General features: G+C 70.8%; 39 protein-coding genes and 3 pseudogenes. 23 read left to right on the top strand and 19 right to left on the bottom strand.

Features of this window, described 5'->3' with window-relative positions:
• The 10 genes and pseudogenes from ACFFIC_RS16580 to ACFFIC_RS16625 form a co-directional block, all read left to right on the top strand.
• Positions 1-372 (top strand): annotated as a pseudogene (locus ACFFIC_RS16580) (IS5 family transposase); the annotation flags it as partial.
• Positions 373-724: 352 nt separating this feature from the next.
• Entirely contained in the window at positions 725-1,897 is a 1,173-nt protein-coding gene (locus tag ACFFIC_RS16585) for a glycosyltransferase family 4 protein (RefSeq protein WP_377052319.1), read from the top strand.
• Between the two features lie 404 nt (positions 1,898-2,301).
• Positions 2,302-3,318 carry a 3-oxoacyl-ACP synthase III family protein gene (locus ACFFIC_RS16590; RefSeq protein WP_377052321.1) on the top strand — a complete coding sequence of 339 codons (1,017 nt, stop codon included), beginning with the start codon at positions 2,302-2,304 and terminating at the stop codon, positions 3,316-3,318.
• Between the two features lie 13 nt (positions 3,319-3,331).
• Positions 3,332-3,556, top strand: a complete 225-nt coding sequence (locus tag ACFFIC_RS16595) for a hypothetical protein (RefSeq protein ID WP_377052323.1) — start codon at positions 3,332-3,334, stop codon at positions 3,554-3,556.
• A gap of 23 nt (positions 3,557-3,579) precedes the next feature.
• Positions 3,580-4,608 carry a 3-oxoacyl-ACP synthase III family protein gene (locus ACFFIC_RS16600; protein WP_377052325.1) on the top strand — a complete coding sequence of 343 codons (1,029 nt, stop codon included), beginning with the start codon at positions 3,580-3,582 and terminating at the stop codon, positions 4,606-4,608.
• Entirely contained in the window at positions 4,605-5,360 is a 756-nt protein-coding gene (locus tag ACFFIC_RS16605) for an SDR family NAD(P)-dependent oxidoreductase (RefSeq protein WP_377052327.1), read from the top strand. Before ACFFIC_RS16600 ends, ACFFIC_RS16605 begins: the two co-directional genes overlap by 4 nt.
• 4 nt (positions 5,361-5,364) lie before the next feature.
• A complete protein-coding gene (locus tag ACFFIC_RS16610) occupies positions 5,365-5,991 on the top strand; it encodes an LbetaH domain-containing protein (protein WP_377052329.1) in 627 nt (208 codons plus the stop codon).
• Positions 5,988-7,022: an aromatic ring-hydroxylating oxygenase subunit alpha gene (locus ACFFIC_RS16615; protein ID WP_377052331.1), complete on the top strand. Its 1,035-nt coding sequence runs from the start codon at positions 5,988-5,990 to the stop codon at positions 7,020-7,022. Before ACFFIC_RS16610 ends, ACFFIC_RS16615 begins: the two co-directional genes overlap by 4 nt.
• Positions 7,023-7,116: 94 nt before the next feature.
• A complete protein-coding gene (locus tag ACFFIC_RS16620) occupies positions 7,117-8,301 on the top strand; it encodes a hypothetical protein (RefSeq protein ID WP_377052333.1) in 1,185 nt (394 codons plus the stop codon).
• A 62-nt stretch (positions 8,302-8,363) separates the two neighbouring features.
• The gene (locus tag ACFFIC_RS16625; protein WP_377052335.1) at positions 8,364-9,614 is read left to right on the top strand and encodes an aminotransferase class I/II-fold pyridoxal phosphate-dependent enzyme; all 1,251 of its coding nucleotides are present in this window, start codon (positions 8,364-8,366) and stop codon (positions 9,612-9,614) included.
• Between the two features lie 89 nt (positions 9,615-9,703).
• Here ACFFIC_RS16625 and ACFFIC_RS16630 read toward each other — a convergent pair whose 3' ends face one another.
• The gene (locus tag ACFFIC_RS16630) at positions 9,704-10,792 is read right to left on the bottom strand and encodes a class I SAM-dependent methyltransferase (protein WP_377052337.1); all 1,089 of its coding nucleotides are present in this window, start codon (positions 10,790-10,792) and stop codon (positions 9,704-9,706) included.
• A 147-nt stretch (positions 10,793-10,939) separates the two neighbouring features.
• On the opposite strand from ACFFIC_RS16630, the gene ACFFIC_RS16635 reads away from it, so the two are divergent.
• Positions 10,940-12,316 carry a hypothetical protein gene (locus tag ACFFIC_RS16635; RefSeq protein WP_377052339.1) on the top strand — a complete coding sequence of 459 codons (1,377 nt, stop codon included), beginning with the start codon at positions 10,940-10,942 and terminating at the stop codon, positions 12,314-12,316.
• 51 nt (positions 12,317-12,367) lie between these two features.
• Here ACFFIC_RS16635 and eutC read toward each other — a convergent pair.
• The 16 genes and pseudogenes from eutC to ACFFIC_RS16715 form a co-directional block, all read right to left on the bottom strand.
• Positions 12,368-13,107: pseudogene (eutC, locus tag ACFFIC_RS16640) on the bottom strand (ethanolamine ammonia-lyase subunit EutC).
• A gap of 4 nt (positions 13,108-13,111) precedes the next feature.
• A complete protein-coding gene (locus ACFFIC_RS16645) occupies positions 13,112-14,509 on the bottom strand; it encodes an ethanolamine ammonia-lyase subunit EutB (RefSeq protein ID WP_377052341.1) in 1,398 nt (465 codons plus the stop codon).
• A gap of 70 nt (positions 14,510-14,579) precedes the next feature.
• The gene (locus tag ACFFIC_RS16650) at positions 14,580-15,383 is read right to left on the bottom strand and encodes an ABC transporter permease (RefSeq protein WP_377052343.1); all 804 of its coding nucleotides are present in this window, start codon (positions 15,381-15,383) and stop codon (positions 14,580-14,582) included.
• Positions 15,380-16,216, bottom strand: coding sequence for an ABC transporter permease (locus tag ACFFIC_RS16655; protein WP_377052345.1), 837 nt, complete (start codon positions 16,214-16,216; stop codon positions 15,380-15,382). The genes ACFFIC_RS16650 and ACFFIC_RS16655 overlap by 4 nt, the downstream gene beginning before the upstream one ends.
• A 4-nt stretch (positions 16,217-16,220) precedes the next feature.
• Positions 16,221-17,294 (bottom strand): ABC transporter ATP-binding protein, encoded by a 1,074-nt coding sequence (locus ACFFIC_RS16660; RefSeq protein WP_377052347.1) that lies wholly within the window; start codon positions 17,292-17,294, stop codon positions 16,221-16,223.
• Complete coding sequence (locus ACFFIC_RS16665; RefSeq protein WP_377052349.1) at positions 17,291-18,355, bottom strand: ABC transporter substrate-binding protein; 1,065 nt, start codon at positions 18,353-18,355, stop codon at positions 17,291-17,293. The genes ACFFIC_RS16660 and ACFFIC_RS16665 overlap by 4 nt, the downstream gene beginning before the upstream one ends.
• A 42-nt stretch (positions 18,356-18,397) precedes the next feature.
• Positions 18,398-19,642, bottom strand: a complete 1,245-nt coding sequence (locus ACFFIC_RS16670) for an NAD(P)/FAD-dependent oxidoreductase (RefSeq protein WP_377052351.1) — start codon at positions 19,640-19,642, stop codon at positions 18,398-18,400.
• Positions 19,643-19,669: 27 nt separating this feature from the next.
• Complete coding sequence (locus ACFFIC_RS16675; RefSeq protein ID WP_377052353.1) at positions 19,670-20,047, bottom strand: RidA family protein; 378 nt, start codon at positions 20,045-20,047, stop codon at positions 19,670-19,672.
• A gap of 2 nt (positions 20,048-20,049) precedes the next feature.
• The gene (locus ACFFIC_RS16680) at positions 20,050-21,195 is read right to left on the bottom strand and encodes a M24 family metallopeptidase (protein ID WP_377052355.1); all 1,146 of its coding nucleotides are present in this window, start codon (positions 21,193-21,195) and stop codon (positions 20,050-20,052) included.
• Positions 21,195-22,529, bottom strand: coding sequence for an NAD(P)/FAD-dependent oxidoreductase (locus tag ACFFIC_RS16685; RefSeq protein WP_377052357.1), 1,335 nt, complete (start codon positions 22,527-22,529; stop codon positions 21,195-21,197). The genes ACFFIC_RS16680 and ACFFIC_RS16685 overlap by 1 nt, the downstream gene beginning before the upstream one ends.
• Before the next feature lie 70 nt (positions 22,530-22,599).
• Positions 22,600-23,532, bottom strand: coding sequence for a LysR substrate-binding domain-containing protein (locus tag ACFFIC_RS16690; protein WP_377052359.1), 933 nt, complete (start codon positions 23,530-23,532; stop codon positions 22,600-22,602).
• Positions 23,533-23,580: 48 nt separating this feature from the next.
• Entirely contained in the window at positions 23,581-24,555 is a 975-nt protein-coding gene (locus ACFFIC_RS16695) for a Bug family tripartite tricarboxylate transporter substrate binding protein (protein ID WP_377052361.1), read from the bottom strand.
• A gap of 53 nt (positions 24,556-24,608) precedes the next feature.
• Positions 24,609-25,361 (bottom strand): DeoR/GlpR family DNA-binding transcription regulator, encoded by a 753-nt coding sequence (locus ACFFIC_RS16700; RefSeq protein WP_377052363.1) that lies wholly within the window; start codon positions 25,359-25,361, stop codon positions 24,609-24,611.
• 16 nt (positions 25,362-25,377) lie between these two features.
• Positions 25,378-26,394 carry a 4-hydroxythreonine-4-phosphate dehydrogenase PdxA gene (pdxA, locus tag ACFFIC_RS16705; RefSeq protein ID WP_377052365.1) on the bottom strand — a complete coding sequence of 339 codons (1,017 nt, stop codon included), beginning with the start codon at positions 26,392-26,394 and terminating at the stop codon, positions 25,378-25,380.
• Complete coding sequence (locus tag ACFFIC_RS16710; protein WP_377052367.1) at positions 26,391-27,644, bottom strand: four-carbon acid sugar kinase family protein; 1,254 nt, start codon at positions 27,642-27,644, stop codon at positions 26,391-26,393. The genes pdxA and ACFFIC_RS16710 overlap by 4 nt, the downstream gene beginning before the upstream one ends.
• Positions 27,641-28,627, bottom strand: coding sequence for a 2-keto-3-deoxygluconate permease (locus ACFFIC_RS16715; protein WP_377052369.1), 987 nt, complete (start codon positions 28,625-28,627; stop codon positions 27,641-27,643). The genes ACFFIC_RS16710 and ACFFIC_RS16715 overlap by 4 nt, the downstream gene beginning before the upstream one ends.
• A gap of 359 nt (positions 28,628-28,986) precedes the next feature.
• Between ACFFIC_RS16715 and ACFFIC_RS16720 the strand changes: the two genes are divergently transcribed.
• The 7 genes and pseudogenes from ACFFIC_RS16720 (at position 28,987) to ACFFIC_RS16750 (ending at position 36,714) form a co-directional block, all read left to right on the top strand.
• Positions 28,987-30,450, top strand: coding sequence for an FAD-binding oxidoreductase (locus ACFFIC_RS16720; protein WP_377052371.1), 1,464 nt, complete (start codon positions 28,987-28,989; stop codon positions 30,448-30,450).
• A gap of 46 nt (positions 30,451-30,496) precedes the next feature.
• Positions 30,497-31,465, top strand: a complete 969-nt coding sequence (locus ACFFIC_RS16725; RefSeq protein WP_377052373.1) for a Bug family tripartite tricarboxylate transporter substrate binding protein — start codon at positions 30,497-30,499, stop codon at positions 31,463-31,465.
• A 126-nt stretch (positions 31,466-31,591) separates the two neighbouring features.
• Positions 31,592-32,437, top strand: a complete 846-nt coding sequence (locus ACFFIC_RS16730) for an IclR family transcriptional regulator (RefSeq protein ID WP_377052375.1) — start codon at positions 31,592-31,594, stop codon at positions 32,435-32,437.
• Positions 32,438-32,459: 22 nt separating this feature from the next.
• Positions 32,460-33,590 carry an iron-containing alcohol dehydrogenase gene (locus tag ACFFIC_RS16735; protein ID WP_377052377.1) on the top strand — a complete coding sequence of 377 codons (1,131 nt, stop codon included), beginning with the start codon at positions 32,460-32,462 and terminating at the stop codon, positions 33,588-33,590.
• A 2-nt stretch (positions 33,591-33,592) separates the two neighbouring features.
• On the top strand, positions 33,593-34,795 hold the full coding sequence (locus tag ACFFIC_RS16740) for a sialidase family protein (protein ID WP_377052379.1): 1,203 nt from the start codon (positions 33,593-33,595) through the stop codon (positions 34,793-34,795).
• Positions 34,792-35,682 carry a dihydrodipicolinate synthase family protein gene (locus tag ACFFIC_RS16745; protein ID WP_377052381.1) on the top strand — a complete coding sequence of 297 codons (891 nt, stop codon included), beginning with the start codon at positions 34,792-34,794 and terminating at the stop codon, positions 35,680-35,682. Before ACFFIC_RS16740 ends, ACFFIC_RS16745 begins: the two co-directional genes overlap by 4 nt.
• 57 nt (positions 35,683-35,739) lie before the next feature.
• A pseudogene (locus ACFFIC_RS16750) lies at positions 35,740-36,714 on the top strand (Bug family tripartite tricarboxylate transporter substrate binding protein).
• 47 nt (positions 36,715-36,761) lie between these two features.
• On the opposite strand, the gene ACFFIC_RS16755 reads toward ACFFIC_RS16750, so the two are convergent.
• Positions 36,762-37,232 carry a RidA family protein gene (locus tag ACFFIC_RS16755; RefSeq protein WP_377052383.1) on the bottom strand — a complete coding sequence of 157 codons (471 nt, stop codon included), beginning with the start codon at positions 37,230-37,232 and terminating at the stop codon, positions 36,762-36,764.
• Between the two features lie 183 nt (positions 37,233-37,415).
• On the opposite strand from ACFFIC_RS16755, the gene ACFFIC_RS16760 reads away from it, so the two are divergent.
• From ACFFIC_RS16760 to ACFFIC_RS16770, 3 genes are read left to right on the top strand one after another with little or no spacing between them, the layout of a single operon-like run.
• Positions 37,416-38,552 (top strand): NHL repeat-containing protein, encoded by a 1,137-nt coding sequence (locus ACFFIC_RS16760; RefSeq protein ID WP_377052385.1) that lies wholly within the window; start codon positions 37,416-37,418, stop codon positions 38,550-38,552.
• Complete coding sequence (locus ACFFIC_RS16765; protein ID WP_377052387.1) at positions 38,552-39,466, top strand: hypothetical protein; 915 nt, start codon at positions 38,552-38,554, stop codon at positions 39,464-39,466. Before ACFFIC_RS16760 ends, ACFFIC_RS16765 begins: the two co-directional genes overlap by 1 nt.
• Positions 39,467-39,488: 22 nt before the next feature.
• Complete coding sequence (locus ACFFIC_RS16770) at positions 39,489-40,373, top strand: fumarylacetoacetate hydrolase family protein (protein ID WP_377052389.1); 885 nt, start codon at positions 39,489-39,491, stop codon at positions 40,371-40,373.
• A 13-nt stretch (positions 40,374-40,386) separates the two neighbouring features.
• Here ACFFIC_RS16770 and ACFFIC_RS16775 read toward each other — a convergent pair whose 3' ends face one another.
• Positions 40,387-41,076 (bottom strand): GntR family transcriptional regulator, encoded by a 690-nt coding sequence (locus ACFFIC_RS16775; protein WP_377052391.1) that lies wholly within the window; start codon positions 41,074-41,076, stop codon positions 40,387-40,389.
• Between the two features lie 90 nt (positions 41,077-41,166).
• Here ACFFIC_RS16775 and ACFFIC_RS16780 point away from each other — a divergent pair, with 90 nt between their 5' ends.
• Both ACFFIC_RS16780 and ACFFIC_RS16785 read left to right on the top strand, forming a co-directional pair.
• A complete protein-coding gene (locus ACFFIC_RS16780) occupies positions 41,167-42,210 on the top strand; it encodes a 4-hydroxythreonine-4-phosphate dehydrogenase PdxA (protein WP_377052393.1) in 1,044 nt (347 codons plus the stop codon).
• Between the two features lie 63 nt (positions 42,211-42,273).
• Positions 42,274-42,552: a hypothetical protein gene (locus ACFFIC_RS16785; protein WP_377052395.1), complete on the top strand. Its 279-nt coding sequence runs from the start codon at positions 42,274-42,276 to the stop codon at positions 42,550-42,552.
• Positions 42,553-42,578: the final 26 nt, after the last annotated feature.

Here is a 42,578-nt window from a genome sequence, read left to right on the forward strand (position 1 = left end):
GGCCTGAGCACCAAGATCCACTTGGCTGTGCGAGGTCTTGGTGCACCGGTGCGCCTTCTCCTGACCGGCGGCCAGCGCGGCGGCTGCCCGCAGACCCACGCGCTGATCGAAGGCCTGCCCGCCGACGCCGCCTACGACGCCGACCCCATGCGCAAGGCTATTGCCGCCAAAGGCGCGGTTGCCGTCATCCCCAGCAATCCGTCCCGCGCCCGCAAGTACCCGCTCGACAAGCACCTCTACGCCCAGCGCCACCTGATCGAGTGCTGCTTCTCCAAGCTCAAGCAGTTCCGCCGCGTCGCCACCCGCTACGAAAAGACCGCAAGGAATTACCTCGCCGTCGTCACCCTCGCTGCCACCGTCCTCTGCCTCAGGTCAGTGTCCACAAAACCTAGCCCACGTCTGCTGCGACGTTCTCGAAGCTTCAAGTGCGCCATCGAACCCAGATAATTCGATCAATTTTTCTTGATCATTCGTGCTGGAGGTTCATTCCGGTTGTGATCCTGAGATGATCATGAGAGCCTTTCGCAACCTGGCGAAGTCGGTCGGCGCGGGATGACCCCGGGCCACCTCGGCGCAGGACCGTGGCGAGAGGGAACAGGTGACCCGGGCCGGACTGATCATCACCCCCTTCGCACCATTGATTCCCAACCGGTCCGTTACGGGCGTCTTCAAGCGCCTTCGGATTTTTTCATCGGCGGTCCATCGCTCCTGTGGGCAGGTCCGCTTGCTTGGGATCGTGCCGGAGCAGGAGGTTGCCGCCCACCCGGATCTCCGGCCGGTGCAGGAAGCCTTGGCCGCGGAATGGGGCTTCCCGGTCGAGGTCGCGCTCTGCCCATCGAGGCAGCGCGGACAGACCGCCTGGAATCATTATGGACCCGGCACGCTTTCAATCGGCGAACAGCCTGAATTCTACCACTATGCCGGACGCCCACAGGTTGAGGCGGTGCGGCGGGAATTGGCCGCCGGGCCCGACCTGGTTTTTGCCCACCGGCTGTCCGCAATGATCCCGGTTCTGCGGTCCGGCTTGCGGCCCGCGAATCTTTTCTTCGACCTTGACGACCTCGAGCACAAGGTGCGCCTGAGGTCTTCCCTGCTGCCGCCGCTCTCGCCGGGGAAGCTGGCGCGCCTCGCGCATCTTCCGGCGCTGGTGCTGGCGGAGGCGCGCGCGGTCGCGCTGTCGCGCGCCGCCTTCGTGTGCAGCGAAGCGGACCGCCGCGATCTGGCACGGCTGGTGCCAAGCCTGCGCGAGAGGATCAGGGTGGTGCCGAATGCGGTGGATATCCCCTCTCTAAGGGAAGGGCCCTTGCCGGCGCCGACCGTTTTGTTCCTTGGCGACCTTCGCTACGCGCCCAATCGAACCGGCGCGGAACGGCTGATCCGGAAAATCTGGCCGCGCGTGATGGCACGGCGCCCGGATGCCCGGCTGATCATCGCGGGGCCCTGGCCGGAGGGGCTGGCCAGCTTCGCCGCTGCGCCGGTGGGCGTGGAGTTCACCGGCTTCGTCGAGGATCTGCCCGCGCTGTATCGCCGCGCCCGGATCGTCGCCTGCCCGCTGGACACGGGCGGCGGAACCCGCATCAAGCTTATCGAGGCCGCGGCCTATTGCCGGCCAATTGTTTCAACCACCATCGGCGCCGAAAACCTCGGCTTGAACGATGGCGAGGATCTCCTTCTGCGGGACACGGATGAGGCGTTCGCCGAGGGCGTGGACATGCTGCTCGGCGATCCCGGATTCGGCGAGCGGCTGGCGCGCTCCGCCCATGGCAAGGTCGCCCGGACCTATTCGCGGGAATGCGTCGAGGACGGCCTGGCCACCCTCTTCACCCACGCTCTCTCCCACCCGGGTTCAGCACAACCGCCGCGGCCAGCCCAGGCGATCAGCGTCCCGCAGGAATGATGGTGAAAGCCTGGAGCTCAGGGGAAGCCCGAGGCGTTCATTGGCTCCGGGTACTGTGGAGCCATTGAAGTTGCGCTTCGGGCCGTGGCGGAACGCTTGGTGAGCGGGGCGGGCGGTTTGCCGAGCCGCTTGCCTGCATAGCTGGGCCGTCCATGCAGGCGGGAGCGGCTTCGCCTTCCCCGCAACCAACCACCGGAAGACGTTTTCCGGGGCATAAAGGCGGCCAGCAGCCAGACCTGTTCGCGTTTACCCGATCCTAACCCGACTGCCCGAAGCTGTGCCTGCGCGGCAAGAACGCCGTGCGGAACATGCGAGAAAAGCTCCATGGCCGGACGACCGGGGATGATGGCCGCAGCCGCGCGGCACCGGCCTACCCAGCAGGCAGTCCCCCCATGCGGCAGGCGATGAGCCGCAGCTGCGGGCAGGGCCGGGCGAGGTTGCGCGCAATCGCCACCGCCCTACCCGACACGATTCTGACGAATGCTGACCTGGCGGCCGGTCACGGCGGCTGGACGGCGGAAAAGATCCTCGCCAAGACCGGCATCAGCGAGAGGCGTATCGCCGCCCCCGGCGAAACCGCCGCGGACCTGGCCTTCACCGCGGCGACGCGACTGTTCCAGCGCGATGGGATCGACGCCGCCTCCATCGACTTCGTCCTGCTCTGCACGCAGACGCCCGATCATCCGCTGCCCAGTACCGCGTGCCTTCTGCAGCACCGGCTTGGCCTGTCCCGCCGCTGCGGCGCGCTGGACGTGAACCTGGGCTGCTCCGGCTATGTCTATGCCCTTTCCCTCGCGAAGGGACTGATCGAGGCGGGGATGGCCCGCCGTGTGCTGCTCCTGACCGCCGATACTTATTCGCGCATCGTCCATCCGGCGGACCTCGGCACCCGCGCGCTTTTCGGGGACGGCGCTGCCGCCAGCCTGGTGGACGCCGAACCGGACGAACAGGCCATGATCGGCCCTTTCGTCTTCGGCACCGACGGAAGCGGTGGTGGCCGCCTGATCGTCCAGGCGGGCGGGATGCGGCACGGATCGGGCTCCGACGCGATGCGGACAGCCACCGGCCCTTCGCCTGCGGACCTGTTCATGGACGGGCCGGCCGTCATGGCCTTTGCGCTCGCGGAGGTTCCCCGAGCCGTCGCCGCGCTCCTGGAGAGGAGCGGCATGGACCTTCAGCAGATCGACCTGTTCGTCTTCCACCAGGCGAACGCGCTTTTGCTGGAGGCCTTGCGCAGGAAGCTCGACATTCCTCCGGAAAAGTTCGTCGTCCACATGGCCCATTGCGGCAACACGGTCTCCTCCTCGATCCCATTCGCCCTGGAACACGCGCTGCGGAAGAACCCGCAGCCGGGTCGCGCGATGCTGGTCGGGTTCGGCGTCGGCTTCTCCTGGGCGGCCACCAACATCGTCATTCATTAGAAGGATCGCGGCAATGACGTCTTTCCATGCCGGGCTTGCGGACATCTTCGAGATCCCGGTGGACCAGATCGGTCCCGGTTTCCGCCTGACCGAGAAGAATTGGGACTCGTTGGCCATCATCTCCTGCGTGGTGCTCATCGACGAGTGCTTCGGCATGCTTCCCAGCGGCGCGGAGCTGGCAGCATGCGCCACGGTGGCCGATCTGGATGCGCTGGTGTCGCGCGCCGTTGCCGCGTGACGGCGGCGGCGGGAGAGGCGGGCGTGCCCGGCCACGGGGCGCGAAGCTATGCGGTGCCGGGCTTTGCCCTGCGTGGCGCGGCCTGCTGCCTTCCCGAGCGGTGCGTCACCAACGATGCCTTCATCGCAGGGCTGGGCGAGAAGGCAGTGGCAGACGTCACCGCGATGACGGGCGTGCAAGCCCGGTACTGGGCCGATGCAGGCCAGACCGCGGGCGATCTCTGCCTGGTTGCCGCATGCCGGCTCCTCGCACGGCTCGACTGGCCCGCCCACAGCATCGACGCGCTGATCTTCGTATCCCAGACACCGGACCAGCGGATGCCCGCCACGGCCTGCGCGCTGCACGGCAGGCTCGGCTTGCCACCGCACTGCCAGGCTTTCGACGTGAACCTCGGCTGCTCCGGGTATGTGTACGGCCTTTGGCTGGCAGCCGCTATGCTCGGAGCGGGGTGCCGGCGGATCCTGATGCTGGCGGGCGACACCAGCAGCCGGCTGATCGATCCGCGGGACCGCGGCACGGCGCTGCTGTTCGGTGATGCCGGTTCCGCCTCGGGCCTGGAACGCTGCGAGGATGCGGCGCCCGCCCACTTCGTGCTCGGCACGGATGGTGGCGGCGCGCGCCATCTTGCCGTGCCGGGCGGTGGCTTCCGCACCCAACCCATGGAGGGCGGCGAAACGCTGTTCATGGACGGAAGCGAGGTCTTCAACTTCACGATGCGCGCCGTACCCGTGCTGCTGCGAGACACTCTGGAAGCAGCATCGCGCGAGGTTCGGGAGGTCGACGCATTCGTGCTGCATCAGGCCAACCGCTTCATGCTGCGCCACATCGGCCGGAAGCTGGGGATCCCGCCCGAGCGCATGCCGATCAACATCGACCGCTTCGGAAACACCAGTTCCGCATCGATTCCCTTGCTGCTCTGCACCGATCTCGCGCCCAGGATCGTCGGCGGACCTTCGAGGCTGCTGCTGGCGGGCTTCGGGGTCGGCCTGTCCTGGGGCGCGGCCTCGCTCACCCTGCCACCTCTCGCCTGCGCGGAGACCGTCGCGCCATGATCTTCTCGCCATCTGCTCTCGAAGGCCGGACCATCCTGGTGACGGGCGCATCCTCTGGTCTTGGCCGGGCCACGGCACTGCTCGCGGCACGCTGCGGCGGCCGGGTGGTGGCGTCGGGCCGAGACGAGGTGCGGCTGGCGGAAACGCTGGCGCTGCTTCCGGGCGAAGGCCACCGGGCGATCCCCTGCAGCATGGACACGGCCGACCTGGCTGCCGCCCTGGTGGCGGACGCAGCAGGTGCCAGCGAAGGGCTGGACGGAATTTTCCATGCTGCCGGCAGCGAGCTGACGCTGCCCGCGCGCATGATGAAGCAGAAGCACATCGACGTGGTGCTCGGGGCGGCGCTTCAGGGGGCGCTCGGGATTGCGCGTGCCGCAGGCCGGACAGGGATCATGCGACACGGCGCCTGCGTGGTTCTGATGTCCTCCGCCGCGGCGGCGCGAGGACAGCCAGGCATGACCGTCTATTCCGCGGCCAAAGCCGGCATCGAGGGCCTGACGCGCTCGCTTGCCTGCGAGTTGCGGGGTATCCGCGTGAACGCGATCGCGGCAGGAGGCGTGCGCACGGAGATGCATGGCCGACTGGTGCGTGGCCTGTCGGAGGCCTCGCTTGCTGAATACGAGCGCGCGCACCTGCTGGGCTTCGGCCGCCCCGAGGACGTGGCCGCTGCCGCCGTCTTTCTGCTCTCCCCCGCCGCAGCCTGGGTCACCGGCGCGGTCTGGGCCGTCGATGGTGGCTACACAGCGGGGTGATGCCATGACCGATTACGTGCTGGTGGGGGGCGGCGGCCTGGCCCGGGAAATACACGACTGGTTCGTGCCGGGCTTCGCCGCCACCGGCGACCGCTTCGTCGGCTTCCTGGCCGATGGCGACGGGCAGGAACGCACTGCCTGCCGTGAACTGCCGCATCTGGGACCGATCGAGGGCCATCGGCCGGACGCGTCCCAGCGTCTGGTGATGGCGATCGGTTCGCCCGTCGGCAAGGAGGTTGCCGCGCGGCGGTTGCTCGCCGCCGGCGGCGTCTTTGCGAGCCTGCTTCACCCAAGCGCCTGGATTTCCGGCTCCGCGAGGATCGGCATGGGGGTGGTGGTGGCGGTTTTCGCCGATGTATCGGCTGATGCCGTGCTGGGCGACTTCACGATGCTGAACGGCTATGCGAGCGCAGGGCACGATGCCGTCGTCGGGGACTTCTCGACCTTGTCGGGCTATGTCGATCTCACCGGCGGAGTCAGCACGGGGCGGGGCTGCTTCTTTGGCTCCGGCTCGCGGGTTCTCCCCGGCCTGGTGTTGGGACACGGCTGCACCGTTGGCGCCGGTGCCGTGGTGATGCGTTCGGTGCCGGATGGCGCAACCGCCTATGCGGCGCCGGCGAGGCTGCTGTGAGCATCTCCCCCGAGACCGACCGGCACCTGGCCCGAAGCTGCTGGCACCTCGTCGCGCACCGCAGTGAGTTGCTCGCGGACCGCGATTATGTTCGCCTTTCCTGGGTGCTGGGTGATCTTGCCGTGTTCAACGACAAGGGCAGCATTGTCGCCTTCGACAACCTGTGCCCGCACCGTGGTGCGCGCATCTTCCGTGAGGTGGGCGGCAACGCGCCGGCGGTCTGCGCCTATCATGGCTGGAGCTATCGCGGCGGGCGCCTGCGCATTCCGAAGCCGCAATCCTACCACCCCTGCGATCTTGCGGCGGCGCGTCTGAACGAGATGTCCGTTGCCTGGTGCGGAAACTTCCTTTTCGTGGCTGTCGCCCCGGCAGAGGAGCTTGAGGCGCAGCTGGGCGGAACGTGGCCGGTGCTGGAGGTTATTTCCCGCGATATCGACCGGCGGCGTGACGTGAATGCCTATGCCTATGAATGCCCATGGCGCGTTGCCGTTGAGAACGCGCTAGAGCCCGACCACGTCCAGATGGTTCACCCCGAAACGCTCGGCCAGTTGCAGTTGACCGAGGCGCGCAACGCTTACTCCGGTCGGAACTCCGTGCTCTCGGCCGAGATCGGGAACGCGCGAACCGCACGCATGCTGCGCTCCATGCGCCGCCTGTTCGACATCGGTCATCAGCGCGAGGATTACCTCGCTGTGCATGTCTTTCCCTTCGCTTTCGTGACATCCACCTTCGGCTATTCCTACGCACTGCAGAATTTCATGCCGGCGCGCGATCCATGCCGCACGCATTTTTCCAGCCGGTTGCTCACCTCCCGTCTTGCCAGCCAAGCGGCCAGCCAGGCGACTGAAGCCTTCTTCGCCTCAGTTGCGGAGATCAACCGCCGGGTCTTCGCGGAGGATCACGAAGTGTGCCGCCACGTCAATGCGGAGTTCGCCCTGGACGATCCAGCCCGGATCTTCTCTGCCACGGAGGACAAGGTACGGCACTTCCGCGACAGCGTCCTGGCGGTGAAGCGTGACGCGGGTTTCTGAGCGACTTGTGCATCATCATCCGTTCACGTCGCCTTAAGTCGCCTCGCCGCATGATGAGCCCGTTGCGGCAGCGCCGCTTGCAGGGAGTGCCAGGATGGCCACCAACGTCGTCGCCTTCGTGGGCGAGAACGAGAACGGCATTCTGGCCGAGCTGAGCTGTGGCATGGCGCGAAGCCTGGCGTCGATGGGTCTGCGGGGCCATGTCATAGACCTGCACCGGCCGGGCTGGTCCGACACGCTGGAACCCATTGCTCGCCAGGGCATCGCCTTTGCCTGGGGCTATGCCGGTGTTGGGGCGGCGCTGGAAGTGGGCGGCGACAACCTGTGGGACATGCTGCAGGTGCCCTTCATCTCCGTCCTGGCGGACGCGCCGTCGCAGCTTCCGGCGAATCACTGCGTGCGAGCGCGCTTCGTCGCGAACGGCTACCTGTTTCGCGATTGGCTGGAGGTGCAACGGCGTTTCATCCGCTCGCCGCAGATCTCGGCCATGCTGCCGCCCAGCGTGCCCGCCAACCCGCAGCGGGACGTGCTCGCCTGGGCGCGTCGCCCGCACCGGATGGTTTTCGTCAAAACCGGTGACGACCCGGCACGACGGATGGCGGAATGGGACGCCTGGCCCGCGGTGCTGCGCGCCGTGCTGCACGACGCAACAAGCGTGGCCGCGCAGCGCCCGACCGGCGACATCACCGAGGTGGTACTGGATGCTGCGATCGCGAACGGACTTCACCTGGAGGAGCGGCTGGAGATCCTGTTCGCTCTCTTCAACGAGGTGGACCGGCAGACGCGGGCGCTCCGGGCGACAGCCTTCGCCCGTGCCCTGCTACCGTTGCCCGCAATCATCATCGGGCGTGGCTGGGATCACCTCGACCTCTCGGGCGCGCGAGCCACCCTACGGCCGGCGGTTCCGGCAGAGGAGCTGCCGGCGCTGTATGCCGGAACCCAGTTCCTGGTCAGCACCAATCCGAACTTCGCCCATGGCGTGCACGAGCGGCCGGTGAACGGCTTTGCCGCCCGCGCCTGCGTCGTATCCGACGAGAACGCCTTCAGCCGCGAGCGCTTCGCTTCGCTGCCGAGCTTCTTCGGCCTGGACTGGACCTCGGCGGAACTGGAGGCGTGGGTCGCCGCCATTTTCCACCGGAATTTTGGCGATGGGCCGGACACCACCCCCGCGCTGGCGATGGCGGAGGAGCAGTTCGGGCCGGTTCGCTTTCTCCAGGCCATGAGCGGCCTCGCCGCTCTCGTCCTGGCGGGAAACCGGCTGGAAAGGTTCGAGCGCTAGGTTTCCCTGCAGGCCGACCGAACTGCCGGGCGGCACGCGATCAGGATGATCAGGAGTGCCAGATGCCCTTGGACGCGACGCCTGCCATCGCTCACGCCCTGCCGGCGCGGATTTTGGCGCCCGGTGGCGGGACATCCATGGCGCCGCCGCCCTCGCTGCCGGTCGCGCGGCCGCGGCTGCCCGAAGCCGCTGCCATCCTGCCCTACCTTCGCGAGATCGACGCGCACGGGTGGTACGCGAACCAGGGGCAGCTCTGGTCGCGCCTGCGCGCGCGGCTGGCCGCGCACTGGGGGCTGGATGCCGGCTGCGTGGCGCTCACAGCGAACGCGACGCTGGCGCTCGCCCTGGCGCTGCGCGCCTTCGACGTGCCGCCGGGCCGTAAGTGCCTGATGCCGGCCTGGACCTTTGTTGCCACGGCGGGCGCCGCGCGGGAGGCCGGCCTGGTGCCCCACTTTGCCGACGTCCATCCCGCCACCTGGGCGCTGGACCCGGATGCCGTCGAGGCGCGCGGGGACCTCGGGGAAATCGGGGCGATCCTGGTGGTGGCGCCGTTCGGGCGCCCGGTGGACACGGCACAATGGGACGCGCTCTCGGTCCGCACCGGCATTCCTGTTGTCATCGATGCCGCCGCCGCCTTCGATGCCCTGCGCGCGGGCGGGCCGATGGAGGTTGGCACCACGCCGGTTGTGGTCAGCCTGCACGCCACCAAGGCCTTCGGCATTGGGGAGGGCGGGGCGGTCCTGTCGCGCGACCCTACCTGGCTTGAACGTCTTCGGCGGCTCTCGCAGTTCGGCTTTCTGGGCTCGCGGGAGGCCGTGCTGGCGGGCACCAACGCGAAGCTTTCTGAATACGCGGCCGCCGTCGGCCTAGCCTCTCTGGACGCGTGGCCGGACACCCGGCGCGGCTGGGAGCGCGTCACGCGCCTCTATGCGGATGCGCTCGCAGGCGATACGCGGCTGATGCCCTCGCCAGGCTTCGGCGAGGACTGGGTGAGCGCTACTTTTTCGGTGCTTTGGCCTGGCGACCCCACATCGGGCATCGCCGCTCTCTCCCGCCAGGGGGTCACCACGCTGCGCTGGTGGGGCGATGGCTGCCATCGTCATCCCGCCTACGCCAACTGCCCACGCGACCCGCTGCCGGTCACGGACACCATTGCGCCCCGCGCCATCGGCCTGCCCTTCTGGCGCGAGATGACCGCATCGCAAGTGGAGCGGGTCTGCGGGGCCGCGTGGCGGTCCGCGGAAGCCGCCACTGCTTGCATCGCCGGGCCGATGGCGCGCTCCGTCCCGATGGACCCTCCCGCACTGGCCTGAGGCGCGGCGTGGCACGCGCCGGGGAGGGCGGACGGGTGGACGGCGTCGCCTGGCCCCCCCGCAGGCATTCCAGCGGGTTGAGCGGGTGCCTAGCCCGCTTTGCGGAGCTGAACGAACAGGGCCGAGCCCGCGGTGAAGGCGCAGAGCACATCGGCCGCCCGCGCTGCCAGTAGGGCATCGCCGGCACGGCGCGGACCGTCGCCGAAGGGCCAGAGGTAATCGTCCAGAACCAGCCATCCGCGATCGCGCAGCATCGGCATCCAGGCAAGGAGGTCCGCAGAGACCTGCGCGTGCTGGTGGTTGCCGTCCACGTGCAGAACGGCGATGGAGCCGGTGTAGGCTGTTTCCCCAAAGGCTTCCGACCGCACGAGCGGTGCTGCGCGGTAGCGCGCCGCGCCGTCGACGGATGGCATGCGCAGGTAGTTCACGCCGCGCAGGGCCAGCCCCAGCAGGCTGATGCGGAAAATGCGCGCCGCTTCCTCGTGATCCGCCGTGGCGGTGATGGAGTCGAGATCCGCGCGCTCCTGGCAGGCTTCCTCCACGGACCAGGGATCGACGCACAGCAGCGCGCCGATTCCGTGGCGCGCCGACAGCCAGGCGAGCGCCGCCGCCGACTTGCCCCACCACGAGCCGATCTCCACCACGTCTCCTGCCGGAGCGTGGCGGGCGATGGCAGCCAGCGCCCAGAGCTTGGTGTCGTCGCACATGCCTGGCACGGCGCGGGACTGGCGCAGGAAGGCGGCGGCGGCCTCCAGGCCCAGCGGTGGGGCGAGCGGCGCGGCCCCGCCGAGGCCAACGCCGGCATCGGCCAGCCCCGCCGCGTCGCGCAGGGCGCGCCGATAGGTGTCGAGGTCGCCCTGGTAAGGAGATGCGCCCTCCAGCGGGCAGTCCGGCAGAAGCCGGGGCAGCATCGCGCGCAGATGGGCGTGGACCACCGGATGGGGGGTGTGGATGCCGGCGATGCCGCGGTCCTGCACCAGCGCGACCAGCCGTTCCGCGAAATCGGGCGCGTCGTAGTAGGGCAGCCAAGCCCAGTCGGCATAGAGCGTCCGCGCGGGGTCGAAGGCCAGGGAGGAAGCACCGATCACGGGCCGGCCGCGGGCGACCGCCTCCTCGGCGAAGCGGCAGGCCTCGGCCATGCCGGCCGGGAAGACAAGGATCGGGGGGCGTTCAAGCATCCGGGTTTTTCCGCTTTTCGTCCCGCATCCTGCGGGCCGGTGCGGCGATCCTGGCGCCGCGGCCCTAATGGACCGTGAAGCGGCGCTTGGCCGTTGAGCGCGGGGCCGGGCGGCGCTAAGGGTCCGGCCTGAAATCCGCGGGGCACGATGTCGCAAGCTGATCCGTCGCGTTCCGAAGCCGCGATCCACGAGGCCGCCCGGCAGGCGGCCGAACGGGCGCGCGAACTCGCGCCCGACCTCGCCTCCGTGCTCATCACCCACTATCCGGACGCGGAGACCCTGGACACCTTCCGGCCCGGGGCGGGTGACCTGGCGGCTGCCCTGGCTTCCGCCCGCGCCGCCGCGCTGGCCTTTGCCGAGGAAGGGGTCGAGGTGCTGGTGCAGCGGGCCGATCGCGCCGCCTTCCGCCGCTGGATGGACGCGCGCCCGGACACGCCGGAGAACCGCTCCGCCTGGCGCGACCGGTCCGGGCTGCTGCGAGGCGCGGAAGCCTTCGCCGCACTCGGCCTCGACCCGCAGCGGCTGCGGCCTGCCCGGCGGGCCGAGGGCGGGAAATCCGCCCTGTCGCCCGCCGACCGCCTTGTGCGCGCCTTCGGGGGCGATGACGACCGCGCCTTCCGCGAGATCGCCGACAGCCTCGTGGCGGAAGGGCGCGAGGGCGTGCTTGCCCTCGGCCTGCGCAAGGCGGCCGAGCGATACGGCGAGGAAGCCGCCGAGGACCTGAGAGCCGAGCTTCTGCAGGTGGCCGAGGGTGCCGATGCTGGTCCCTCCGGTTGGACGGAACTGGTCGCGCTCCCGGTCGCCCTGCCGCCCGGCGGCCTGCCCGACGCCGCGGGCCTGGGCGAGAGCCTCGCGGCCTCTGGCGTGCTCCCCGAGACGGTGGAGCTGCGCTTCCTGCCGGATTGGCGGAGCGCCGCCGATTTCGAAACGCTCGAGCCGGTGCCGCTGCGCAAGGCCCTGCTGCGTCTGCTGGCCGGGGAGGAGGCCGGCATCCTGCCCCCCGCCAAGCCATCGCTGCTGGCCGAGCAAGGCTTCGGGGTGCTGCTCGGCCTGCGGATCGACTGGGGCACGCCGCTCTGGGAAGACATCGCCGCCAATGGCTTGCCCGCCGTGCCGGAGGGAGAGGAGGAAACGGCGGAGGAGGAGGCCTACCGCACGGGCTTCGACCGGTGGCGCATGGCCGTTGCCGAGGCCGTGGAGGGCTGCGTGCCCCTGGCGCTGGTCGGGCCCTCGGAGGTGGCGGATGAGATCGACGATTTCCTGGGCGAGTCCGGGCTGGACACGGGCGGGATCGAGGAAATCCGCGAGTTCGTCGAGACCGCGCGGCGCGAGGTGCCGGACGAAGAAGTGGTTTGCCGCCCCGAGGTGGTGGGGGAGGGGATGGAGCTGACCCTCTACACCCGGCAGGGGCGGTTCCTGGACAGCCTGGTGCTGTCGCGCGAGCAGATTCCGGTGCCGCCGGAGGAAATGCCGCGGTTGCTGGAAGGCTTCGTGCCGCTGGTGCGCGACGCTCCGGGCGCCTGAGGCGCGCGGCGCCCGCGGGCGGAGTCCGCCGCCGGCGGTGAGAGCGCCGGCTCAGGGCAGCGGCAGCAGGGCGGCGGGATCGGCCTCGTCCTTGAGTCCCGTGCCCGTCAGCTTGCGGGACAGTGCCTCGCGCATCAGCCAGGCGAGCTTGGCCGCCGCAAGCTCCGGGCTGAGCCCGCCCTGCTCGTGGATGTTGGAGATGCAGTTGCGCTCGGAGTCACGGCGGCCCACCCGTGGCGCGAAGGTCAGGTAGATGCCGAGGCTGTCCGGCACGCTGAGGCCCGGGCGCTCTCCGATCAGCACGGCCACCAGCCTCGCGCCCAGCCGCTCGCCCACGGCGTCGCCCAGCGCCACGCGGGCCTGGGTGGCGATCACCGCCGGGCCGATGCGCCAGCCCGGCAGGCGGGCAAGGCAGGCATGGAAGACGGGGGGGCGTGGCGCTGCACGGCGGTGGCGGAAAGGCCGTCCGCCAGAACGAAGACGACGTCGCACCCACCCGCCGGCAGATCCGCATCCGGATGCAGCCGTCGTCCCAGGTCGGGTCGCCGCAGGAAGGTGGCGCGGTCCGTGGCGGCGCTGCGGGCCTGCAGCACGGGATGCGGCCGCAGCGCGGCCTCCAGGGCGGCGGCGTCCAGCGGGGCATGAACGGCGTCGCGTGCCAGGGCGTGCGCCATCTGCATCGCCAGCACCTCGCGCAGCGGCATGGCATGGCCGGCCTGGCCGAGCCCGATGCGCGCGCGCGTGGCGCCTCGCAGCCTTTCCCAAGGATCAGCTTCCCCGCTCCGCGCGATCGGCTCAGCCACCCGCGGCCTCCCGCGCCAGTTGCAGCAGCCGGGAGGAGGCGAGGGGGGGCGGACGGATCGTCCCGTCGGTCCCGGCGATGCCCATGCGCTCCAGCCAGGCCTCGAACTCCGGTGCCGGCCGCAGGTTGAGCATGGCGCGCAGCGCCAGCACGTCGTGGAAGGACAGGCTCTGGTAGTTCAGCATGATGTCGTCCGCGCCGGGAACGCAGATCAGGAAGTGCACGCCCGCGACGCCGAGCAGGGTCATCAACCCGTCCATGTCGTCGCCGTCGGCCTCGGCATGGTTGGTGTAGCAGACATCCACCCCCATCGGCAGGCCAAGCAGCTTGCCGCAGAAATGGTCCTCGAGCCCCGCGCGGATGATCTGCTTGCCGTCGTAGAGGTATTCCGGGCCGATGAAGCCGACCACCGTGTTCACCAGAAGCGGGTGGAAGGCGCGGCACACGGCCTGGGCGCGGGCTTCCAGGGTCTGCTGGTCCACGCCGTGGTGCGCCTCGGCGGAAAGGGCGCTCCCCTGGCCCGTCTCGAAGTACATCACCTCGCCCGAGGGCCCGCCGCGCTTCAGCGAGAGGGCGGCGTCGCGCGCTTCGCGCAGCATCGGAAGGTCCACGCCGAAGCCCCGGTTCGCGGCCTCCGTTCCGGCGACGGACTGGAACACCAGGTCCACTGGCGCGCCCCGCGCCATCATGGCGATGGCGTTGGTGACATGGGTCAGCACGCAGGTCTGCGTTGGTATCCCGTAGCGCGCGCGAAGCCCGTCGAGCATCTCCAGCAGGGCCATGCAGTTGGAGAGGCTGTCGGTGGCCGGGTTCACGCCGATTACGGCATCGCCTGAACCGTTGAGCAGGCCGTCGAGCGTGGAGGCGGCGATGCCCCGGAGGTCGTCGGCCGGGTGGTTCGGCTGCAACCGCGTCGCCAGCCGGCCCTCGAGCCCAAGCGTCGAGCGGAAGGCGCTGACCACGCGGCGCTTGCGCGAGACCGCGATCAGGTCCTGGTTCCGCATCAGCTTCGACACCGCGCCCACCATCTCGGGCAGCAGGCCCGGCGACAGCGCAGCCAGGGCGGGGCCGTCGGCGGCGTGGGAGAGAAGCCAGTCGCGGAGCCCGCCCACCGTCATCGCCGAGAGCGGCGCGAAGGCGGCGGCGTCGTGGGTGTCGATGATCAGCCGCGTGACCTCGTCCGCCTCGTAGGGGACCACCGCTTCGGACAGGAAGGCGCGGAGCGGCAGGTCCGCGAGCGCGAAGCGGGCGGCGACGCGCCGTGCGTCGCTTGCCGCCGCGATCCCGGCCAGTTCGTCGCCCGAGCGTCGCGGCGAGGCCGCGGCGAGCAGCGCCGCCAGCCCGTCGAAGCGGTGGCGTTCCCCGCCAGCCATGGCGCTCCAGCTTCCCATAGGTCCTCCGGTCGCGTGCCTCCCCGGCCGAGGGTCCTCCTGGCCGCGGCCGCTGTCCAGGGCGGAGGAACTATCCGGCCGGCGTGGCGCCGAGGCGGCGGCGGCGCAGCAAGGCGTCGATCCCCAGCGCCAGCGTCGTCACGGCGATCAGCAGCGTGGAGACCGCGGCGATGGTCGGCTCCACCTCCAGCAGCAGGCTGTTCCAGATCCTGACCGGCAGGGTTTCCGACCGGAAGCCCGCAAGGAAGATCGAGATGACCAGTTCGTCGAAGGAGGTGAGAAAGGCGAAGAGGGCGGCGGAGACGACCCCGGGCAGCGCCAGCGGGAGGACCACGCGGCGGAAGACGCCCCAGCGCGTGCAGCCGAAGACCATGGCGGCCCGTTCCAGCGCGGGATCGACCGTGCGCAACGCGGATTGCAGGATAACCAGCACCACGGGCAGCGCCACCAGCGAGTGCGCCACCGCGATCCAGGGCCGGACGCTGACCAGCCCGAGGCGTGCGGAAAGGAAGTAGATCGCGACCGCCGTGATGACATGCGGCACGATGACGGGCGTCAGCAGCAGCGCCGCGACCACACGCTTGAACGGAAAGCTGGCACGGACCATCGCATAGGCCGCGAGGAAACCCAGCAGCGTCGCCAGCACCGAGGCCATGATGCCGATCATGAAGGAATTGGCGATCGCCTGCCGCCAGCGGGGGTCGCCGAGGAAGCGGGCATACCAGCGGGTGGAGAAGGTTTCGGGCGGAAACTTCAGGTAGCCGTCGCCGGAGAAGGAGGCGATGGCGACGATGACGATCGGCGCCAGCAACCCGAAGCAGAGCAGCACCACAAGCGCGCGCAGCAACGTGGCGCGCAGGACCGGGCCCATCATCGCAGCGCCTCCCCGGGTTCGGCGAAGCGGCTGTAGACCGCGTAGAGAGTGAGGGTGACGGCCAGCAGCACCACCGTCATCAGCGCGGCGGAAGGCCAGTTCTGCGTGATCTCGACTTCCCGCTCGATCAGCATGGCCACCATGATCTCGCCGGGGCCGCCCATCAGCGCGGGGGTGACGAAGAAGCCGATGGCCAGGATGAAGGTGATCAGCACGCCCGCGACGACGCCGTGAAGCGTGAGCGGCATGAAGACGCGGCGGAAGACCTGGGCGGGGGTCGCTCCCATTCCCTCGGCCGCCTGCATGAGGCGCGGGTCCACCGCCTTCATCGCGGCGTAGAGCGTGAGCACCATGTAGGGCAGCAGCACGTAGGTCATGCCGATGATCACGCCGGTGCGATTGTAGAGGAGGTTCACCGGCTCATCGACCAAGCCAAGGCCCAGCAGGATCTGGTTGATGAGCCCGTTCCGGCCGAGCAGCACCATCCAGGCATAGGTGCGCACGATGGTGCTGGTGAAGTAGGGCAGCACGATGCAGAGCAGGATGGCCGTGAAGGCGGCGCCCCGCACGCGCGACAGCGCATAGGAGACGGGATAGCCGAGCACGAGGGTGAGCAGCGTCACGATAAGGCCGATCGCACCGGTGTTCACCAGCGAACGGCCCACTGCGCCGGACAGGAGCACGTCCTCGGCTTCCGCCCAGATTTCCGCCCATGTGCCGAGCTCGGCGATGGAGGAGGACAGGAACCAGCCGATCGGAACGATGAACAGTGCCACCAGCAGCAGCAGCGCGGGCAGGAGGAGCAGGAAGGCGCCGGATATCTTCAGCGGCATGGGATCAGGCCGCCAGGAGCCGGCTGTCCTCGGCACGCCAGCTCAGCCGCACGGCGTCGCCGGGGGCGTGGAGCGGGGTACCGGCACCGTTGGCGGCGTCGCAGAGCACGGTGGCGCCCTCCGCCACCTCCACCTGGTAGCGCACGACGTTGCCGAGGAAGGAGGCATGGCGGACCTGCCCGGGGAGGCTGTTGGCGCCCTCCGTGCGGCCGCCGGCGGGCGCGATGGCGACCTTTTCCGGCCGCACGAAGAGCAGTCCCTGCGGCGCGGCCAGGGCGCCGCTGCCGGCCAGCAGGCGGGTTCCGCCCGGGCCCGCCACGGCATCGCCGTCGCGCCGGGCGGGCAGCAGGTTCGCCTCGCCCAGGAAGGCCGCGACAAAGGCGGTCTCGGGCTTCTCGTAGACATCGCGGGGCGGGCCCATCTGCGCGATCCGCCCGCGCTCCATGATGGCGATGCGGTCGGACATGGTCAGCGCCTCCTCCTGGTCGTGTGTGACGTAGATCACCGTGGTGCCGAGGCGGCGGGAGATCTCCTTGATCTCCACCTGCATGTGGTAGCGCAGGTTCTTGTCGAGCGCGCCCAGCGGCTCGTCCATCAGCACGATGCGGGGGTGGCCGACGATGGCGCGGGCGAGCGCCACGCGCTGCTGCTGCCCGCCGGAGAGCTGGCGCGCGTAGCGGCGCTCAAAGCCCGTCAGCTTCACCATCTCCAGCGCCTCGGCCACGCGGGCCGCGATCTCCGCCTTGGGGGCGCGGCGGACGGTCAGCGGGAAGGCGACGTTCTCCGCCACGTCGAGGTGCGGGAAGATGGCGTAGTTCTGGAACACCATGCCGAGGCCGCGGCCGCGCGGGGGCACCTGAGTCATGTCCTGCCCGCCCAGCATCACCCGGCCCTCATCGGCCATGACGAAGCCGGCCAGCATCGAGAGCGTGGTGGTCTTGCCCGATCCGGACGGGCCGAGCAGCGTAAAGAACTCGCCGGGCGGGATGGCGAGGGAGACCCCCGCCACCACGGTTTCCGCGCCGTAGCGCTTGGTGACACCCTCGAGCGCGACGGCGCCCTCCATGCCCGCGCTCAACGCTGGAGCCATCGCGACCAGGTGCGGTTCACGCGGTCCCGGTTGTCCTCCCACCAGGTCGCGTTCTGGTAGAAGCCGGTCTGCATCGAGCGCTCGCCGCCCGGCGCGCGGGCGCGCTCTTCCGCGGTGAGGAGAGGGAAGGCCTTCATGTTGGTCGGTCCGTAGATGAGGTCGCGGGAATACTTCGCCTGCACCTCGGGCTGCAGCATGAAGTCGATGAGCTGCTGCGCGCCCTGCACGTTCTGCGCGTCCTTGAAGATGCCCAGGGCCTGGACCTGGATCATGTGCTCGTTCCAGGTGTAGGCGAGCGGCGCCCCGCGGTCGATCAGCACCTGCAGCCGGCCGTTCCAGATGGAGCCCGCGACGACCTCCTTGTCGGAGAGCATCTGCGCCGACAGCGCACCCGTGTCCCAGAAGCGGCGGATCTGCGGGCGGATGCGGTCCATCGACTTCAGCGCGCGGTCGATGTCGATGGGGTAGAGCTGGTCCTTCGGGACGCCGTCCGCCAGCAGGGCGAATTCGAGGTTGGCCGAGCCCGATGCCATGTCGGACAGCATGCGCGGCCCGGCGAACTTGCCGGCGTTCCAGAAGTCCGCCCAGGAATTGGGCGCCCCACTCGCGAAGTGCTCCTTGTTGTAGCCGAGCACGGTGCAATAGACGAAGTTCGCCACGCGCTGTGGGCGGCGCACCTCCGGCGTGATGTCCTCGCCCTTCGACCACCGCCACTTGTCGTAGGCGATGGGGGCGAGCGCGCCCATGCGCTCCAGCGTCAGCAACTGCCCGTCGCCGGTGTCGATCAGGTCCAGCTCCACGTTGTTGGCGCGGAACATGGCCAGCAGCTTGGAGGCGGTCGCGGCCACCGGCCGCACGACGATGCCGGTTTCCTTGGTGAAGGGGTCGTAGACGTGCCGGCGCATCACGTCGTCATAGGTGCCCCCGGGCGTGCGCACGATCACCTCCCCCGCGGCGCGCGCGGGGTGGGCCAGCAGCGCGGGGGCGGCGAGCGCCGTGCCGAGCAGCAGGCGGCGGGTCGGCCGGATGGTCGGGAATCGGTCGGACATGCGTCGCTCCTGTTCCGGTGAAGGGATAGGGGGTGGATCGTGTCAGTGGAAACGGGAGATAGCGTAGGGGGCCATATCGATGCGCGGCCTGTCTCCAAGAATCGTACCGGCCACCAAGCGCCCGCTCGGTGGGCCGCCGGTCATGCCGAAATGCCCGTGGCCGAAGCAAAGGTGCAGGCCGGGATGGCCGGGCACCGAGCCCAGCACCGGCAGGCTGTCCGGCGTGGAGGGACGGAAGCCCATCCAGAGCCGAGGTTCCCCGGCCTCGAGGCCCGGGAACAACCCGCGAAGCTTTCCTTGCAACTGCTGTGCCCGGCGCTCGTCCGGCGCTGCGTCCAGCCCGGCGATCTCGACCGTGCCGGCCACGCGCAGCCCCTCCGCCATGGGGGTGACGCCGAAGTTTCCGGACTTGTAGAGGATGGGAAGCTTCAGCGCCACGCTGGGCGCCGGCAGCATGAGGTGGTAGCCGCGCTCGGTTTCCAGCGGCACGTGGATGCCCAGCGGTTCCAGCAGCAGGCGTGACCAGGCGCCGCCGGCGACCACCACCTCGGCGGCCACGTGGTTGTCGGTGTTGGTCATGACCATCCAGCCGCCGCCCTCGCGCGGGATCAGCTTCATGGCGCGCTCGGGGAGGATGCAGCCGCCAGCTTCCTGGAACAGCTCCGCGAGGCGGCGCACGATGCCGGCGGGGCTGACGGTGTGGCCGTTGCCGGGGATCAGCACCCCGCGCGAGACGTGGCGCGCGATGCCCGGGAAAAACTGGCGGATGTCGTCAGGGCCGAGGATGTCGGCGCGAATGCCGTGGCGCTCCCGCAGGCCGCGCTCCAGCGCGGCGCCCGCAGTCTCCTCGGCCTCGTCCCAGATCTGCACCTGGCCGGCACGGCGGATGAAGGCGGAGAAACCCTCCGCGCCCAGCAGGTCGCGCCAGTCGTCAAAGGCCGGGGCGTGAAGGGCGCGCATGGCGTCCGAGATCGCCCAGACCCGGTCCATCCGCCCGGCGCGGACCCAGCGCGCGAGCCAGGGCGCCGCGCGCGGCAGGTAGGCAGGCCGCACCACCAGCGGCCCCAGCGGGTCGCGCAGCCAGGAGGGCACCTTGCGCAGCATGCCCGGCAGCGCGATCGGCACCACCGTGTCGGCGCTGAGCAGCCCGGCATTGCCGAAGGAGGCGCCGCCCGCGGACCCGAGCGGGTCGACGATCGTGACCTGCCGCCCGGCACGCAGCAGGGGCAGCGCGGTGGAAAGCCCCGCGACGCCCGCGCCGAGGACGATGACAGCCCCGGACTGCATCAGCCGATATCCCTCAACCGACGTCCCTCAACCGATCTGGGCCGTGGCGATCAGCTCGATCAGCATGCCCGGCGCCAGCAGCTCCTTCACCACCACGGTCGCGCGGCAGGGGTAGGGTTCCTGGAAATACTCCCGGTACACGGCGTTCATGCCCGCGGCATCCGCGGGGTCGATCAGGTAGATCTGGCAGAGCATCACGTCCGCCATGCTGCCGCCGGCGGCCTCCACCGCCATGCGGAGGTTGGACAGCGTACGGTGCGTCTGGGCCGTGATGTCGCCGGCGATGATCGCGCCGCTTTCCGGGTCCTTGGGGATCTGCGCGGTGATCACCAGCCCGCCCTTGCGGACCGTGCCGCTGATCGGCCCCTTGGACTTCGCGATGCCCGTTTCCACGGCTTCGAACATATTCAGGCTCCCTGGCGGTTGGTGAGAAGCGTGCGGGGCAGGTGCGTCAGAAGCTCCGGCCCACTTTCTGTGACGAGGACGGACTCGCTCAAGGCCGCGCCACCCGCCGAGGCATAGACGTGGAACACCATGCCCGCTTCCATCCGCCAGTTCGCCCCGGGGTGGAGGATGCGCGTGAAGTCGCTCGTGCGCGGGCCGGCGTCGCCGTAAAGGCCGAGGGTATAGCCGGTGATGTTGTCGTAGCTGTCGCGAAGGCCCGCGCGGATCACCCCTTCCCGCAGGATGGCGTCCACCTCGCCGGCCAGGGCACCAGGGCGCATCGCGGCGATCTGCCGGTCCTGCAACGTCGCCAGCACCCCGGCCGCGCGCAGGCGCTCCGGTTCCGGCTCGCCCAGCACCACGCATCGCATCACACGGGCGGAATAGCCGTGGATGCGCGGCGTGAGCTCGATATGCACCACGTCCCCCTCGGACAGGGGATCGTCGCCCAGGTGGCCGTGCAGGAAGTCCCAGCCCCGGCCCGCGGTGATCGGGCCGGGGCGATAGGGATCGGCGCCCAGTTCCACGAAGGTTGATTGCGCGATGCGCGCCGCATCCCGCTGCGTGGCGCCCGGCACGCAGGCGGCAGCCGCGCGGCGCAGGGCCTCGTCCGCGATGGCGGCGGCGCGTCGCAGCAACGCGACCTCCGCCGCCGACTTGATCAGGCGTAGCTCGGCGACCACGGGGCCGATATCGATGAAGCGCGCCCGGGGCAGGGCGGCCTGAAGGGCGGCGAAGCCGGCGATGGAGGTGCCGTAGCTCTCGAAGTCCAGGCCGATCCGCGCCTCCTCCAGTCCCCGCGCGCGAAGGCTGGACAGGAGGACAGGCACCGGGTCCTCCCAGTCGCGGAAGGTCGGCACGTCACCGATCCAGCTCCGCTGGCGGCAGACGGAGGCGTCCAGCGCGCGGATGAGGAAGAAAGGCTCGGCCTCCAGCGGGATCACCACGCAGCGCCAGCGGTTGGCGGAACTGCCGAAGCCGGAGATCCAGGTCATCGCCTCGATCTCGTCGAACAGCGCGGCCTCCACCTCGGCCGCACGCAGCCGCGCCTTCAGCCGCGCGAGTCGGTCAGCGAACTCCGCGGGCCCAAAAGCAGGGTGCTCGCCCATCAGGATGCGTCCTTCCGCGGCACGCGCCATCCGTCCAGCCGGTCCCGCAACTGGTAGGACAGCCCGACCACCGGCAGGAACCAGGGGTGCCCGGTGTAGAGCGGCCTGGTCGGGAAGGGCAGGCGGGCAAAGGCGGAGGGCCGGTTGGCGCCGCCCAGCATGGCCTGCGCGGTGGCGGTGCCGAGATGCGTCATGGTCACCACGCCGCTGCCGTTGCAGGCCATGGCGTGGTGCACGCCCTCGTGTTCCCCGACATGGGGCATCATGTCGAATGCGAAGGCGACGTTTCCCTTCCAGGAATGGGTGATGCGCACATCCGCCAGATCCGGGATCAGGTCGGTCAGGAAGCGGTGCAGTGTCGCGCCCGAGCGCCTGGTGTCGGCGTTCACGAAGCTCGCCCTGCCGCCGAACAGGATGCGCGTGCCGTCCGGGGAGGGGCGGAAGTAGTAGAGCACCTTCTTGGTGTCGCCATAAACGCGCATCTGCGGCAGCGCGCGCCGCACGCGCTCCTCGCCGATCGCCTCGGTCGCGATCATGTAGCTGGCCACGGGGATCAGGCGGCGGCGATGCCACGGGGTGGCGCCGCCGGTGTAGCCGTTGGTGGCGATCATCAGCCGCCGGGCGCGGATCGGGCCGCGGCTGGTCTCCACCACGAAGCCGCCACCGGCCTCTCGGCGGTGGCCGCGCATGGCGACGCCGCCCGCCAGCGTGGCGCCGTAGCGCATCGCGGCCGAGGCGAGCGCGCGAACATATTTCGCCGGATGCAGCGCGCCCGCGCGGCGCAGCATCATGCCGCCGACGAAGCGGTCGGTCGCGATCTCCTCTGCCACCCGTTCGCGCGGGACGAAAAAGGCTTCCTCCGTGCCCGCGCCGTTGATCAGGTCGATGCGGCGCTTCAGCGCCTCCAGCGCGCGCGGGGCATGGGCGCCGACGAAGCGGCCGCAGCGGACATAGTCGCAGTCCAGCCGCTCGCGCTCAACGAAGGCCTCGAAGTCCTCGAAGGCCTGCTCGCCCTCTTCCATCAGCTCCGCGACGTATTCCTTGCCGAAGCTTTCCACGAGGTCGGAACGCGTCTTGCCCAGGCTCCCCGCGCCGCTGAGCGCCCCGCCGTTGCGCGAGGAGGCACCCCAGCCGATCGCCTCGCGGTCGATCACCAGGGCCCGCACGCCGTTGCGGCCCAGTTCGATCGCGGTGGAGAGCCCAGCGATGCCACCGCCGACGATCAGCACCTCCGCCTCGTCGGGCAGCAGCGTGGCGGCCGGTGCGGGGGGTGGGGCGGCTTCCCACCAATAGGGGCGCTCGACGAAACCGGGGGCGAAGGGAAAGTCGGTCATGAAGGGTCGAGCGTGGCACGGCCCCACGCCGCATCCCGCATACCAATTCGGCATGGAGCCGCCGGGATGCTTATGCCTGTCCGCGGTGGCGCTCCACCCGGCCGGCCACGGCGCGCGCGGCCTTGCGGATGGCCTGGAGGAGGATGTCTCGCCCGAAGCTGTCAGGCACCTCGTCGGGCCAGAGGAGGTGGTATTCCACCGTCACCGCCGGCTCGAAGGGCCGCAGCACGAGCCCGGCGCCGAGAAAGGGGGCGGCGGCGAAGGCATCGATCACGGTCACGCCCGCGCCGGCCGCGGCCATGGCGGCGGCGCCCGTGGTCATGCGGCATTCCACCAGCTCCGCCGGGCGCGCGCCGCTGCCCTCCAGGGCACCGTCCACCAGGGCCTGCCGCCCCTCCTCGCGCGAGAGGGCGATGTAAGGCTCGCCGTGCAGGTCGGCGGCCTGCACCACCGCCTTTCCGGCCAGCCGGTGGCCCGCTGCCATCGCGCAGAAGGCCCTTGCGCGGGCAAGCAGGACGGAGCGCAGGCCCGGCACGCGGGGTCCGCCGGTGGTCAGCCCGATATCCGCCTGCCGCGACGCCACCATGCCCAGCACGCCCCCGGTGGTGCGCGAATGCACCGACAGCGTTTCGGCCCGCTTGGCCTCGCGCCAGGACACCGAGGCGCCAGGCAGCACGGACAGCGTGAGCACGGGAATGGAGGCGATAACGATGCGGCGCGGCGCACGCAGCCGCAGCCGCTGCGTGAGGGCGGAGATTTCCTCCACCCCGATGAACACGCGCTCGGCTTCCTCGTGCAGCGCGTGGGCGAGGGGGGTGGGGACAAGGCGCCCGCGGATGCGCTCGAACAGGGCGAAACCCGCCAGCGCTTCCGTCTGCGACAGCAGCCGGCTGACGGCGGGCTGGGACATGCCCAGCATCAGCCCGGCGCCGGTGGCGGTGCCCGAGCGCATGATGGCGCGGAAGACCTCGAGGTGGCGGTATTCGAGCGATCTCGCGGCCATGCGCCACGATCACGGAGACGGGAGGGGTGCGTCAAGCCGCGCCGCCGCTCACCCCGGCCGGATGCCACGCGCCCGGATCACGCCGGCCCAACCGTCCATCTCCCGCGCAACAAAGGCGGCGAACGCGGCGCGCGCCATGGGCGAGGGCTCCGTGCCGTCCCGCCGCAGGCGGTCGGTGACGGCGGGATCCTCCAGAACGGCGCGGGCCGCGGCGGCCAGCCGATCGAGCACCGGCGCTGGCGTGCCGGCGCGGGCGAAGAGGCCGAACCAGTTCTCGGCGGCAAGGCCGCCGACCCCGGTCGCTTCCGCCAGGGTCGGCACCGCCGGGGCCGCGGGGCTGCGCGTCCCGCCCGTATAGGCCAGGGCGCGCAGCTTGCCCTCGCGCACCAGGGGCAGCGCGGAGGAGGGGTTGTCGAACATCGCCTCCACATGCCCCGCGAGCAGGTCGGGGAGGGCGGGGCCTGTTCCGCGATAGGGTACGTGCACCAGCGGCGCGCCGCTTCGCTGGGCCAGCAACTCGATGGCCAAGTGGCTCATGGAGCCGTTCCCCGCCGAGGCCAGGTTGATCCCGCCCCTTGCGCGGGCGAGGTCCAGCAGGCCGTCCAGGTCCCGCGCGGGCGAGGCGACCGGGACAAGCAGCATCAGCCCGTTCCGGACCAGCATCCCGACCGGTGCGATGTCCGCGCGGCTGTCATAGGGAAGGCGGGGGAACAGCCCGGGATTGATGGCGAAGGGCGCCCCGGCGACGAGGAGGACCTGCCCGTCCGGCGCGCTGCGGGCGAGTTCCGCCGTCGCGAGCTGGGTTGCCGCGCCCGGCTTGTTCTCCACCACCACGGGCCGCCCGCGCGAGAGGCCGCGGGCGAATTCCTGCGCCAGCAGCCGGGCCGCGAGATCGGCCGTGCCGCCAGGCGCCACCCCGACCAGGCTGGTGATGCCCCGTCCCGGCCAGGCCTCCTGCGCCAGGGCCGGCGCGGAAAGGGTGAGGGACGCGGGGGCGGCTTGAAGCAGGAAGCGGCGGTGCATCCTCCGATCATGCCATGCCAGCCGCGCACCGGAAGCGGTGGGCCGGCCGCCGCTCACCCCGCCTGCACCACGCGCAGCCCCTCGGCCGCGAAGGGCGCCCAGGCGGGGGCGGGGGCTTCCGTCACCAGCACGGCGCCGGGGGCGAGCGGCGCCCAGAAGGGCTGCCCGGCGCGGTCGAGCTTGGAGCCATCGGCCAGCACCACCGCCTCCCGCGACTGCCGCATCATCAGAGACTTCAGCGACACCTGCTCCAGCGTCGCCTCGCACAGGCCGCGCCCCGGCACGACGCCGTCCGCGCTCATGAAGACGCGGTCCGCCGTGATGTGGCGCAGCGCCTCCTCGGCGAGCGGGCCCACCGTGCTCATGCTGATGCTGCGCAGGGCGCCGCCCAGCACGACGAGTTCGATGCCCGGCGCGTCGGCCAGCAGCGGCACCAGCGGCAGGTTGCTGGTCACGACCCGCAGGCGCTGCCCTTGCAGCAGCCGCCCCAGCGCCTCCACGGTGGAGCCGCCATCGAGGATCACCGTGTCCCCGTCCGAGATCAGGTCCAGCGCGGCGCGCGCGATGGCCGCCTTGGCCGCGCGGTGCTGCGCCGTGCGCGCGCGCAGGGTGGTTTCCTGCGCGGTCGAGGCGAGGATGGCACCCCCATAGGTCCGCGCGATCGCACGCCTGGCCGAAAGCGCCTCCAGGTCGCGCCGGATGGTGGAGGCCGAGACGCCGAAGCGGGCCGCGAGCGCGTCCACGTCCGCCTCGCCATCCGCGATGGCCGCCAGGATCTCGTCGTGCCGGGCCCGCCTGCGGCGCATGGAGGCTGCGGCGCCCTCAGGCCGCCGCCAGCTCCCGCTTCGGCGCCAGCTCCACGGCCTGCTTCAAGGCCTCCACCAGCGAGCCCTCGTCGGCGATGCCCTTGCCCGCGATGTCGAAGGCCGTGCCGTGGTCGACCGAGGTGCGGATCACCGGCAGGCCCACCGTGATGTTCACGCCGGACTCCAGGCCCATCACCTTCACCGGGCCATGGCCCTGGTCGTGGTACATGGCGACCACCAGGTCGAAGTCGCCGCGGGCGGCGCGGAAGAACAGGGTGTCGGCGGGCAGCGGGCCTTCGACCTTCCAGCCCCGCGCCTGGCAGATCTTGATGGCGGGGATGATCTTCTCCTCTTCCTCGCCCTGGCCGAACAGCCCGTTCTCGCCGGCATGCGGGTTGATGGCGCAGACGCCGATGCGCGGATCGGCGATGCCGGACTTCACCAGCGTCGCGTGGCCGCGCGCGATCACGCGCTCCACCAGGCCGGGCTCGATCCTCCGGATGGCGTCCATCAGCCCGACATGCGTCGTGACATGGATCACGCGCAGCTTGGGCGCGACCAGCATCATCGAGACCTCGGGCGTGCCCGTCAGATGGGCGAGAAGCTCGGTGTGGCCGGGATACTTGTGGCCGGCGGCGTGCAGCGCCTCCTTGGACAGGGGCGCGGTGCAGATCGCGTCGGCCTCCCCGGCCTCCACCAGCCGCGTGGCGCGCTCGATGTAGCGGTAGGCGCCCTCCCCCGAGAGGGCGGAGAGCTGGCCGAAGGGGTGGCCGGCCGGGATGATGCCGAGGTCGATGCAATCCACCGTGCCGCGGGCGTAGCGGGCCTCCGACGGCTGCTGGATGGCGTTCACCGCGAGGTTGGTCTTCGTGACCGCGTCGGCCTCGCGCAGGCGGATGGCGTCGCCCACCACCAGGGGCCGGCACATCGCGTAGACATCCTCCCGCGCGAGTGCCTTCATGATGACCTCCGGCCCGATGCCGGAGGCGTCGCCCATGGTGATGGCGACGATGGGGCGGTTGTCCTGGGTCATGTCGCGCTTTCCCGTGCGAGGTCACGCAGCCGGTTGAGGCCGCGCAGGATGGTTCCGCCATCGCCGAAGGCCCCGGCCTTGGTCATGACGGGCAGTTCGATGGCGCCTTGCGTGATGCCGAGCGGTACGCCGGGCTCGACCTCCTCCAGCAGGCGGATGCCGTGGACGCCGAGGCGGGTCAGCAGGGCGCAGGCGGTTTCCCCACCCGTCGCGAAAAGGGCGCCCATGCGCGCGGCGGGGGGGACGAGAAGCTCGGCCAGCCCTTCCGCCAGGGCTGCGCCCTGGGACAGGTCGGCGGATGCGTCGGCGGCGATTTCCACCAGCGCGTCGCGCCCGCTGAGCAACGTTGTGGCGATGTCCGCCGACAGGCGGGCGCGGCGCGGGTCGGCGGCGGCGGCGCGCAGCAGTTCCGGTTCCACGCTGAACTCGGCGGCGCCGTCCTCTGCCACGAGCCGGGCGGCGCTGCGGGAGGCTTCGGCGACGCTGCCGACCACGATCAGCGTTCCGCCGCGCAGCGCGGGCAGGGCAGGGGAGGGGGCACCCCCTTCATCGGGAAGGGCTGCAGCCAGGGCCGCCGCGATGCCGCCGGACCCGACCCAGAAGACCTGCCCCAGCAGGGGTAGGCTGGCCCGGGCGATCGCGTCCAGGTCCTCCGCCGAGGCGGCGTCAAAGGCCAGCGCGTCATGGCCGGCGGCAAGGGCCGCGCGTAGTGCCTCCGCCAGCGCCGCCTCGCCGCGCCGAAGGCTCGCCAGGGGCAGGTGGCCGGCCGAGAGCCCGGCCGATCGCAGCACATCGGTCAGCACGGCGCTGCCGTAGCTGTGGTCGCGGGCCCAGAGGGCCGTGCTTTCCAGGGGCACCCCGTTCAGGTGAACACGGCCCTCTTCGGTGGTGCGCCCGGTGGCGGGAAAGGCGGGGGCGACGAGCGCGAGGGCGGGCCGCCCTTCCTCGCGCAGCGCGCGGCAGGTGGCGGCAAGCTCCGCCGCGGGCTGGCCCCGCAAGGTGGAGTCGATCTTCTTGATCAGGCCCGCGCCGGGTGCGTGATGCGCCCGCAGCAGGGCCGCGTGTCGCGCGCCGGCTTCATCTGGCGGGAGGCGGCGGCTGTCGGCGTCCACGGCCAGCACCGGCGTGCCGGCCGAGACCCGCGCGCCGTGCCACCCGACGGAAGCGCCCAGCCCGCGGCGGGCGAAGGCGATGCCGCAATCCGCGGCGCCCGTCAGGTCGTCGGCCAGGATCAGCCAGCGCGTGGTCATTCCGCGGCGGCCGGTCGGGCAACTGGCTGGGGAGAGGGGCCGAAGCGCCTGGCCGTCCAGGCGGTGAGGAGCGGCACGAGGACCGTGGTCACGATCACGGCCGCCGCCACCAGGATGGTCGCGTGGGCCGCGGCCGGCGCATAGACGGGATTGGCCGCCGCGACGATCGCCGGCACGGCCGCCGCGTTGCCGGCCGTGGAGGCCGCGGCCACGCCGGCCACGCCCGACCCGCCGATGGCGCGGTCCGCGAGAAAGAGGGGGATGCCGGTGACCACCACCACGGCAACGCCCAGCCCGAGCCCGAGCAGCCCGGCCTGCCAGACCTTGCCGAGGTCCAGCCCGCTTCCGAGGGCGAAGGCGAAGAAGGGGATCATCACGGGGATTGCACGGCTGAGGAAGTCGCGCATGTCGCGGTCGAGGTTGCCCAGGATCATGCCCACCAGCAGCGGCAGGATGGAGCCGACCAGCGTCGGCCAGGGGAAGGCCGAGAGGCCGGCGACACCCAGTGTGACCATGGTCAGGAACGGGCCGGATTCGAGGGTCATCACGGTATAGGCGCCGACATCGCGCGGTTCGCCGTACTGGCCCATGAGCGCCATGTAGAGCCCGCCATTGGTGTCGTTCATGGCGGCGACGATGGCCAGGGTGGACAGCCCGGCGAAGATGCCGGCCTCCACCGGCGCCTCGCCAAGGATTTGGCCGAACACGACGCCGAGCAGGACAGCGATGCCGATCTTCACCCCGAACAGCGTGCCACCCTTCTTGAGGATGTAGGGCGTCGCCTTGAAGTCGATGCTCGCGCCCATGCAGACATAGAACACGGCGAGGATCGTGAGGGCGCCGGAGAACAGCGCGCCGGTGAAGGAGCCGAAGAACTTCGGCGTGTCCGGGAAGAAGGTCGCGATCAGCGCGCCGAGCGCCAGGGGCACGACCATCATGCCGCCGGGCACCCGTTCAATGGCCCGCTTGATGGGGATCTGCATGGCGCTTCCTCCGGCGGCGCCTCCGCTCGGGCGCCCGATACACAACGCTTTAAACGTGGGCGCTGCTTCTGCCGATGCGAGAGGGGTGTCAATGATATTCTGCACGATTTACGCAGAAATTCCCTCAAAGGGTGAGCAATAGAGCCGCATCGTGCAGAACGGCTTGGGTGGACGTGCAAGAAACACGGAACTGGCGTGAAAATCGTCTCGACTTTTCTGCGCAATTCACGCACATGGCGGCCAAATGCAATGAAACGCTCAGGTGCCGGAGCGGGCCGAGCGCCGCGGCAGCCGGAGAGGCAGGCCCGGCCCTTGGGGGCGCCGCATGGGCAGCATCAGGGAAGGAGCTGCACAGCGTCATGAGCCTTGATCCAGCATCGATCGTCGCCGCACCGCCTGGCGCTGCGCTGGTCGACTCCCTGGCCGCGATCGTCGGCCGGCGCCACGTGATCGCGCCTGACGAGGACCAGGAGCCCTACCTGGTGGACTGGCGCGGTCGCTACCACGGCCGCGCCGCGGCGGTGGTGAAGCCGGCCGACACGGCGGAGGTGGCGGAGGTGGTCCGGCTCTGCGCGCGCGCGGGCGTCGTGGTGGTGCCACAGGGCGGGAACACCGGCATGTGCGGGGCGGCCACGCCGGACGGCAGCGGCCAGGCCGTGGTGCTGCGGCTGGACCGGCTGAACCGCATCCGCGCCATCAGCGCCCTGGCCAATTCCATCACCGTGGAGGCCGGCTGCATCCTGCAATCCATCCAGGAGGCCGCGGCGGGCGTGGACCGCCTCTTCCCGCTCAGCCTGGGCGCGGAGGGAAGCTGCCAGATCGGCGGCAACATCGCGACCAACGCCGGCGGCACCGCCGTGCTGCGCTATGGCACCACGCGCGAGCTGGTGCTGGGGCTGGAGGTGGTGCTGCCCGACGGCAGCGTGCTGAACCGCCTGCAGGGCCTGCGCAAGAACTCCTCGGGCTATGACCTGAAGCAACTTTTCATCGGGGCGGAGGGCACGCTCGGCATCATCACCGCGGCCTCCCTCAAGCTGTTCCCGCGCCCGCGTGCCTCGGCGCTCGCGATGGTGGCCCTGCCCGAGATCGAGGCGGCGCTGACCCTGATGGGCCGCCTGCGCGGCACGGTGGGAGACCGGCTGGCCAGCCTGGAGGCGATGTCGCGCGGGCAGATCGAGGTGATCGCCCAGAACGTGCCGGACGTGGCCATTCCCTTCGCGCTCGAGGCCCCCTGGTTCCTGCTGATCGAGCTCACCGACACCCTGGCCGGCACGGACCTGCGCGCTCCGCTGGAGGCGGCGCTGGCGGAGACCTTCGAGGAAGGGCTGGTGCTGGACGCGGTGATCGCCGAGAGCGGGGCTCAGGCCGAGGCGCTGTGGAAGATCCGCCACTCCGTCTCCGAGGGCAGCAAGCGCGCGGGCTACGTGGTCAGCCACGACAGCGTCGTGCCGCTCGAGAACCAGGCCGCCTTCGCCCGCAACGTGGAGCGCCGCATCCTGGAGGCGGTGCCGGACGCGCGGGTGGTGATGCACGGCCACATCGGCGACGGCAACATCCATGTCCTGGCGATCCTGGACGCCGCCCGCTTCCCCGACGCCACCGCCGCCGCGCCGGTGGCCGCCCGCATCAACGCCGTGGTGGACGACGAGACCGCGGCGCTTGGCGGCGTGATCAGCGCCGAGCACGGCATCGGCGTCAGCAACCGCGCGCGGCTGGGCCGCGTGACCGAGCCGGGCGAGATCGCGCTCATGCGGCGCGTCAAGGCGCTGCTCGATCCCGCCGGCATCATGAACCCCGGCAAGGTCCTGCCACCGGAGGGCTGAGCGCCCGCCTCGTGTTCCGCCACATCTTCAGCGAAGGAAACGTCCCATGAACCGCCGCACCCTTATTGGCGCCGCTCTCGCCACGCCGTCGCTCGCCTTCGCGCAGGGCGCGGCCTGGCCCGCACGCCCGGTGCGCCTGATCGTGCCCTACCCGCCGGGCGGCGCCACCGACGTGATCGCGCGGCTTTACGCCGAGCAGATGGGCCATACGCTGGGCCAGCCGGTGGTGATCGAGAACCGCCCGGGCGCCAGCGGCAACATCGGCATCGACGCCGTGGCGAAGGCCGCGCCCGACGGCTACACGATCGGCGCCGGCACGGTCAGCAACTTCTCCATCAACCAGTACCTCTACAAGTCCGTGCCTTACGACATCGAGCGCGACCTCCGCCCGGTGGCGCTCGCCTGGGAGTTCCCGAACATCGCCGTGGTCGCGCCGGGCAAGGTGCAGGCGAAGACGCTGGCTGAGTTCATCGCCTGGGCCAGGGGCAGGCGCGGCGGGATCACCTATGGCTCCACCGGCGTCGGCACCACCACGCATCTTTCCTCGGCGATGATGTTCAACCGCCTGGGGATCGAGGCGGTGCACGTGCCCTATCGCGGCGCGGCGCAGATCCAGCCGGCGCTGCTCAGCGGCGACATCGACTTCGCCATCGACGGCGTAGCCTCCTACCAGGCGCTGGTGGAGAGCGGCCAGATCCGGGCCCTCGCGGTGACCAGCGCCGAGCGCTGGCCCACCCTGCCGGAGATCCCGACCATGGCGGAGGCCGGGCTCGAGAACTTCGTTGTCACCGTCTGGGGCGGCTTCGTCGCACCGGCCGCGACGCCCGACGCCCTGGTGGAACGCCTGGGCAACGCGCTGAAGGCGGTGGTGGAGGACGCCACGCAGCGCGAGCGCTTCGCGCGCGTCGGCGCCAAGCCGATCTGGACAACGCCCGCGGAGGCCGCCGCGCGCGCCGCGCGGGAGCGCCCGATGTGGCGCGACACCATCAAGGCATCGGGCGCCGAGGCGGACTGAGACAAGCAGGCCCCCCAGGCGCGGGATTGTCTTGACGGACAGCCCCGCGCCTGCTGAAACACGCGCAATACCACAACAAATGTTCGCATTCCGATCAACGTGGATCGGTGGCGGGGCGGAGGAAGAATGGCCGGGGAGGCGAAGGGCGATGCGGTCGCGTCCGGCCAGGCCGGCAACGCCAAGAACCTCGTTCAATCCGCGGCCAAGGTCTTCGCCGTGCTGCGCGCCTTCGGCCCCAACCTGCCGGAGCTGACCGTCACCGAGGTGGCGGGCCGCGCCGGGCTCGACCGCGGCACCGCCTTCCGCCTGATCCATACGCTGATCGGGCTGGGATATCTCCGGGCGGTACCGGACACGCGCCGCTTCCGCCTGACCCTGCGGTGTCTCGAGATCGGCTTCGCCGCCCTGTCGGCCAACGACCTCCCGGGCCACGCCGAGCCCCTGTTGCGCGAGCTTGTTCCGCGCGTGGCGGATGCCGGGTCGCTCGGCGTGATCGAGGGTGGGGAGGTCGTGTACCTTCAGCGCGTGCAGCACGGGCTGGACCGGAACGGCGTGGTGCGTCGCCCGGGCACCCGGGTCGGCGCCTATGCCACCGCCCTCGGGCACGCCATCCTCGCTTTCCTGCCCCGGCACCGCCAGGTCGAGCATCTGGAGGGGGTGGAGCGCGTGATGCTCTCCGAACGGACGGTGACGGACCTCCCGGCCCTGCTGGACCGCCTGGACACGGTGCGGGCGCAGGGGTTCGCCGTCTCGGACGGCGAGAACGCCTTTGGCCTGCGCACCGTCGCCGCCCCCGTGCTCGGCACCGACGGCCTGCCGCTCGCGGGCGTCAGCCTCACCATCCAGTCCTCCCGCCAGTCCATCGACGCCTTCGTGCAGGACGGCCTTCCCCATCTCCGCCGCCTCGCCGACGAACTGACGGAGGGCGTGCGCCTTTCCCTCGGTGCCATCGGCGTGCGCCGCGCGGGCTGAACCCTTCGAGCGGAACCAACCCATGCCCGACCTTCACAGCCCCATCGAGTTGCTCCGCCCGCCCCGAATCGAGTTCGGCGGTGGAACCCTTTCCGTGATCCGGCCCTGGGTGGAGGAGCGCGGCTTCCGGCGCATCCTCGTGGTGGCGGATGCCTTCAACGCGGGGCGTGTGGACCTGCTGGGCCTGCCAGGCGCCGTCACCGTCTTCGGCGAGGTGAAGCCCGAGCCAGACCTGCCGAACCTCGAGAAGGTGCTGGCGGTGGCCGAGGCCATGAATCCCGACCTGGTGATCGGCTTCGGCGGCGGCAGCGCCATGGACCTCGCCAAGCTCGTCGCCGTGCTGCCCGGTTCCGGCCAGACCCTGCATGAGGTGGTGGGGCCCGAGAAGGTCGCCGGCCGCCGCGCCGCGCTGATCCAGGTGCCGACCACCGCGGGCACGGGCAGCGAGGGCGGGACGCGCGCGCTGGTGACGGACCCGGCCACGCAGAACAAGCTCGCGGTGCAGAGCCGGCACATGCTGGCCGATCTCGCGGTCGTCGATCCGGACCTGACCATGACCGTGCCGCCCGCCGTCACGGCCGCCACCGGCGTGGATGCCATGGCGCATTGCACGGAAGCTTTCACCAGCCGCCGCGCCCACCCGATCATCGACGTTTACGCGCTGGAGGGCATCCGCCTCGTTGGCCGCTTCCTGCCGCGCGCCGTGGCGGATGGGGGCGACCGCGAGGCGAGGGCGGGGCTGGCGCTCGCCTCCATGTATGGCGGCTTCTGCCTGGGGCCGGTGAACACCACGGCCGGCCACGCGGTGGCCTATCCGCTGGGCACGCGCCACCACATCCCGCACGGCCTGGCCTGTGCCCTGATCTTCCCGCACACCCTTGCCTTCAACGCGCCAAGCGTGACGGACAAGACGGGATTGGTCATGCAGGCGCTCGGGCTGCCTGCCTCGGCCGATCCTGGGGCAGTGCTGGAAGGGGCACACCGCTTCTGCGAAGGCCTGGGCGTGGAGATGCGCCTGTCGCGCCTCGGCGTGCCCGAGGACGACCTCGGCGCCATGGCGACGGAGGCGCACGCCATCCGCCGCCTGCTGGACAACAACCCGCGCGACCTCGGCCGGGACGGCATCCTGGCCATGTACAAGGCGGCCTTCTGACCATGGCCCGTACCGCCAGCCCCCCGCCCGACCTGTCCGGCGACGGCACCCTTGCCCCCGCGCCAGGGGATGCCGCGCGCACCGAGACCTTCATCCCCGCGCTCTGCGTGCAGAACCACGCGGCGAACCTCACCGTGCTCGGCAACGGCGACCTTGCCTGCGTCTGGTTCGGCGGCACGCAGGAAGGGGTTCCGGACATCTCCGTGCAGTTCTCCCGGCTCGCGCAGGGGAGCGGCCGATGGAGCGTTCCGGACACCCTGTCCGACGATCCTGCCCGCTCCGAGCAGAACCCGCTTCTCTTCCCCGCACCCGACGGCACGCTCTGGCTGATCTGGACCGCGCAGATCTCCGGCAACCAGGACACCGCCATCGTCCGTTGCCGCAGGTCGGGGGACCATGGCCATTCCTGGGGGCCGATCGAGACGCTGTTCGGGCCCCGTCCGGATGGCGGAACCTTCATGCGGCAGCCGGTTGTGGTTCTGGAAAACGGCGACTGGCTGCTGCCGATCTGGGTCTGCCTGACCACGCCCGGCCGCAAGTGGGTCGGGGACGAGGACTACAGCGCCGTCAAGATCTCCTCCGACCAGGGGCGCACATGGTCCGAGCACGCGGTTCCGGAGAGCAAGGGCTGCGTGCACATGAGCGTGCTGGACATGAAGGACGGCAGCCTCGTTGCCTTCTATCGCAGCCGCTGGGCCGACAACATCCATGTCAGCCATTCCACCGATCTCGGCCGGACCTGGTCCGCGCCCGAGCCGACGTCGTTGCCCAACAACAACTCGTCGATCCAGGCGGTGCGGTTGGCCAACGGCCACATCGCCATGGTGTTCAACGAGAGCAGCGCGGCCGATGCCACCGAGCGCCGTCTCTCCCTTTACGACGACATCGAGGACGGGGTGGAGGATGCGACGCCGGAGCCCATGCCGGTTGAGGGGCGGCGCAGCACCTTCTGGGGCGTGCCCCGCGCGCCGATGACGCTCGCCATCTCCGAGGATGGCGGCCGCAACTGGCCGCACCGCCGCAACCTCGAGACGGGCGACGGCTACTGCATGACCAACAACTCGCGCGAGAAGATCAACCGCGAGTTCTCCTATCCCACGGTGACGCAGTCGCCCGACGGCGCGCTGCACATCGCCTACACCTACTATCGCCAGGCCATCAAATACGTCCGCGTCGACGAGCGCTGGACCGGAGCTTCCGCATGAGCAGCCTTCACCCCACCGGCGTCTTTTCCGCGGCGCTCACCCCGCTGACCGCCGATCTGGAGCCCGATCTTCCCGTTTTCGTGGAGCACGCGCAGCGCCTGATCGCCCAGGGCTGCGACGGCATCGCGCTGCTGGGCACCACGGGCGAGGCCAACTCCTTCTCCACCGCCGAGCGCCAGTCCATCCTGGCCGCGGCGGTGGAAGGGGGCATCGAGCCGTCCCGCCTGCTGCCCGGCACGGGCGTCGTGGCGATCCCCGAGACGGTGACCCTGACGCGCCATGCCCTCTCGCTGGGCGTCAACACCGTCATCATGCTGCCGCCCTTCTACTACAAGGGCGTCAGCGAGGATGGCCTCTTCGCCGCCTATGCCGAGGTGGTGGAGCGCGTGGGGGACGACCGGCTGCGCGTGGTGCTCTACCACATCCCGCAGATGTCCGCCGTGCCGATCCCGGCCTCCGTGATCGAGCGCCTCCGCGCGCGCTTCCCCGGCACCTTTACGGGCATCAAGGACAGCGCGGGCGACCTCGCCAACATGGAGATGCTGGTGGAGCGCTTCCCCGGCTTCGCCGTGCTGGCCGGCGCCGACCCGCTGCTGCTGCCGCTGATGAGGAAGGGCGGCGCGGGCTGCATCACCGCCACCTCCAACCTCGTCGCCGCCGACCTTGCCTTCATCTTCCACAACTTCGCCGATCCGTCGAAGTCGGCCGAGGTGGAGGCGGCGCAGGCCCGCGTCGTCGCCAAGCGCAACCAGGCGTCCCGTTTCCCGCAGATGGCGTCGCTGAAGGCGATGCTGGCGAAGGAGACGGGCCACCAGGGCTGGACCCGACTGCGCCCGCCGCTGCTCTCGCTGACCGCGGAGGAATCCGCCCAGCTCCTCGCCGCCTGAACCGATGCGACACCGGCCGGCCCTGAAGAGGCCGGCCGCCCAAGGGAGAGAAGAACCATGAACCGGCGCAACTTCCTGCTCGCTGCCTCCGCCACGGGCCTGCTGGCGGCGCCCGCGGTGCGCGCGCAACAGGCCTGGCCGCACGGCAAGCCCATCCGCGTGATCATTCCCTGGCCGCCCGGCGCCGCCAACGACACGCTGGGCCGTCTTCTCGCGGCCCGCCTGTCGGAGAAGCTGGGCGCGACGGCGGTGGCCGAGAACCGCACGGGCGGCGCGGGCCTGATCGGCACCAACGCCGTGCTGCAGGCGGCGCCGGACGGCTACACGATCCTGGCCTCCGCCTTCAACACGGCGGTGATGCCGCTGGTGCTGCGCGGCGCGACCTTCGACCCGCAAAAGGACCTGGAGGTCATGGCGCGCACGGCCCGCGCGCCGCTCGTGCTCGCGTCCTCGGGCATCAGGCGGGAGAAGACGCTGGCGGAGATGATGGCCAGCGCGAAGGCGAAGCCGCGCGACTGGAACTTCGCCATCTCCTCGCTCGGCTCGGCCGGACACCTGGCCACCATCGAGTTCCTGCGCCGAACGGGCCTCGACCTCGACCTCGTGACCTATCGCGGCACGCAGCCGGCGCTGACGGACATGATGGGGGGCAGCGTGCAGCTCCTCATCGATCCCTCCTTCGCCATCCTGCCCGCGCGCGGGGACGGCAAGATCAACGTGCTGGGCATCGCGACGCCGGAGCGCTCGGCCCTGGCGGCGGACGTACCGACCATGGCGGAGGCCGGGCTGCCCGGCTACGAATTCCAGTCCTGGTACGGCGTCTGAGCTCCCAAGGGCACCTCCGCCGAGATCTGCGGCCGGGTGAACGCCCTGATGCAGGACACCATGCGCGAGCCCGCCATGGTCCAGCGCCTGACCAACCAGGTGCTGGAGCCGGTGACGGAAAGCATCGAGGACACGCGCCGCTTCATCGCGAGCGAGATCGTCCGCGCGGGCGAGCTGCTGAAGAGCGTGAACTACCAGCCGGAGTGAGGGATGGTGGCCGCCTGCGCGCCAGGGGCGCAGTGGCCGCCTGCGCGCTAGGGCGCGACGGCGGCCACCACGTCCACCTCCATCAGCATGCCCGGCCAGGCGAGCGCCTGCACCACGAGGAAGGTGTGCGGCGTGGCCGGCGCGCCCTTCATGGCGGCGCGGCGGCACTCGCCGATGGTCTGCTGGAAGCGGGCATCCGTGACATAGGTGGTGGCCTTCACGATGTCGCCCACGGTTGCGCCCTGCTGGGCCAGCATCCGGTCGATCTTCTCCCAGGCGTAGCGGCACTGCGCCGCCACGTCGCCCGCGAAGCGGATCTCGCCGGTCTTCTCGTCCTCCGAGCCCTGGCCTGAGAGATAGATGAAGCGCGCGGGCGTGCGCACCGTGACCGCATCGGCGAAGCGGCCGCTGTTCCAGTTGCCGTTGTCGATCGTGCGCTTCTCGAACCCCTGCTGGGCCAGCGCGGCGGTGGCGATCAACAGGCTGGCGGCGGCAGCCGCGAGAAGGGGACGGCGCATGGATGGTGTTCTCCCGTTGTGCCGGGCGCGCGCGGCGGGTCCCGCCGGGCCTGCCCGGTGCCCGCTGGCGGAGCAATGCCCGTGCCAGCGCCCGCGTTCCATCCCGCCGCTTGACCTGGCCGCCCCGACTGGCCGAGCCTCCCGGGGAAGGGAACGGAACAGTTCCCGGCCGAGGAACCCCCCATGCCTCCAATTTCCGCGCCTGGCCGCATCCGGCTCATGGCCCTCGCCCTGGCCGGCGGGCTTCTCGCCGCGCCGCCGCTTCTGGCCCAGGCGCCGACGGCCGCGGCGCCCGTGTACCAGGTGGACCCGCACTGGCCGAAAACCCTGCCGAACAACTGGGGCATCGGGCAGGCAGCCGGGGTCGCGGTGGACGGGCGCGACCACGTCTGGGTCGTTCACCGCCCGCGCACGATGACCGAGGACGAGCGCGGCGCGACTCTTTCGCCGCCCCGCTCCGAGTGCTGCGTGCCCGCGCCCTCCGTCATCGAGTTCGACCCGGACGGCAACGTGGTCCAGGCCTGGGGCGGCCCGGGGCACCACCCCTCCTGGCCCGCCAACGAGCACGGAATCTACGTGGACGGCGCCGACAATGTTTGGGTGGGCGGCAACGGCGCCAGCGACCACGTGCTGCTGAAGTTCACGCGGGAGGGACGCTTCCTTCTCCAGGCCGGCGTCACCGGCGAAACGGGCGGCAGCAACGACACGCGGCGCCTGGGCCGCCCCGCGGATATCGAGGTGGACACCGCCACCAACGAGGTCTTCGTGGCGGATGGCTACCAGAACCGCCGGGTGGTGGTCTTCGATGCGACCACGGGAGCCTATATCCGGCACTGGGGCGCCTATGGCCGCACGCCGCCGCCCGATGCCCCGCTCGCGCCCTATGTCGCGGGCCAGGCCCCGTCGCCCAGCTTCGCCAACCCCGTGCACTGCGTGCGGCTGGCGCGGGATGGGCTGGTTTACGTCTGCGACCGGGGCAACGACCGCATCCAGGTCTTCCGGCGCGACGGAACCTTCGTGCGGGAGTTCTTCGTGGCCACGGGCACGCTGGGCAGCGGCTCCGTATGGGACATCGACTTTCTTCCCGATGCTGCCCAGTCCGTGCTGCTCACGGCGGATGGCTCCAACAACACCGTCTGGCTGCTCGCCCGGCAGGGCGGCGAGATCATCGGGCGCTTCGGCCGCAGCGGCCGCAACGCGGGGGAGTTCCACTGGGTGCACAACATGGCCGTGGACAGCCGCGGCAACGTCTTCACGACCGAGGTGGACACGGGCAAGCGCGCGCAGCGCTTCCGCCTGGTGTCGCAGCTTCCGCGGTGATGACACGGGGGCTGTTCCGGCGGGCGCTGGCCTCGGCGATGCTGCCCGCCCTGCTGCCCGGCTGCGCCTCCCCGCTGCCGGCCCTGGAGGTCCCGGGCACCACCCCGGCCGCGCGGGCGCTGCTGGAGGAAAGCGCGGCGGCGCATGGGCTGCCGGCCCTGGCGAGGTTGCGCGACATCAGCGTGAGCTATGAAGGCGAATGGCCCGCCCTGATCGGCCGCCTCCAGCCGGCGCTGGTGGATTCCGGCTTTCGCGGCGGCTCGGAGGAACGTCTCCTGCTGCGTGAACGCGTGGTGGCGCAGGCCCATACGGGGCCGGCCGGGCGGAAGCAGGTGGTCCGTCAGGCCGCGCCGGGCGCTTCGGCGCCGTTGCGCGTGTGGCTCAACGGGGAGGAAGCCGAGGACACCGAGCGGCGCGCTGCGGCCGCGCTGGTGGCCGACGGCTACGCCCTGTTCCTTCTCGGCCCGATGCTGCTGGCCGGACCATGGAGCGCCGGCCGTTCGCTGGACCTGGGCGAGGGCGGGACGGAGCGCATCACCCAGGATGGGCGCGCCATCGACTGCGACGTGCTGCGGGCCCGCATCGCCCCGGGCCTCGGCGTGTCCCGCGCGGACGAGCTGGCGCTCTTCATCGGCCGCCGCGACCGCCTGATGCGCCGCATCCGCTTCTCGCTGGAAGGCCTGGACAGCACGCGGGGCGCGGTGGCGGAGGTGGACTGCCTCGATCACCGTCCGGCCTATGGCGTGCTCTGGCCGACGCGCTTCCACGAGCACCTGCTGCGGCCGTTTCCCTTGCCCGTGCATGACTGGCGCCTGCGCGGCCTGGACGTGGACCGGGGCTTCTCGGCCGCCGAGATCTCGGGGGCCAGCTTCACCGGCCGCGCCGCGGCGCCTGCCGGCAACCCCTCGGCATGACGGCGACAGGAGGCAATGGCGGATGAAGCTCGTGCGGTTTGATGGGGGGCGTATCGGCGTCCATGACGGCACGCTGGTCCACGACATCGGCGAGGCGCTGGGCGGCGACGACCGCGGCGCCTTTCCGCCCGTTGCCATGGTCCGCCTGATCGCGGCCTTCGACCGCCTTCGGCCCGACATCGAGGCGCTGCTGGCCTCCGGCCGCGCCCTGTCCGTGCCCGCCGCCTCCGCCGGGCTGCTGGCGCCGCTTCCCTGGCCCAACAAGCTGATGGCCTATCCCGTGAACTACATCGACCACGCGAAGGAGATGAACTCCACCGGCTACGCCCATGTGCAGGGCTACTTCCTGAAGGCGAACTCCTCCCTTTCCGGGCCCGGGGAGCCGATCGTTCTGCCGGCGCTTCCGGGGCGCGAGATCCATCACGAGTGCGAACTCGCGCTGGTGATCGGCCGTGAGGGACGGGACATTCCCGCGGAGCGCGCGCGCGAGCACATCTTCGGCCTCTCCTGCCTCATGGACATCACCATCCGTGGCCCGGAGGAGCGGGTGTTCCGAAAGTCCTACGACAGCTTCACGCCCATGGGTCCCTGGATCATCACCATGGACGAGGTGCGCGGCATCGACAGCCTCGGCATGAAGCTCTGGGTGAACGGGGAACTGCGCCAGTCGGCCAACACCCGCGACCTGCTGGTGGGCATCGAGGAGATGATCGTGGTCGCCTCCAGCGCCTCCACCCTCTATCCCGGCGACATCATCGCGACGGGCACGCCGGCAGGCGTCGGTCCGATCCGCGGCGGCGATACGGTGGTCATCGAGATCGAGCAGGTCGGGCGCATGAGCCTGCCGGTGGTGCAGGGAAAGGGCGGCGCCAACCGCGTGTTCCTGCGCCCGCCGGCCGGGGCTTAGCGGGGCAGGGGGCTCAGAGAAGGTCGCGCACCCGCTCGAAGGTACGGTCCAGGTGCAGGGCGAGCACCGCGGCCAGAGCCTCGCCGTCCCGGGTGCTGAGGGCGCGGATCATCTCCTCGTGCTCCTCCACCGCCCCGGCCCACTTCTCGGGTGCCGCGTTGCCGATGAAGCGGATGTGCTGCATGCGCGCCTGGATGGCCTCGTGCGCCCAGCTCAGCGTGGCATTGCCGGGCAGGGCGACGATGGCGGTGTGGATCGCCTGGTTCAGCTTGAAATAGGCCAGGCGGTCGCGTCGGGCGTAACGCTCCATCATGGCGTCGTGCAGGGCGGCCACGGAGGCGATGCCGCCCTCCGTGCCGTCGCGGCAGGCCAGGCGGGCGGCCAGCGTTTCCAGCGATTTCAGCACGACGAGGCTGTCGGCGAGGTCACGGCCCGTGTAGCGCCGCACCACCGCTCCACGCGCTGGCACAAGCTCCAGCAGGCCCTCCCCCGCGAGCATCCGCACAGCCTCGCGAAGGGGCGTCCGCGAAACGCCGAGCCGGGTGCCCAGCGCCACCTCGTTGATGCGCCCGCCCGCCGGGATCTCGCCGAGGGTGATCAGGTCGCGCAACCGCGCGGCCACCTCCTCCTGCAGGGGGCGACGGACAATAGGACCGATGGTGGCGGCTTCGGGCTCGGGGGGCGAGGCGGCAGGGCTGTCCATCGCTTGTTCGGCTTTCTCCTTGCTTGACCGGCCCCGATCATTATGCCTGATACTGTATGCAGTGTGTAGGTGAATGAGCGGGGAGGAAAAATGAGCGGGGACGTCATGCCGGAACACCGGCCGCGCATCGCCGTCGCCATGGGCGACCCGGCCGGAATTTCTCCCGAACTCGCTGCCCGCATCCTGGTGGACGACGCCGTGCTCGCCGCGGCCGATCTGATCGTGATCGGCGATGCGCGGGTGCTGGCCCGGGGTGCGGAGGCGGCGGGCGTCGCTCCCGGTGTCGCCGTCGTGCAGCCGGGCGAATCCGTGCGCTCCCGTCCTGGCGGGCCCATCCTGCTGGATCTCGGCCATTGTGACCCGGACACCATCCCCCTGGGTGAGATCTCCGAGGCAGGAGGGCGCTTCGCGACGGAGAACTTCCGCCGAGCCCTCGCCATGGCCGCGGCCGGGGAGGTGGAGGCCGTCTGCTTCACCCCCTTCAACAAGGCCGCCATGCGCCTCGTCACGCCGGGCTACGAGGACGAGATCGGCTTCACGGCCGAAGCGATCGGCTTCTCCGGCGTGGCCAAGGAGTTCAACGTGCTGGAGGGGCTGTGGAACGCCCGCGTCACCTCACACGTGCCGCTCAAGGATGTCGCGGGGCTGCTGACGCGCGACAACATCCTAGACAACCTCCGCCTGACGGACGAGGCGCTCCGGGCCTCCGGCATCGCGCGCCCGCGCATCGCGGTGGCGGCGTTGAACCCTCATGCGGGCGACCACGGCAACTTCGGCCGCGAGGAGATCGACGTGATCACCCCTGCCGTGGAGGCCGGCCAGCGCGAACAGATCGGCTGCGAGGGGCCTTTCCCGGCGGACACGGTGTTCATGCGCGCGCGCCGCGGCGACTTCGACGCCGTGCTGACCATGTACCACGACCAGGGCCAGATCGCGATGAAGCTGATCGGCTTCGACGCGGGCGTGACCCTGATGGGCGGCTTCCCCTTTCCGATCTGCACCGCGGCGCATGGCACCGCCTATGACATCGCCGGCAAGGGCATCGCCCATCCCGGCGCCATGCGGAACGCGGTGCTTCTGGCCGCCCGCATGGTGGCGCGCTCCCACGCCCGGGGGAATGCTCCGGCGGCCTGACCCCCTACCGATTCCGCGCAGAACCCGGAACGGGCGCGCGGCACGCAACAAAGGAGGAAAACCATGAAAGCAACCGCTGCGGCCCTGTTCGGCGCCGCCATGACGCTCACCCTGCCGGCGGCGGCCCAGACGACGGGACAGGCGGCCTGGCAGCCGACGCGCCCCGTCGAGTTCGTCGTCACCTCCGGCGCCGGCGGCGGCACGGATCTCTTCGCGCGGACCGTGCAGTCCATCGTCACCCGCCACAACCTCGTGCCCACCTCGATCGTGGTGACCAACAAGGGTGCGGGCTCGGGCGCCGAAGGTTATGGGATGGCCCGCCCCTCACTCCTGCTGGGGTAAGCTGGCCGGGCATTCGGGGCTAAGGG

The sequence above is a fragment of the Muricoccus vinaceus genome, assembly GCF_042433125.1.
Taxonomy (GTDB): domain Bacteria; phylum Pseudomonadota; class Alphaproteobacteria; order Acetobacterales; family Acetobacteraceae; genus Roseomonas; species Roseomonas vinacea.

Coding starts and splice junctions, on each gene's coding strand:
- ACFFIC_RS16590 (WP_377052321.1), top strand. CDS start 2,302: ATGAGCCGCAGCTGCGGGCAGGGCCGGGCGAGGTTGCGCGCAATCGCC.
- ACFFIC_RS16595 (WP_377052323.1), top strand. CDS start 3,332: ATGACGTCTTTCCATGCCGGGCTTGCGGACATCTTCGAGATCCCGGTG.
- ACFFIC_RS16605 (WP_377052327.1), top strand. CDS start 4,605: ATGATCTTCTCGCCATCTGCTCTCGAAGGCCGGACCATCCTGGTGACG.
- ACFFIC_RS16610 (WP_377052329.1), top strand. CDS start 5,365: ATGACCGATTACGTGCTGGTGGGGGGCGGCGGCCTGGCCCGGGAAATA.
- ACFFIC_RS16620 (WP_377052333.1), top strand. CDS start 7,117: ATGGCCACCAACGTCGTCGCCTTCGTGGGCGAGAACGAGAACGGCATT.
- ACFFIC_RS16625 (WP_377052335.1), top strand. CDS start 8,364: ATGCCCTTGGACGCGACGCCTGCCATCGCTCACGCCCTGCCGGCGCGG.
- ACFFIC_RS16630 (WP_377052337.1), bottom strand. CDS start 10,792: ATGCTTGAACGCCCCCCGATCCTTGTCTTCCCGGCCGGCATGGCCGAG.
- ACFFIC_RS16635 (WP_377052339.1), top strand. CDS start 10,940: ATGTCGCAAGCTGATCCGTCGCGTTCCGAAGCCGCGATCCACGAGGCC.
- ACFFIC_RS16645 (WP_377052341.1), bottom strand. CDS start 14,509: ATGGGAAGCTGGAGCGCCATGGCTGGCGGGGAACGCCACCGCTTCGAC.
- ACFFIC_RS16650 (WP_377052343.1), bottom strand. CDS start 15,383: ATGATGGGCCCGGTCCTGCGCGCCACGTTGCTGCGCGCGCTTGTGGTG.
- ACFFIC_RS16655 (WP_377052345.1), bottom strand. CDS start 16,216: ATGCCGCTGAAGATATCCGGCGCCTTCCTGCTCCTCCTGCCCGCGCTG.
- ACFFIC_RS16665 (WP_377052349.1), bottom strand. CDS start 18,355: ATGTCCGACCGATTCCCGACCATCCGGCCGACCCGCCGCCTGCTGCTC.
- ACFFIC_RS16670 (WP_377052351.1), bottom strand. CDS start 19,642: ATGCAGTCCGGGGCTGTCATCGTCCTCGGCGCGGGCGTCGCGGGGCTT.
- ACFFIC_RS16675 (WP_377052353.1), bottom strand. CDS start 20,047: ATGTTCGAAGCCGTGGAAACGGGCATCGCGAAGTCCAAGGGGCCGATC.
- ACFFIC_RS16680 (WP_377052355.1), bottom strand. CDS start 21,195: ATGGGCGAGCACCCTGCTTTTGGGCCCGCGGAGTTCGCTGACCGACTC.
- ACFFIC_RS16685 (WP_377052357.1), bottom strand. CDS start 22,529: ATGACCGACTTTCCCTTCGCCCCCGGTTTCGTCGAGCGCCCCTATTGG.
- ACFFIC_RS16690 (WP_377052359.1), bottom strand. CDS start 23,532: ATGGCCGCGAGATCGCTCGAATACCGCCACCTCGAGGTCTTCCGCGCC.
- ACFFIC_RS16695 (WP_377052361.1), bottom strand. CDS start 24,555: ATGCACCGCCGCTTCCTGCTTCAAGCCGCCCCCGCGTCCCTCACCCTT.
- ACFFIC_RS16700 (WP_377052363.1), bottom strand. CDS start 25,361: ATGCGCCGCAGGCGGGCCCGGCACGACGAGATCCTGGCGGCCATCGCG.
- pdxA (WP_377052365.1), bottom strand. CDS start 26,394: ATGACCCAGGACAACCGCCCCATCGTCGCCATCACCATGGGCGACGCC.
- ACFFIC_RS16710 (WP_377052367.1), bottom strand. CDS start 27,644: ATGACCACGCGCTGGCTGATCCTGGCCGACGACCTGACGGGCGCCGCG.
- ACFFIC_RS16715 (WP_377052369.1), bottom strand. CDS start 28,627: ATGCAGATCCCCATCAAGCGGGCCATTGAACGGGTGCCCGGCGGCATG.
- ACFFIC_RS16720 (WP_377052371.1), top strand. CDS start 28,987: ATGAGCCTTGATCCAGCATCGATCGTCGCCGCACCGCCTGGCGCTGCG.
- ACFFIC_RS16725 (WP_377052373.1), top strand. CDS start 30,497: ATGAACCGCCGCACCCTTATTGGCGCCGCTCTCGCCACGCCGTCGCTC.
- ACFFIC_RS16730 (WP_377052375.1), top strand. CDS start 31,592: ATGGCCGGGGAGGCGAAGGGCGATGCGGTCGCGTCCGGCCAGGCCGGC.
- ACFFIC_RS16735 (WP_377052377.1), top strand. CDS start 32,460: ATGCCCGACCTTCACAGCCCCATCGAGTTGCTCCGCCCGCCCCGAATC.
- ACFFIC_RS16740 (WP_377052379.1), top strand. CDS start 33,593: ATGGCCCGTACCGCCAGCCCCCCGCCCGACCTGTCCGGCGACGGCACC.
- ACFFIC_RS16745 (WP_377052381.1), top strand. CDS start 34,792: ATGAGCAGCCTTCACCCCACCGGCGTCTTTTCCGCGGCGCTCACCCCG.
- ACFFIC_RS16755 (WP_377052383.1), bottom strand. CDS start 37,232: ATGCGCCGTCCCCTTCTCGCGGCTGCCGCCGCCAGCCTGTTGATCGCC.
- ACFFIC_RS16760 (WP_377052385.1), top strand. CDS start 37,416: ATGCCTCCAATTTCCGCGCCTGGCCGCATCCGGCTCATGGCCCTCGCC.
- ACFFIC_RS16765 (WP_377052387.1), top strand. CDS start 38,552: ATGACACGGGGGCTGTTCCGGCGGGCGCTGGCCTCGGCGATGCTGCCC.
- ACFFIC_RS16770 (WP_377052389.1), top strand. CDS start 39,489: ATGAAGCTCGTGCGGTTTGATGGGGGGCGTATCGGCGTCCATGACGGC.
- ACFFIC_RS16775 (WP_377052391.1), bottom strand. CDS start 41,076: ATGGACAGCCCTGCCGCCTCGCCCCCCGAGCCCGAAGCCGCCACCATC.
- ACFFIC_RS16780 (WP_377052393.1), top strand. CDS start 41,167: ATGAGCGGGGACGTCATGCCGGAACACCGGCCGCGCATCGCCGTCGCC.
- ACFFIC_RS16785 (WP_377052395.1), top strand. CDS start 42,274: ATGAAAGCAACCGCTGCGGCCCTGTTCGGCGCCGCCATGACGCTCACC.